General features: G+C 60.4%; 51 protein-coding genes (1 of these 51 running past the window's edge). 22 read left to right on the top strand and 29 right to left on the bottom strand.

The window, feature by feature from the left end; translation table 11 throughout:
• Together M0D69_RS27245 and M0D69_RS27240 are read left to right on the top strand one after the other, a co-directional pair.
• Window positions 1–630: the final stretch of a bifunctional diguanylate cyclase/phosphodiesterase gene (locus M0D69_RS27245; protein WP_301784978.1), read on the top strand. 1830 nt of this gene lie to the left of the window's left edge; 630 of the gene's 2460 nt are visible here — the last part of the coding sequence; its start codon lies beyond the left edge, outside the window; its stop codon occupies window positions 628–630.
• A 75-nt stretch (window positions 631–705) separates the two neighbouring features.
• Window positions 706–1371, top strand: a complete 666-nt coding sequence (locus M0D69_RS27240; protein ID WP_301784977.1) for a TenA family transcriptional regulator — start codon at window positions 706–708, stop codon at window positions 1369–1371.
• Between the two features lie 20 nt (window positions 1372–1391).
• Here the strand turns inward: M0D69_RS27240 and M0D69_RS27235 are convergent, their stop codons facing one another.
• Window positions 1392–2975: an aldehyde dehydrogenase (NADP(+)) gene (locus tag M0D69_RS27235; protein WP_301784976.1), complete on the bottom strand. Its 1584-nt coding sequence runs from the start codon at window positions 2973–2975 to the stop codon at window positions 1392–1394.
• A gap of 44 nt (window positions 2976–3019) precedes the next feature.
• Window positions 3020–3940 carry a dihydrodipicolinate synthase family protein gene (locus M0D69_RS27230; RefSeq protein WP_301784975.1) on the bottom strand — a complete coding sequence of 307 codons (921 nt, stop codon included), beginning with the start codon at window positions 3938–3940 and terminating at the stop codon, window positions 3020–3022.
• Window positions 3941–4058: 118 nt separating this feature from the next.
• Between M0D69_RS27230 and M0D69_RS27225 the strand changes: the two genes are divergently transcribed.
• The 5 genes from M0D69_RS27225 (at window position 4059) to M0D69_RS27205 (ending at window position 9245) form a co-directional block, all read left to right on the top strand.
• A complete protein-coding gene (locus M0D69_RS27225; RefSeq protein ID WP_301784974.1) occupies window positions 4059–5018 on the top strand; it encodes a LysR family transcriptional regulator in 960 nt (319 codons plus the stop codon).
• A gap of 171 nt (window positions 5019–5189) precedes the next feature.
• On the top strand, window positions 5190–6422 hold the full coding sequence (locus M0D69_RS27220) for a sensor histidine kinase (protein WP_301784973.1): 1233 nt from the start codon (window positions 5190–5192) through the stop codon (window positions 6420–6422).
• Window positions 6423–6586: 164 nt separating this feature from the next.
• A complete protein-coding gene (locus tag M0D69_RS27215) occupies window positions 6587–7456 on the top strand; it encodes an ABC transporter permease subunit (RefSeq protein ID WP_301784972.1) in 870 nt (289 codons plus the stop codon).
• A complete protein-coding gene (locus M0D69_RS27210) occupies window positions 7456–8166 on the top strand; it encodes an ABC transporter ATP-binding protein (RefSeq protein WP_301784971.1) in 711 nt (236 codons plus the stop codon). Before M0D69_RS27215 ends, M0D69_RS27210 begins: the two co-directional genes overlap by 1 nt.
• 92 nt (window positions 8167–8258) lie before the next feature.
• Window positions 8259–9245 (top strand): NrtA/SsuA/CpmA family ABC transporter substrate-binding protein, encoded by a 987-nt coding sequence (locus M0D69_RS27205; RefSeq protein ID WP_301784970.1) that lies wholly within the window; start codon window positions 8259–8261, stop codon window positions 9243–9245.
• 92 nt (window positions 9246–9337) lie between these two features.
• Here the strand turns inward: M0D69_RS27205 and M0D69_RS27200 are convergent, their stop codons facing one another.
• Complete coding sequence (locus M0D69_RS27200) at window positions 9338–10222, bottom strand: DMT family transporter (RefSeq protein ID WP_301784969.1); 885 nt, start codon at window positions 10220–10222, stop codon at window positions 9338–9340.
• 314 nt (window positions 10223–10536) lie between these two features.
• Between M0D69_RS27200 and M0D69_RS27195 the strand changes: the two genes are divergently transcribed.
• The 3 genes from M0D69_RS27195 to M0D69_RS27185 all read left to right on the top strand — a co-directional run bounded on the left by M0D69_RS27195 (window position 10537) and on the right by M0D69_RS27185 (window position 12626).
• Window positions 10537–11262: a haloacid dehalogenase type II gene (locus M0D69_RS27195; protein WP_301784968.1), complete on the top strand. Its 726-nt coding sequence runs from the start codon at window positions 10537–10539 to the stop codon at window positions 11260–11262.
• A gap of 98 nt (window positions 11263–11360) precedes the next feature.
• On the top strand, window positions 11361–12086 hold the full coding sequence (locus M0D69_RS27190) for a haloacid dehalogenase type II (protein ID WP_301784967.1): 726 nt from the start codon (window positions 11361–11363) through the stop codon (window positions 12084–12086).
• A gap of 45 nt (window positions 12087–12131) precedes the next feature.
• Entirely contained in the window at window positions 12132–12626 is a 495-nt protein-coding gene (locus M0D69_RS27185) for an Lrp/AsnC family transcriptional regulator (protein ID WP_301784966.1), read from the top strand.
• 96 nt (window positions 12627–12722) lie between these two features.
• Here M0D69_RS27185 and M0D69_RS27180 read toward each other — a convergent pair whose 3' ends face one another.
• The 3 genes from M0D69_RS27180 to M0D69_RS27170 form a co-directional block, all read right to left on the bottom strand.
• On the bottom strand, window positions 12723–14117 hold the full coding sequence (locus M0D69_RS27180; protein ID WP_301784965.1) for an aspartate aminotransferase family protein: 1395 nt from the start codon (window positions 14115–14117) through the stop codon (window positions 12723–12725).
• A 195-nt stretch (window positions 14118–14312) separates the two neighbouring features.
• Entirely contained in the window at window positions 14313–15881 is a 1569-nt protein-coding gene (locus M0D69_RS27175; protein WP_301784964.1) for a PucR family transcriptional regulator, read from the bottom strand.
• Window positions 15882–15908: 27 nt separating this feature from the next.
• Window positions 15909–17225 (bottom strand): MFS transporter, encoded by a 1317-nt coding sequence (locus tag M0D69_RS27170; RefSeq protein WP_301784963.1) that lies wholly within the window; start codon window positions 17223–17225, stop codon window positions 15909–15911.
• Window positions 17226–17507: 282 nt separating this feature from the next.
• Here M0D69_RS27170 and M0D69_RS27165 point away from each other — a divergent pair, with 282 nt between their 5' ends.
• Entirely contained in the window at window positions 17508–19127 is a 1620-nt protein-coding gene (locus tag M0D69_RS27165; protein ID WP_301784962.1) for an amidohydrolase family protein, read from the top strand.
• Complete coding sequence (locus tag M0D69_RS27160; protein WP_301784961.1) at window positions 19124–20107, top strand: GTP-binding protein; 984 nt, start codon at window positions 19124–19126, stop codon at window positions 20105–20107. The genes M0D69_RS27165 and M0D69_RS27160 overlap by 4 nt, the downstream gene beginning before the upstream one ends.
• Before the next feature lie 58 nt (window positions 20108–20165).
• Here the strand turns inward: M0D69_RS27160 and M0D69_RS27155 are convergent, their stop codons facing one another.
• From M0D69_RS27155 to ahpC, 9 genes are all read right to left on the bottom strand, one after another.
• Entirely contained in the window at window positions 20166–21284 is a 1119-nt protein-coding gene (locus M0D69_RS27155) for an LLM class flavin-dependent oxidoreductase (protein ID WP_301784960.1), read from the bottom strand.
• On the bottom strand, window positions 21281–22522 hold the full coding sequence (locus tag M0D69_RS27150; RefSeq protein WP_301784959.1) for an acyl-CoA dehydrogenase family protein: 1242 nt from the start codon (window positions 22520–22522) through the stop codon (window positions 21281–21283). The genes M0D69_RS27155 and M0D69_RS27150 overlap by 4 nt, the downstream gene beginning before the upstream one ends.
• A gap of 24 nt (window positions 22523–22546) precedes the next feature.
• On the bottom strand, window positions 22547–23482 hold the full coding sequence (locus M0D69_RS27145) for an ABC transporter substrate-binding protein (protein WP_301784958.1): 936 nt from the start codon (window positions 23480–23482) through the stop codon (window positions 22547–22549).
• Window positions 23483–23608: 126 nt separating this feature from the next.
• Window positions 23609–25198, bottom strand: a complete 1590-nt coding sequence (locus M0D69_RS27140; protein WP_301784957.1) for a rhodanese homology domain-containing protein — start codon at window positions 25196–25198, stop codon at window positions 23609–23611.
• Window positions 25195–25323: a hypothetical protein gene (locus tag M0D69_RS27135; protein ID WP_301784956.1), complete on the bottom strand. Its 129-nt coding sequence runs from the start codon at window positions 25321–25323 to the stop codon at window positions 25195–25197. The genes M0D69_RS27140 and M0D69_RS27135 overlap by 4 nt, the downstream gene beginning before the upstream one ends.
• A gap of 20 nt (window positions 25324–25343) precedes the next feature.
• On the bottom strand, window positions 25344–26420 hold the full coding sequence (locus tag M0D69_RS27130) for an LLM class flavin-dependent oxidoreductase (RefSeq protein ID WP_301784955.1): 1077 nt from the start codon (window positions 26418–26420) through the stop codon (window positions 25344–25346).
• Between the two features lie 208 nt (window positions 26421–26628).
• Window positions 26629–27093 carry a hypothetical protein gene (locus tag M0D69_RS27125; protein ID WP_301784954.1) on the bottom strand — a complete coding sequence of 155 codons (465 nt, stop codon included), beginning with the start codon at window positions 27091–27093 and terminating at the stop codon, window positions 26629–26631.
• A 282-nt stretch (window positions 27094–27375) separates the two neighbouring features.
• Entirely contained in the window at window positions 27376–28971 is a 1596-nt protein-coding gene (gene ahpF, locus M0D69_RS27120) for an alkyl hydroperoxide reductase subunit F (protein WP_301784953.1), read from the bottom strand.
• A 115-nt stretch (window positions 28972–29086) separates the two neighbouring features.
• Window positions 29087–29650, bottom strand: coding sequence for an alkyl hydroperoxide reductase subunit C (ahpC, locus tag M0D69_RS27115; RefSeq protein ID WP_301784952.1), 564 nt, complete (start codon window positions 29648–29650; stop codon window positions 29087–29089).
• A gap of 507 nt (window positions 29651–30157) precedes the next feature.
• On the opposite strand from ahpC, the gene M0D69_RS27110 reads away from it, so the two are divergent.
• The 3 genes from M0D69_RS27110 (at window position 30158) to M0D69_RS27100 (ending at window position 34611) form a co-directional block, all read left to right on the top strand.
• Entirely contained in the window at window positions 30158–31903 is a 1746-nt protein-coding gene (locus M0D69_RS27110; RefSeq protein WP_301784951.1) for a methyl-accepting chemotaxis protein, read from the top strand.
• Between the two features lie 476 nt (window positions 31904–32379).
• Window positions 32380–34089, top strand: coding sequence for a thiamine pyrophosphate-binding protein (locus M0D69_RS27105; RefSeq protein ID WP_301784950.1), 1710 nt, complete (start codon window positions 32380–32382; stop codon window positions 34087–34089).
• Between the two features lie 207 nt (window positions 34090–34296).
• Window positions 34297–34611, top strand: a complete 315-nt coding sequence (locus M0D69_RS27100; protein ID WP_301784949.1) for a hypothetical protein — start codon at window positions 34297–34299, stop codon at window positions 34609–34611.
• A gap of 57 nt (window positions 34612–34668) precedes the next feature.
• Here M0D69_RS27100 and M0D69_RS27095 read toward each other — a convergent pair whose 3' ends face one another.
• On the bottom strand, window positions 34669–36315 hold the full coding sequence (locus M0D69_RS27095) for an ABC transporter substrate-binding protein (RefSeq protein ID WP_301784948.1): 1647 nt from the start codon (window positions 36313–36315) through the stop codon (window positions 34669–34671).
• Between the two features lie 284 nt (window positions 36316–36599).
• Here M0D69_RS27095 and ribA point away from each other — a divergent pair, with 284 nt between their 5' ends.
• The gene (ribA, locus tag M0D69_RS27090) at window positions 36600–37250 is read left to right on the top strand and encodes a GTP cyclohydrolase II (RefSeq protein WP_301784947.1); all 651 of its coding nucleotides are present in this window, start codon (window positions 36600–36602) and stop codon (window positions 37248–37250) included.
• 19 nt (window positions 37251–37269) lie between these two features.
• Here the strand turns inward: ribA and M0D69_RS27085 are convergent, their stop codons facing one another.
• The 8 genes from M0D69_RS27085 to M0D69_RS27050 all read right to left on the bottom strand — a co-directional run bounded on the left by M0D69_RS27085 (window position 37270) and on the right by M0D69_RS27050 (window position 45430).
• Window positions 37270–37992 carry a 2OG-Fe(II) oxygenase gene (locus M0D69_RS27085; RefSeq protein WP_301784985.1) on the bottom strand — a complete coding sequence of 241 codons (723 nt, stop codon included), beginning with the start codon at window positions 37990–37992 and terminating at the stop codon, window positions 37270–37272.
• A 351-nt stretch (window positions 37993–38343) separates the two neighbouring features.
• Window positions 38344–39486: an acetate/propionate family kinase gene (locus M0D69_RS27080; protein ID WP_301784946.1), complete on the bottom strand. Its 1143-nt coding sequence runs from the start codon at window positions 39484–39486 to the stop codon at window positions 38344–38346.
• The gene (locus M0D69_RS27075; protein ID WP_301784945.1) at window positions 39455–41842 is read right to left on the bottom strand and encodes a phosphoketolase; all 2388 of its coding nucleotides are present in this window, start codon (window positions 41840–41842) and stop codon (window positions 39455–39457) included. Before M0D69_RS27075 ends, M0D69_RS27080 begins: the two co-directional genes overlap by 32 nt.
• Window positions 41843–41984: 142 nt before the next feature.
• Window positions 41985–42446 carry a hypothetical protein gene (locus M0D69_RS27070; protein ID WP_301784944.1) on the bottom strand — a complete coding sequence of 154 codons (462 nt, stop codon included), beginning with the start codon at window positions 42444–42446 and terminating at the stop codon, window positions 41985–41987.
• Window positions 42446–43780, bottom strand: coding sequence for a sorbosone dehydrogenase family protein (locus M0D69_RS27065; protein ID WP_301784943.1), 1335 nt, complete (start codon window positions 43778–43780; stop codon window positions 42446–42448). The genes M0D69_RS27070 and M0D69_RS27065 overlap by 1 nt, the downstream gene beginning before the upstream one ends.
• Before the next feature lie 41 nt (window positions 43781–43821).
• The gene (locus M0D69_RS27060; RefSeq protein WP_301784942.1) at window positions 43822–43947 is read right to left on the bottom strand and encodes a hypothetical protein; all 126 of its coding nucleotides are present in this window, start codon (window positions 43945–43947) and stop codon (window positions 43822–43824) included.
• An 82-nt stretch (window positions 43948–44029) separates the two neighbouring features.
• Complete coding sequence (locus M0D69_RS27055; RefSeq protein WP_301784941.1) at window positions 44030–44392, bottom strand: DUF3175 domain-containing protein; 363 nt, start codon at window positions 44390–44392, stop codon at window positions 44030–44032.
• Window positions 44393–44509: 117 nt separating this feature from the next.
• On the bottom strand, window positions 44510–45430 hold the full coding sequence (locus M0D69_RS27050; protein WP_301784940.1) for a LysR substrate-binding domain-containing protein: 921 nt from the start codon (window positions 45428–45430) through the stop codon (window positions 44510–44512).
• 108 nt (window positions 45431–45538) lie between these two features.
• On the opposite strand from M0D69_RS27050, the gene M0D69_RS27045 reads away from it, so the two are divergent.
• Window positions 45539–46807 carry an MFS transporter gene (locus M0D69_RS27045; RefSeq protein WP_301784939.1) on the top strand — a complete coding sequence of 423 codons (1269 nt, stop codon included), beginning with the start codon at window positions 45539–45541 and terminating at the stop codon, window positions 46805–46807.
• Here the strand turns inward: M0D69_RS27045 and M0D69_RS27040 are convergent, their stop codons facing one another.
• Window positions 46808–47125, bottom strand: a complete 318-nt coding sequence (locus M0D69_RS27040) for a helix-turn-helix transcriptional regulator (protein WP_301784938.1) — start codon at window positions 47123–47125, stop codon at window positions 46808–46810.
• 217 nt (window positions 47126–47342) lie between these two features.
• On the opposite strand from M0D69_RS27040, the gene M0D69_RS27035 reads away from it, so the two are divergent.
• Window positions 47343–47540, top strand: coding sequence for a hypothetical protein (locus M0D69_RS27035; protein WP_301784986.1), 198 nt, complete (start codon window positions 47343–47345; stop codon window positions 47538–47540).
• The gene (locus tag M0D69_RS27030; protein ID WP_301784937.1) at window positions 47488–48351 is read left to right on the top strand and encodes an NAD-dependent protein deacetylase; all 864 of its coding nucleotides are present in this window, start codon (window positions 47488–47490) and stop codon (window positions 48349–48351) included. Before M0D69_RS27035 ends, M0D69_RS27030 begins: the two co-directional genes overlap by 53 nt.
• Here M0D69_RS27030 and M0D69_RS27025 read toward each other — a convergent pair.
• Window positions 48348–49199, bottom strand: coding sequence for a PA4780 family RIO1-like protein kinase (locus M0D69_RS27025; protein ID WP_047846040.1), 852 nt, complete (start codon window positions 49197–49199; stop codon window positions 48348–48350). The genes M0D69_RS27030 and M0D69_RS27025 overlap by 4 nt on opposite strands.
• A 926-nt stretch (window positions 49200–50125) precedes the next feature.
• Complete coding sequence (locus tag M0D69_RS27020) at window positions 50126–50449, bottom strand: hypothetical protein (RefSeq protein ID WP_301784936.1); 324 nt, start codon at window positions 50447–50449, stop codon at window positions 50126–50128.
• On the opposite strand from M0D69_RS27020, the gene M0D69_RS27015 reads away from it, so the two are divergent.
• The gene (locus M0D69_RS27015; protein WP_301784935.1) at window positions 50448–52115 is read left to right on the top strand and encodes a hypothetical protein; all 1668 of its coding nucleotides are present in this window, start codon (window positions 50448–50450) and stop codon (window positions 52113–52115) included. The two genes, M0D69_RS27020 and M0D69_RS27015, sit on opposite strands and share 2 nt — an antisense overlap.
• A gap of 77 nt (window positions 52116–52192) precedes the next feature.
• Here the strand turns inward: M0D69_RS27015 and M0D69_RS27010 are convergent, their stop codons facing one another.
• Window positions 52193–54298, bottom strand: a complete 2106-nt coding sequence (locus M0D69_RS27010) for a phosphocholine-specific phospholipase C (RefSeq protein ID WP_301784934.1) — start codon at window positions 54296–54298, stop codon at window positions 52193–52195.
• 56 nt (window positions 54299–54354) lie between these two features.
• Window positions 54355–54657, bottom strand: a complete 303-nt coding sequence (locus M0D69_RS27005; protein ID WP_301784933.1) for a hypothetical protein — start codon at window positions 54655–54657, stop codon at window positions 54355–54357.
• Between the two features lie 410 nt (window positions 54658–55067).
• Here M0D69_RS27005 and M0D69_RS27000 point away from each other — a divergent pair, with 410 nt between their 5' ends.
• The gene (locus tag M0D69_RS27000; RefSeq protein WP_301784932.1) at window positions 55068–55505 is read left to right on the top strand and encodes a hypothetical protein; all 438 of its coding nucleotides are present in this window, start codon (window positions 55068–55070) and stop codon (window positions 55503–55505) included.
• A 382-nt stretch (window positions 55506–55887) separates the two neighbouring features.
• Window positions 55888–57528, top strand: coding sequence for an FUSC family protein (locus M0D69_RS26995; protein ID WP_301784931.1), 1641 nt, complete (start codon window positions 55888–55890; stop codon window positions 57526–57528).
• Window positions 57529–57671 lie beyond the last annotated feature (143 nt).

The following is a 57671-nucleotide window of genomic DNA, read 5'->3' as shown; positions in this document are numbered from 1 at the left end:
AACGGCGTGATTGTGCCGAGCCTGTTTATCCCGGCAGCTGAACGTTACGGGTTGATGACAGCCATCGACCGGTGGGTTATACGCAACGCTTTCGATACCCTCTCACGTGCGCGCCACAAGCGTTTTAGCGAATACGCGATCAACCTGTCGGGCGCCTCGGTGGGCGACGAACGGTTCCTCGGATTCGTGCGCGAGCAGTTCCAGCGCACGGGCGTGTCCCCCAGCATGATCTGCTTCGAAATTACCGAAACGACCGCCATTGCCAACCTGGCGTCGGCGGCGCGGTTCATGCACGAACTGAATACGCTCGGCTGCCATTTCGCCCTCGATGACTTCGGCGCGGGCATGTCGTCGTTCGGTTATCTGAAACATCTGCCGGTGGAGTACCTGAAGATCGACGGCAGTTTCGTGACCGACATGGTGCTCGATCCGGTGAGCCGCGAGATGGTCGCGGCCATCAACGAGATGGGCCATTCAATGAAATGCCGGACCATTGCGGAATACGTGGAAAGTGAAGGAATCCTGCGGGCGCTGCATGCGCTCGGGGTGGATTATGCGCAGGGGTATTACATCGGACGGCCGATGCTCTGGACAGAGCCGGCCGTTCTGACAATGGCTAAGGAGGCATGAATGGGGAGTGGGTTTATAAGAGAGGGCGACCTCAGAAATACAGCAAGCTACCCACTTTGGTTACAGGAAGTTTTGTTGGAAACCGGCGCTGCAAAAAGCCGTGTGTCGGGTCATCCGCTGTTTCCGGCCTTGCGTGACGGCCAGCTCAGTCCGCGTGAAATGCGTGCGTTCCTGATCAACGGCTGGCCGGTTATCAACCAGTTTCCGCAGTACATGGGCATGAACCTGCAGAAGATCGGACCCGAAGAAACGTCCGGTTCGCGTCTGGCGCGGCGGTATCTGACACGCAACATTCGCGTCGAACAGAATCACTCCGATTATTGGGTCGACTGGGCCGCGGCCCACGATGTCACGCGAGAGGATCTGCAAGCCGGCGAGGCGCCCGCACTTGCGTTTGCACTGAGCCACTGGTGCTGGAAAAGCAGCAGCGCGGATCCGCTGCATTCGGCGATAGCGGCCACGAATTTCGCTGTTGAGGGCGTGACCGGAGAATGGTCGACGCTGCTGCTCAGCCGTAACACACTCGCGCTCAGCTACCCTGAATCGATCCGCAAGAAGGCCTTGCGCTGGCTCAGGATGCACGTGCATTACGACGATTCGCACCCGTGGGAAGCGCTCGATATCGTCGCCACGTTGCTGGGCCAGACGCCGCGTGTGGCCGACATTCGCCACGTCAGGCGCAGCATCCAGCGCAGTTATGAATACTTCGAGGTCAGCTTGAACTGCTGCCTCGAAGCATGACCGCCCGCCGCTCTACATCCTTACTTCGATAACTGCAGTTTGCCGTCCAGCCGCCGGTTCAAGCCGAGCGGATTGGCGGTTTTCAGCGCATCGGGCAACAGGCCTTCGGGCATGTCCTGGTAGCTCACCGGCCGCAGGAAGCGGTCGATGGCGAGACTGCCTACGGAAGTCGATCGGCCGTCGGCGGTGGACGGGAAGGGGCCGCCGTGGACCATGGCGTGGCCAACTTCCACGCCGGTACCGAAACCGTTCACGAGAATTCGCCCCGTACGGCGCTCGAGCGCAGGCAGGAAATTGCGGGCATCGGTGTAATCCGCTTCGTCGATATGCAGCGCCGCCGTCAACTGGCCTTCCAGTTGTTCCACCAGGTCCAGCACAGTTGCCAGATCCGGACAGCGCACGATCAGCGAAGCCGCGCCGAAAATCTCCTCATGCAATTCCGGATTGGCGCGGAAGGCTTCCGCGGTGGTCGAGAACAGCGCCGCTTGCCCCTGTGTCGCCCCTTTAGCCGCGCAGCCTCGTGCGAGCGTCTTGACCTCGCCATGTTCCGCGGTCTTGTTGACTGCCGATTCGTAGGCTTGATGAATGCCTGGCGTCAGCATCGTTGCAGCGGGCGTTTCGCTCAATGCGGCAGCGGTTGCTTCGATGAACGTATCGAGTTCAGGACCGTCGATGGCGAGCACCAGACCGGGATTCGTGCAGAACTGGCCGGCGCCGAGCGCAAGCGAGCCGGCGAAGGCCTTGCCGATTGCCGCGCCGCGATTCTTCAGCGCGTGCGGGAACAACAAAACCGGGTTGATGCTGCTCATTTCGGCGTAGACCGGAATCGGTTCGCGACGTGCTGCGGCGAGCTTCATCAACGCCGTACCGCCGCCGCGCGAGCCGGTGAACCCGACCGACTTGATGCGCCGGTCCGACACCAGACCTTGGCCAATATCGCGGCCGCTATCGAAGAGGAGGGAGAACGTGCCTTCCGGCAAACCGCAGTCCGCCACCGCCTTCTGCACGGCGCGTCCGACCAGCGCCGATGTGCCCGGATGTGCCGAGTGCGCCTTGGCGATCACCGGACAACCCGCGGCAAGTGCGGATGCCGTGTCTCCGCCTGCTACCGAGAACGCCAGCGGGAAATTGCTCGCGCCGAACACGGCGACGGGGCCGAGCGGCACGTAACGCAGACGCAGGTCGACGCGCGGCAGCGGCTGGCGCTGCGGTTGCGCCGGGTCGATGCGCACGCCGAGAAAATCGCCTTCACGCACGACGGCCGCGAACATCCGCAACTGGCCGACGGTCCGGCCGCGTTCGCCTTCAATGCGTCCGCGCGGCAGGCCGCTTTCGGTCACGCAGCGTTCGATCAGGACATCGCCGATATCGAGAATGTTCTGCGCGATCGTTTCCAGGAATGTCGCGCGGGTTTCGAGCGGCAGTTCGCGATAGATGTCGGATGCTTGCCAAGCGAGCGCGCAGGCTTGTTCCAGTTGCTCGAGCGTCGCGCCGCCGAAGGCTGGCGCAAGCACTTCGCCCGTGGCTGCATCGATGCCCTTGATCGAGCCGTTCGTGCCGCGGACGGTGTGTTTGCCGATCAGCAGATCGCCAGAAATTTCCATGATGGTTCGAATCCTGTGGGTGTAATTAAAGTGTCCGGATTGCCTTACTTGCCCCAGCTCAGCACGAGCGGATCGAGGCGGCGCGCGACTTTCATCAAGCCGGCGCGGGTTGACGGATGCATGGCCGCGAACGGATGGCGCGTGGTGTCGGAGCGGATCACGCCGCCTTCTTTCATCAACGCCTTGCAGGCGGCGAGCCCGCATTGGCGGTTTTCGTAGTTGATCAGCGGCAGCCATTGCTGGTAAAGCTCCGCGGCGCCTTCCGTGTCGCCGCTCGTATAGGCGTCGACGATCTTGCGAATCCCGTCCGGATAACCGCCGCCGGTCATCGCGCCGGTCGCGCCGGCATCGAAATCCGGGATCAGCGTGATGGCTTCCTCGCCATCCCATGGGCCGACGATCGCGTCGCCGCCCAGTTCAATCAGTTCGCGCAGCTTCGACGCCGCTTGCGCCGTTTCGATCTTGAAGTACGACACGTTCGCGATTTCCTTCGCGAGCTTCGCCAGGAAGGAGGCGGAGAGCGGCGTACCGGCGACCGGCGCGTCCTGGATCATGATCGGGATGCTGATGGCGTCCGAGACCCGGTCGAAGAATTCATAGATACCGCGTTCGCCCACCCGGATAGTCGCGCCGTGATACGGCGGCATCACCATGACCATCGCGGCGCCTGCATCCTGCGCGGCGCGGCTGCGTGCCGCGCAGACATCGCTGCTGAAATGCGTGGTGGTCACGATCACCGGCACGCGGCCGGCCACGTGTTCCAGCACGGTTTTCTGCACCGAGGCGCGCTCGTCGTCGGTGAGCGCGAATTGTTCGGAGAAGTTGGCGAGGATGCACAGGCCGTGCGATCCGGCATCGATCATGAAGTCGATCGCGCGTCGCTGGCCATCCAGGTCGAGGCGTCCGGCGGTGTCGAATACGGTGGGCGCGACCGGAAACACGCCGCGGTAGGTCGGGGTGGCCATAGAAAGTCTCCATTGTGATTTGAGGGAACTATAGGGGCTGGCAGAAGGTGCTGTATAGTGAAACCTTTCCATCTAGTGATCGCTTTTGCGACTCACCCTACGGTTTGATCAACGCGCCATGAAATCCACGCTGGACGTATTAATGGGCCGCTTGCGCATGAAGCAGCTGCAGTTGCTGATTGCGCTCGATGACCACAAGTCGCTGCACAAGGCGTCGAGTGCGATGTCGATGACACAATCGGCGGCGAGCAAGGCGCTGGCCGAGCTGGAGTCGATGCTGGAAGCGCCGCTGTTCGAGCGCGCCAAGAAAGGACTGGTGCCGAACCAGTTCGGTTTTTGCGTCATCCGGTACGCGCGCTTGCTGGCTGCCGACCTGACTTCGCTGTGCCAGGAAGTCGCCGATATCCGCTCGGGCACCGGCGGCCGCCTGGCGGTTGGCGCGATCATGGGGTCAGTGCCCGATCTGGTCGTGCCGATCCTGAGCGAGTTGCAGGCGCGCAACCCGGGTTTATCGATAGAAATCGTGGAGGACACGAGCGCGCGGATGCTGGCGTTGCTCGATGAAGGGCGGCTGGATCTGGTTGTCGGCCGCTCGATCGTCAGCGACGAACCCTCGCGTTATCACTATCAGCCGCTTGGGGACGAGCCGTTGTCGGTGGTGGTGGGTTACGACCATCCGCCGTTTGCGGCTGGCGAGCTGACGTTCGCCGATCTGGGCGGGCATCGGTGGGTCACGTATCCGAGCGCCATGCCGATGCAGGCGCTATTGCAGCGTGAGATGGATCTGGCGGGCGCGCAGGTGCCGGTGAGCGCGATTTCGACGGCGTCGACGTTTGTTACGGTTGCGCTGCTTCAATGTAGCGCTGACCTGGTTTCGGTGCTGCCGGCGGGTGTCGCCAGGCTGTTTTGCAAGCATGGCATGCTGCGGACGCTGCCGATCGGATTCAAGTCGAAGTCGCAGACGTTCGGGATCGTGACGCGCAAGGTGGGCGTGCTGTCGCCGTCGGCGCGGCAGTTTGTCGAGCGATTGATGGATGTGAGCAGGTCCATGCCGCTGGCCCCGGCAATCCGGGATTGACGCCCGCCAGCTCGGGTAAAACCAACCTGCCCACTCCTGGCATTGTGTCGTCCTATACTTTAGGTACTCGCGTCGAATGCCCGGACCGAGCGTTCCGGTCAGTTCAAGCAGCCGGCATCAGCACTACCCCCAGGCGCCGATCGGGCGCGCCACAGCTTAGGGATCTCGGGCATGAGCCAACTCACCGCCGGCGCCCTCAAGGGCCTCGCTACCGCCTTGCGTCAGCAGCAGGAGCAGCTCACCGAACACTGGATGCAACTCGTGTTCGGTGACGCCGACGTAGAGCATTCCGACGATCTCACCTATCGGCAGCTTGCCGACCACATTCCGCGCATCTTCGACGAAATCTGCCTCGTACTCGAATCGCAGGATATGGATTCGCAGGAGCACGCGATAGAGCAGGACGCGCGCCAGCACGGAAAATGGCGCTGGCAGCAGGGCTACCGCATAGATGAACTGGTTCGCGAGCTTGACCTGTTGCGTCAGGTGCTGCTTGCGGCGATAGGCGATTATGCGCAGAACCATCCCGCGTTCGACCGCAAGCGTGAGGAGCGTGCGCGCCTGATCACCGATCAGACACTCAGTTTCGTCACGCTCACCTCCATTCGCGAGGCCGTCGGCGAACGCGACCGGAAACTCGACGAATACACCGGCATGCTGGAGCGCGCGAATCAGGAACTGACTTTGCGGCAACGCCTGATTAGCGACCTTTACGAAACGCGCATGCAGGTCGCCCGGCGCGTGGCTCATGACCTGCGCAACTTCCTGAACGTATTCGCTACCGCGCTGCAATTGATCGGCCGCTCGCAGGCGAAAAACGACCGGGCGATCTCGCTTGCGAAACGGCAGGTCGCCGACATGGCCACGCTGGTGGATGAAATGGGCGAATACTCGAAAGTGCTCGGCGACGATTCCATCCTGACGGTCGAGCGTTTCGACCTGGCCGAACTCTTCGACGAACTCATGCTGCTTTGTCACGCATCGGCTAACGCGAAGGGGCTGACGCTCAAGGGACGCGTCGATCCCGCGTTGAGCATGATCACGTCCAACCGTCTGAAGATGAAGCAGATCGCGCTGAACCTGCTGTCCAACGCAATCAAATACACCACGACGGGCGATGTGGAACTGGCGATGGTCGCGTCGGGCGCAAAACACTGGACGCTGCGCGTGTCGGACACGGGCATGGGGATCAGCGAAGAGGATCGCGAACGGGTGTTCGAGGAGTTCGAACGCGCGGCTTCCGACGAGATTCCCGGCACCGGGTTGGGACTCGCGATCGTCAAGGAACTCGCGCGCGAACTGCAGGGCGTGATCCGGTTTGAATCGTACAAGGGCCGCGGCAGCGTGTTCGAAGTGCGCTTTCCTTTGGCGCTCGAAATCGATGGCGTTGCTTCGGTAGTGTGAGGCTGAGCGGGTAACTGATATTTCCCGACACCGCTGCTAAGCATAGAAGTTTTACATGGTTCCAGTATTTTTCCTTTTGTTTAACATCGTGTGGCTGGCATTTGCTGATGCTCGTTACCGCCTTGAGCGCGGCGAGCCACCCGGACAAAAGGAGTCTTCAACCGATGGCAGACGTACTCGCCCGCGGGGCATCCGTTCTCCATTCGCAGCTTGATCCCGACGCGCGTCCCGCCGTCGCGCAGAAGCCCAATCATGCGGGTCCGGTATCGCCGTGGTTGCGTTATGTGTCGTGGAGCATGCCGGTTCTGCTGTTGATCGTGTGGGAGTTGTTCGCGCGTCTCGGCGCGTTGTCGCCGAACGTGCTGCCGGCGCCGTCGAAGGTCGCTCTCACCGCCTTTGAGCTCGTGAAAGAAGGGCGTTTGATCGGCGACATGGCCGTGAGTCTGTTGCGCGCTGCAACCGGCTTCGTGATTGGCGGCTCGATCGGGTTCGTGCTCGGCACAGCCGTGGGCTTCTCCAAAATGGCCGAGGCATTTCTCGATCGCAACATCCAGATGTTGCGCGCCATTCCGTTTCTTGCGGTGTTGCCGCTGGTGATCGTGTGGTTCGGCGTGGGCGAGGCAGGCAAGATCTTCCTGGTATCGCTCGGCGTCATGTTCCCGATCTACATCAACACCGTTCTCGGGATTCGTCAGGTCGATCCCAAACTTATCGAACTCGGCCGCGTGCTCGGGCTGTCGAACTGGACGCTGATCCGGCGCATCGTGTTGCCCGGCGCGTTGCCGTCGGTGCTGGCCGGCGTGCGTTACGCACTGGCCACGGCTTGGCTCGCACTGGTGGTCGCGGAGACCATTGCGACCAGTACGGGCATTGGCTTTCTCGCGATGGACGCGCGCGAATTCCTGCGTACCGAGGTGATCGTGATGACCATCGTGATCTATGCCGTGATCGGCGTGCTGGCGGATTTGCTTGCGCGTTTCCTCGAGCGCCGGTTGCTCTCATGGCATGTGAATTTTGCGAGGGTGTCCCGCTGATGAGTGCAGCTTTGAAGTCGCCGGGTGCGGCGGTGATCGTTCGTAATCTGCGGCGTTCGTACGGAGAGCGAATCGTTATCGATAGTTTGAACCTGCGGATCGAGCGGGGCGAATTCGTGGCGTTGCTGGGCGAAAGCGGCTGCGGCAAGACTACGTTGCTGCGGGCGTTGTCGGGGCTTGATCCTGTCGACGGTGGTTCGATCGACGGGCCGCGTTTGCCGGCTGTCGTGTTCCAGGAGCCGCGGTTGTTGCCGTGGGAGACGCTCTCTCGCAACGTCGCGCTTGGGCTTGCGCCAGGCCCGCAAAGCCTTGCGGCCGCGCAAGCGGCGCTGGCGGAGGTAGGACTGGGGGAGCGGCTGGAAGACTGGCCGCGAAATTTATCCGGTGGCCAGGCGCAACGCGTGGCGCTGGCGCGTGCGCTCGTGCAGGAGCCGCAACTGTTGTTGCTCGACGAACCGTTTGCCGCGCTCGATGCACTGACGCGTATCAAGATGCAGCGTCTGGTGAAGCACTTGATCGAGCGGCATCATCCGGGGGTATTGCTCGTTACGCACGATGTGGATGAGGCGATTGCGCTCGCGGACCGAGCTCTGATCATGCGTGGTGGTGCGATTGCCGCCGAGTATCGCGTGACGGGGGCCGCGAGGCCCGCGCTGAGGGAGACGCTGCTCGCGCAACTTGGCGTGGACGCCGATACGGCCCCCCATTAGTCCGGAGCGTCACCTCCCATTCAATTCGTATTGCCTCTCGCCCGCTTTCAACTGCGGGCGAGATTCCGTTCATCTGTCCGACTCCAACTGTCATGTCAAATCCAAGTTCCTCTATCTGGTCGCGCCGCCGCTTCCTCCAGACCACCGTGGCTGCATCGGCACTCGCCACCGGCCTTGCCGCCTGCGGCAGCCGGAAAACCGATACGGTTCGCCTTGGCTGGGGACTCGGCGGCTTGCCGATGCTCGCAAAAGTCCGCGGCGAATTCGAAAAAACCCTGGCAAAAGACAACATCAAGGTGGAGTGGATCGGACCATTCCCCAATCACGCGCCATCGCTCGCAGCGGTCACCGGCGGCAGCGCGGACTTCAGCTTCGGCGGCAGCACGACCCCCGCGCTGGCGGCAATGATCGCGGGTTCGCCGCTGGTGTTCACGCAGTTTTGCGTCGTTGATCCGCGCAGCACGGCGATCATCGCGAAGGACGGATCGGGTATCGACCGGGTGGAAGATCTGGTGGGCAAGACGGTAGCGGTGAATCGTTCGGGACTCGGCGAATTCCTGCTCGTGGCCGCACTCGAAAAACACAAGGTGCCACGCGATGCGGTGAAGATCGTTTATCTGAATCCGCCCGACGCGGCGCCTGCGTTTTCACAGGGCAAGATCGATGCATGGTCGATGTGGAGCCCCGGCGTGGACATCGCGCGTGCGAATTACAAAGGCCACAACATCTTTCTCGAAGGTCGGGACCTGGATTTCCAGATCGACTTCAATTCCTATGTGACCACGCGCAAGTTCGCCGAGGACAACGCCGATCTGGTGAAGGCAGTCAATGCCGCATACGGACAGGAAGCGAAATGGGCATCGGACAACTCGCTCGAGGCTGAGGCGATCGCCCAGCAGCAGGGTCATTACAGCGACGAAGTCCGCAATACGCTCAGCAGCATGAAGCGCAAGTTCAACATGCACGGCGTCGGCGATAAAACCTTCGTCCAGGATCTTCAGAAAGCGGCGGACTGGCTGGCGGTGCGCAGCGTCTTGCCTCAGAAGATCAATGTGTCGGACTATCTCGCGAAGGTTTGATGGGTCGCAGTACGGCGTCAAAGCAAGGCACGCGATATGAAAGGCTGAGTGCTGTGCGCGTCGCCGAGTTCGCCATGCTTTGCCATACCGAGTCAGTCTCCAGGCAGTCCGTGGCTGCGCGATGCCATCGCCACGGACACCGTTACCAGCAGGGTGCCGGCCCAAAGCGTTGCGGTCATTGGCACACGCAGGTATGCCGACAGGAAGAGGGTCGACAGGACCGGGATCGCATAGCTCAGGACGGCTGTCTTGCGCGGATCGCCTCGCTTCATTGCGAAATCCCAAAGGTAAAACGCCCCGCCCATGGGTCCCAATCCCATGTACATAAGAACGCCTGCATCGGTCATCGTCAGGTGCGGCCACGAAGACCTTGAAAAGTAGAGGGCAAGGCACCCGAGGCCGGCGCTCAAACAAAAAAGCCCGACAGAGTGACTGGGGACTTGCCGGTAGCGCGTGCCCAACAGCGAGTAGGCCGCCCAGGCAAAAGCAGATAACAGGGCGAGCGCGTAAGCGACGCACGTCGCCGCGATTCCGGCATGGCCTATCCCCAACGCCGCCGGACCTGCTCCGCTTCCGGAGGTCGTGCCCCAAGACGCGAAGCAGGCGAGGATTGCGCCCGCGAATCCTATGGCGGCCGGTACGAGATGGCGGCTGCCGATGCGGACATCGCGCGTGAAGACTGGTGAAAGAATGACGATCAGTATCGGCCACAGATAATGGATCAGGCTGACCCCGACCGGGTCACCGAGCTGGAGCGCGTAGAAATAGACGACATGGTATGCAAACATGCCTGCAGACCCAACGACAGCGAGCAACGGAGGCATCCGCCAGTCGCGCACCCATGGCAACCCCAACAAACCACCCACAGTCAAGGCGATTCCGTTGACGAACAGGGGCGGCAGATGACCGAGTACAACGACGCTCGATGCGAGTGTGCTCCATATCAGCACCGTGACCACGACTCCAAATAAAGCCATCAAAAGGATCCCTCAAAGCGCTCGACTCTGCGGTACATCTCCTTTCGAGTCATCCGGCGTATCACAGGGGGAGGCGTGCGGTATCTTGCCGGTAAAGTAGGAGAGAACTGGAAAGGGTCAAGGGGCAGAATTCAGGGCGTGCACCTTGCGCGACGTCCGGAATCCGCGAGGCTGCAAACGCGGCAGCAGAATCTGCTGTCGGGCCGCTATCGCGCGAAACCGGGTGCTGATGCTGATCTCGACATCAGTAACGGCTGCTGCCGCGAGTCAATACACTGTGAGCTCATCCTGTGAACAACTGAGGGGAAATTGTTATGAAACTCACCGACTTCGATACGCTGACGTTTGACTGCTATGGGACCTTGATTGATTGGGAGACTGGGATCTTCGAAGGTCTGCGTCCCCTTCTTGAGCGCGTCAAGCAGCCGCTGACGCGCGATCAGGTCCTTGAAGCTCACGCACGCCACGAATCCTCGCAGCAAAAATACACGCCGGCCAAGCGGTATCAGGAACTGCTGCCTATCGTGTACAAACGACTGGCCGAGGAATGGCAGGTGCCGGTCACGCTAGGTGACTGCGTAGCGTACGGAAAGTCAGTGCAGAATTGGCCGGCTTTCGAAGATTCGGCAGAAGCCCTGCAATACCTCAAGAAGCATTACAAGCTCGTTATCCTGTCGAACATCGATAACGAAAGCTTCACCTACAGCAATGCAAAACTGCAGGTCGAGTTCGACGCGATCATCACGGCCGAAGACGTTGGTTCGTACAAGCCGTCGCCGCGTAATTTCGAATACATGCTGGACAAGCTTGGCGACCGTGGAATTAAAAAAGAAAAAATCCTGCATACCGCCGAGAGCCTGTTTCACGATCACAAACCCGCAAACGAAATTGGCCTGGCATCGTGCTGGATTTATCGCCGGCACGCTCAAGAAGGCTTCGGTGCGACAATGAATCCGGGCCAGCAGCCTAAGGTGGACTTCCGCTTCGACAATATGGCTGGCCTGGTGAAAGCGCATCAGGAAGCCTTGCTGCAAAAGTAACGCCTGATAGCGTCTGCCGCGTGGCCAGAGTTAGAGGACATTGCGGGCCGCGTGGCGGCCCGCAATGTCCAATGCGATTTATTTTTTAGGAGGTTCAAGTGCGACTCACTGATTTCAGGGCGCTCACCTTCGATTGTTACGGCACGCTGATCGACTGGGAACGCGGTATAACGGCGGGTCTCATGCCTCTGATCAAACGCCTTGAGAAGCCGTTGACGCGTGACGAGGTGCTCGAGGCGCATGCGCGTCACGAGTCTTGTCAGCAGCGTTACACGCCGGAGATGCCGTATCGGGATCTGCTCGCGGTCGTCTTCAAACGGCTCGCAGAGGAATGGAGCGTTCCCTATACGATGGAAGAGTCTTCCGCATACGGACGGTCGGTGGGGCAGTGGCCTGCTTTCCCCGACTCCGCGAGTACGCTTCAATATCTCAAGAAGTACTTCAAGCTGATCATCCTGTCCAACGTTGACAACGAAAGTTTCGCCGGCAGCAGATCGATGCTGGAAGTAGACTTCGACGCGGTCATTACAGCGGAAGATGTCGGTTCTTATAAGCCCTCTCATCGAAATTTCGATTACATGCTTGATATTCTTCCTTCCCTTGGCGTGCGGAAGGAACAGACGCTGCACATTGCGGACAGCATATTCCACGATCACGAACCGGCGGCCAAGCTCGGCATGAAATCTTGCTGGATCTACCGTCGGTTCGAGCAGCGGGGCTTCGGTGCCACCATGCGCACGGTCAATGAGCCGGCGGTTGAGTTCAAGTTCACGAGCATGGCGCAACTGGTGAAGGCGCACCACGAAGAGCTCAGCAGAGGGTGACCGGATAGACCCGCCTGAAAAAATCACCGGACGCGAGAGCACGATATGACCACTCGACAAAAACTGGATCGGATCGACATCAAGATCCTGGCGGAACTGCAAAAGAACGGCAATATAACGAATGCAAACCTGGCCAACGCCGTCGGGTTATCGCCGAGTCCATGTCTTCAACGGGTCAAACGGCTCGAATCGTCGGGCATCATCTCCGGATACGGCGCGCATCTCAATCTTGCCAAGCTGACGACTACGGTGACGGTTTTTACCGAGGTGATGCTGCATGACCATCGACGCGAGGATTTCATCCGGTTTGAGGCGAATGTCCGGGAGATCGACGAGATCATCGAGTGCCACCTGGTCAGCGGAGGTTATGACTATCTGCTGAAGTTTCTGGTCGGCAATATCGGCCACTATCAGGAGGTGGTGGAAAGGCTGCTGGATCTCAACATCGGCATTGAGAAGTACTTCAGCTACATCGTCATCAGATCTCCGTTCGTGAAGCATGCCGCGCCGCTGGACAGATTGCTAACGGACGAACAATGAGGTCCGTCACGTCGACAATCCATCGCGGCGCGCCAGAGCGAAAGACTCCGGGATGGCTCCGCTAAGGTGGCGTAGCCGTTGTATCCGGCATGTCGCTTAAGCGGCGGCTTTGCTTCGCAACGCTGCTCGTACATCGGCGTGTTCGAGCAAGTCGTCAAGCGTCTTCTCGACACGCTCGAACATCAATGCGAAATCGTCCCGCGTGTAGCAGAGTGCGGGCGCAAAACCGAGAATGTTGTCGCCGAATGCGCGGAATATGACCTTGTTCCGGTACGCGGCCTCGAAGATGCGTTCAGGCAGCTTGAGCGATGCATCGAATCCCTTCCGGGTATCTTTGTCCGACACCAGTTCAAGCGCGCCGAGCAGGCCGCTATGGCGTGCGTCGCCCACGAGCGGATGCGTCAGCAACGCGTCGAGCCCATTTGCGAAGTGCGGTGCTTGTGCAATGCCGTTGGCCAGTAATCCGCCCTCGTGATAGAGGCGCATGACTTCGAGGCCGATCGCGGCGCTGACCGGGTGAGCGGAATACGTCTGGCCGTGGCCGATCGCAACGGACTTGTCCGCGCCGTCCGCTATACCCTGATAAACCGCGTCGGACATCAGCACGGCACCCATCGGCGCATAGCCGGCGGTCAGGCCTTTGGCGACGGTCATCAAGTCCGGTTCAACGGTTTCTGTCTCGCACGCGAACAGGGGTCCTGTGCGGCCGAACGCGGTGATCACTTCGTCGGCCACGAACAGGATGTCGAGCTTGTGGCAAGCTTCGCTCATCGCCTTGAGCCATCCTGCAGGCGGCACGATGACTCCGCCGGAACCTTGCACCGGCTCGCAAAAGAATGCCGCGACGTTCTCAGCGCCGAGTTCGGCAACCTTGGTTTCGAGCGCGGCGACTGAAGCCGCGATGATCGCCTGTGGATCGTCAGGCGTCGCGCTGCGATAAGGGTAGGGCGATGGGATATGGTGCTGGGTGGGCAGTGGTACGTCGAAGTTGCGATGGAAGCTCGCAATCGCGGTCAGGCCGGCGCCCACAGCCGATGAACCGTGATACCCCCGTTCGAGCGCGATGATGTGCTTTTTCGACGGACGGTTCGTCGCGTTGTAGTAGTGCGTGATGAAGCGGATTGCCGAGTCCACCGCATCGGAGCCGCCGAGTGTGAAATAGACGTGTTGCAGGGACTTGGGGGCCCGGCTGACGAGCTGCTCCGCAAGTTCGATCGCCGGTTCCGAGCCGAAATGAAAATAGCCGGTGGCGTAGGGCAGGCGGGTCATCTGTTCAGATGCGGCTTTGACGATGCTGTCCTGGCCGTAGCCGACATTGACGCACCACAGCCCGGCGAAGGCATCCAGCAGTTCGTTGCCGTTTGCGTCGCGCAGGTAAGCGCCCCGGCCGGACTCGAGAATGGTGACGCCGCGTGCTTCGTGTGCGCGATAACTGACGACCGGGTGGATCAGATGCTTGCGGTCGGCTTCGGTGAGTGAGTGGATCGACATATAAGTGACCTCGTTTCGAGAGTGCTTGATTGATGAGCTGATGCTACGTGCGCGTCAGTGCACGGTGCGCTGCGCGATGTGCAGCGTCGATGTTCCCGATCGTTGAAGGACGGAGGCAGATAGCTGAGCCGGTTTCTCAGATTAAACCGTGAAATATGACGGCGGTCTTCCTACGGAGCGTATGAAAAAACCCAGTTAGTCTTCTCGAAGGCGATACAGCGCTACCGCTACTTGCAGTTGAAACCGCAGCTTCGGATCTTCGAGTGACAACTTCAGTATGCTTTCGATGCGCTCGACGCGATAACGCAGCGTGCTGATATGAATGCCGAGTGCCTTCGCCGTGTTGGCGAGCTGGAAGCCCTCGTCCGCGAGAGCGCACAATGTCTCCAGCAGCGATTCCCCGCGCCGTTTCTCCGAGAGCGGACCGATCAGTCGCTCGACGAGCAGTTCGCGAGCATTCGGGTCTCCCATCAATGCTCGAGGGAAAAGAATTTCGTCGAATTGATGCAGGCGTCCAGGGCGCAATGTCGGCACAAGCGCGTCCACGTCCTGCGCTCCCACTGCCATACCTTTCACGCCAGTGTGAATCCGGCTGATTGCCATGGCGGAGCGTTTATCTGACAGCGCTTCCCACAATGACGACGCCGATGCGTCTTCCGGAACGATAAACTTGATCTGGTTCAGCCATATCGCGATGAGCTCGGGGAGCTTCCTTGCGCGCAACTGGCGCTTGAGTGACTCGACCCAGCGCTCGCGTCGCTCGAGCCCTTCCGGCGTCAGTGGAATTGGCTCATCGAGCAGGACCAGGCACACGCGATAAGCTTTTGAATCGCTCCAGCCACAGACCCGGGCGCGTTCGAGGGCACCGGCTGTCGCTGAAAATTCGCCGTCAAGAAGGCCGGCAACGAGCGCATACCCAAGGCGGTCTTCCTGTTGGGCGAGTTGCCGCTGATGCATCATGTGCAGCGCTGCAACCACGCTCGCATGCTCGATTGCACGCGCATCGAGCTCTTGCGTTTCGTTGCCCGCGAGGTCGAGCCAGATGAGTGCGACGACAGTATCGTGCAGACGTACCGGGAAGACGATGCGATGCAGCACTGTTGCCTCTGTAGCGAACTCCACCGCGAGCGGCCGTTGCATTGCCGTGAGGTCGATAGAAAGCGAGCCACCCTGCACCGAACCAACGAATTGAGGTTCGAGCAGTGTGAGCGCTTCAACCGTGTCCGATCCACCCAGGATGCCGCCGGCCGGATCGGTGAATGTCACGAAGCGCCCGAGCAGGCTGGTCAGCGCGGCTGCGATGTCCGACAGGCTTGTCGCTGAGACGGCCGCGTTGGTGAGCGCCCGGTGCAGCTTTTCGGACCGCTCGATGATGTCGCCCTGGAAGTTGATGATCTTGGCGAGTATTTCGTGAGTGACCTCGCTGAACGGAACATCCCAGGGAAGTTCGAGAAGCGGCAGGCCAACCCGGTTAGCTTCTTCAAGCGCCTCAGGCGGGAAATGTTCGCGAAAGTGGGGCACGGCGAGTACCACGCCCGCAAGCCCCACCTTGCTGAGGTTTCTTACCAGCTCTCTTGAGGAAACCTCTTCGCTTGGCCAGTTGTATCCGGTCGTCAGCAACAGTTCTCCCGGCTTGACCCATTGCGCAATGTCCGGATGGTCGACCATATGAACCCACGTGATCTCCCGGTCCAGCGTCTGCGACCCTGCCACCACTTCGGCATCACGTAATATCGTCTCCCTTATTGCTGTATCGAGTTTCATTTTTTTCCGTAAACGCAGCGTGACGCGCTAGCAGGGCACAGCAATGTCGGGTTGTCTGCTCGCGACGGGTTGCCGGTAGCCGAACAGCACGCCGAGCAGACTGAAAGCAGCCGCGAACATCACATAGAACGCGGGCGCCATTGCAGTGCCGGTCTTGCTGATCAGCCATGTCAGAATCAGCGAGGCGAAACCGCCAAACGTCATGACAGCAAGGTTGTACGCGACTGACAGGCCGGTAGACAATACTTTCGTCGGGAACGTTTCGGAGAGCGCGGCGAGAATCGGGCCCGTGTAGATCGCAATCAGCACGCCAAATGCGGCCTGAAAGATGCATAGCGTGGCAAGCGACGGGGATGACACGATCATCGCGAACATCGGCCACGCCAGCAGAAGCATCGCCGCGGCTGAACCCGCCAGGAGCCATTTCCGGCCGATCTTGTCGGACCACCAGCCAGTGATCGGGGAGCAAACCGTAATCACCACGCCGCCTACCATTGCTGCAATGAAGGAGGCCGGCTGCTGCAGCTTGAGCACCTTGACCGAGAACGTCGGCATGTAGAAGAGGATGACGTAGATGCACACGGTCCACAGCACGACCATCGCGAAGCTCGCGAATGTTTGCCGCGGATAGTCGCGCAACACATCGGCAAGCGGCGTCTTGGACTTGTCAGTGGCGTTGAGAAAGACCGGCGTTTCCTCGAGGTTGCGCCGGATAAAAAAACCGATCGGTCCGATCAGCAAACCGGAGAGAAACGGAATTCTCCAACCCCAGCTTTCGACATCCTGCGCAGACAGTCCGAGCGTGATACCCGTGCCGAAACATGCCCCGAGCAGCACGGCGAAGCCAATACTCGTTTGAATCCAGCTGGAGTAATAGGCTTTCTTCCCCATCGGAGCATGTTCAGTCAGGAACGCGGTCGCCGTGCCCATTTCCCCGCCGGCGGAAAATCCCTGGAGCAGCCGTGCAATCACAATCAGGCAAGGCGCGGCGACGCCGATCTGCGAGTAGGTTGGGGCAAGGCCGATCAGCGCGGTGCCCGCGCACATCAATAGAATGGTCAATGACAGTGCCGCCTTACGGCCGGCGCGGTCCGCGTAAATGCCGATCAAAATGCCGCCGAACGGGCGGACCAGAAAGCCGACGCCGAAGGTCGCAACCGACAGCATCAACGAACTCAGGTCGTTACCGGTGGGGAAAAAAAGCTTGGCGATAGTGATGGCAAAAAAGCCGTACACCATGAAGTCGAACCATTCGAAGCCATTGCCCAGTACGGTCGCGACAATGGCGCGTCGCCGGGTTACCCGGTCCTCGTCGTAGGTTGCCGTCAGATCTACCGTGTTCATCTCCACTCCTGATGCATGCGTGTGACTTCGTCTATGAGGTTGAACGCACAGGTTGTCCGCGCGCTCCCTGTTAGTCATTGGACTCAGCCACAATTCGCACAACTACCCTCGAAACAACGCAATGAACATGGTGGGATTTGTATCAAACATAGAATAAGCGTCAGAAAAAAGGAAACTTTCTTGTCTGTTTTGTATGTTTGATAGGTATCTCCTGTTTTTTTGAGTTTCTACCCTATGCCCGGGACGAACTGGTTGCGTCCGTAGCGGAAACCGGGAGGAATAATGACGACGCCAAACATCACTATTGAAGTCGGCGAAGAAATGGTCGCGGGCTTTGCAAGGAAGGGGCTTGGCCAGGTTCGTCCTTCCTCGTCGCGAGACCGTGGCGACGGCCCGTTTCGCCGGCTGATCCTGCGCGGCGCAACGGTTATTGACGGCACCGGCGCGCCCCCTTGGGGACCTGCCGATATCGTCATCGAAGGCGACCGGATCACGGAAATTGCAGCCGTAGGCGTGCCTGGCCTTCCCATCAACGAGCAGCGCAGGCCTGCCGCGGGCGACCATGAGATCGACTGTTCAGGCAAGTTCGTGACGCCGGGATTCATCGACTGTCACGCACATATCGGCACCCCGTTTCATGAGGAAAACGGCGAAATGATGCCGGCGGACTATGTGTACAAGCTCTGGCTTGCACATGGTGTGACGTCAGTGCGCGAAGCGGGCTGCATGAACGGACTCGAATGGACCTGTGAGCAGAAAGCCGCGGCCGACGCGAACCGCATCGCGGCGCCGCATCTGTACCCGTACGTCTACTTTCCTGCCGTCAACGACTACCTCAAGACGATCTACAGTCCCGAAGAAGGACGGCAATGGCTGAGAAAAGTCAGTGAAAGAGGCGCAAAGGGGGTGAAGTTTTTCGGAGCACCGCCGGCGATCATGCAAGCGGCTCTGGACGAGTGCAAGCTGCTCGGGCTGCGTACGTGTTGCCATCATGCTCAACTCTCGGTAGGCCGTATGAACGCGCTCAAGACGGCGCAATGGGGGCTGACAAGCACTGAGCACGCGTACGGTTTGCCGGAGGCGCTCTTCGAGGGCAGGACGCTGCAAACAATTGGCGACGACTACAACTATAACGACGAGTACCTGAGATTCTCCACTGCCGGCCAGACGTTCCTCCAGGCGGCGAAGCCGGGCAGTCAGAAGTGGAATGACGTCCTGGATGCGTTTCTGGCCGTCGGCCATACCTTCGTCCCTACCATGAACGTGTATGACGGTAACCGGGATCTCATGCGTGCGCGCAGGGCTGAATGGCACGACTCGTATACGGATAACACCACGTGGAAGTATTTCCAGCCACAGCGCGGCGGTCACGGTGCGTATTTTTATCGCTGGTCTGTGAAGAACGAAGTCGAGTGGCGCGAGAGCTTTCGCATCCTGATGCAGTTTCTCAACGAATACAAGAATAGGGGAGGCCGCGTATGTCCGGGCAGCGACTCCGGGTTCATGTTCCAGATCTACGGGTTCGGATATGTCCGGGAACTCGAACTGTTTCAGGAGGCCGGATTCTCGCCGCTGGAAGTGCTGCGCGCAGCGACGGCCCAATCTGCCGAACTGCTGGGCATGGAAGACGAGACCGGCGCGCTCGAGGTCGGTCGCTGTGCGGACATTCTCGTGCACGACCAGAACCCTTTGACCGATTTCAAGCTGCTTTACGGAACCGGCGCTTTGCGGCTGAACGACGAGTTGCGCTCACTGGAACAAAAGCGCTCGATTGAACTGACCATCAAGGGTGGAGTCGTGTTCCGGGTCGAGGAACTACTGGCTGACGTGCGCGCGATGGTGTCGGCTACGTGGCCGGACGGCGAGACACCCCTCGGACCAAACGTCAGGTCAAAGGTATGAACTCGATATCCCCGCAATTTGTCATCCTCGTCGGCATTCTGGGGAGCGGCAAGACGTCGTTGCTCGAAGCGTTGCTTGACTCGGGCAGCGGTGCATCGACAGCCGTCATCGTGAACGAAGTGGGTGCCGTCAACATCGATGGGGTGGTTCTTTCGGAGTCGGCCCGTGGCATGATGATGGCAACCCTCAGCAACGGCTGCGTATGTTGTTCGTTGACTGATGATCTGGCTACGACAGTCGAAGAGCTGGTCGCTTTGCGCGCGGAGGCGGGCCAAAAGCCATTCGAGCGGATCGTTCTGGAATGTAGTGGGTTGTCGCGGCCTGGGGCCGTCATGCGTTCGCTGGAACAACTCGCGAAGTTGCGCTTTCGGCTGCATATCGTTGCCACTTACGACTGTAGCCGCCCACCGCTCGACCGCGATTTCGAAGATGCCTCCGCGCAGCTCGGCGCCGCGCATACGGTGGTGCTGACCAAGATTGATCTTGTCAGTCCTGAACGGCGCGCGCAGGCGCGCAGCGTGGTCGCCGGCATCAATCCGATGGCTCGTATTGTCGATGAATTTGCGCCATCGATCCGGGCCTGTGAGGCCTTTGCGGCGGTGGATACTTTGGTGTCACCGCAGATCGTAGGCAGCGAGTCAACGCGCGTCGGGGGGACCTTGTTCCATCCTCGCGTGCGCGTGTTTCGCGCCCGGTTTACCCAGAAGCCAAACTGGGAAGATGTTCTCGAGTGGCTCGAAAATATCGCCGGTATGACTGGTGATCGGCTGCTGCGAATGAAGGCGATCGTCGCCGGTCCGCATGAAACCGATCGCGTTTTACTTCAGAGCGTAGGAACGACATTCGCTGCACCCAGACGTCTTGCGACGACAGCGTTTGACGACCTTGCAGCGGTCTTTATTGTTCGCGACTGCGCGATGGTCGAATTGCAACAGATCGACGGAGCTTGCAGCGTTTCGTGGACGGCGCTGCAGCGGTAGTCAAGAAAATACATGACCGTTGCCCGATGTCACCGCTGTTCACGTTGCCGAATTTTGTTCAGGCCTGAACCGCTTCGAGTTCCTTCTTGCTCGTTTTTCTGTCCTCATGCGCAACTGCGGCGTGCACCAGCGGCAACAGATCGCGCCCATAACCCAGCGCATCTTCCAGTGGATCGAAACCGCGGATCAGGAATGTCGAGATGCCGAGGCGGTAATACTCGATCAACGCTTCGGTCACCTGCTCGGGCGTACCGACCAGCGACGTGGAGTTGCCCGCCGCTTTTGTCAGCGCGGTGATGCCGGTCCACAGACGCTTATCCACCACGGTTCCCTTTGCTGCTTCGGCCAGCAGCCGTTGTGCACCGATGTTCTTCGGTTCGCTCGGGCGCCGCGTGAAGTTGGGATTGCTTTTCACCACGTCGGTCGCGCGCGCGAGGATCGATTCTGCGCGTGCCCATGCGGCATCTTCTGTCGAAGCGATGATCGGTCGCAGCGAAAGGCTGAACCGGATGGCGTTCTCACGCCCATACGGTTTGGCGGCCGCGCGCACCCGGGCTACGGTCTCGGCGACCTGGGCCAGCGACTCGCCCCAGAGCGCAAAAACATCGGCATGCTTGCCCGCGACCTGGATCGCTGCTTCCGACGAACCGCCGAAATACACCGGCAGATGCGGCTTCTGCACGGGACGAACCAGTGACCGGTGACCCTTCACCCGATAGAACGCGCCTTCGTGATCAAACGGCGTTTCGCTGGTCCATGAGCGCTTCACGACATCGAGGTATTCATCGGTGCGCTTGTAGCGGTCGTCGTGTTCGAGGAAGTCGCCGTCGCGTTGCTGTTCGGTATCGTCGCCGCCGGAGATGATGTGCACGGCGGTGCGGCCTGCGCTGAAGTGATCGAGCGTGGCGAGTTGACGGGCGGCGAGCGTCGGCGCGACAAAGCCCGGCCGATGCGCAAGCAGGACGCCCAAACGCTTCGTCTGCTGCGCGACGAACGACGCGATCTGGAAGCCGTCCGGCGACGCGCTTGAATGAGCGATCAGCACGCGATCGAAACCTCCGTATTCATGCGCTTGCGCGACCGCGGCGATGTACGGCGGATTGACCGCGGGTCCTTGCGGCAAGTGGATTTCGCTTGATTCCTGATGGCTGACATAACCGATGAATTCAACGCTCATAGTGGTGCTCCCTTAAGAGATTGTTTGGCTTGGTGCGCGGTCAATCCAGCGAAGGCGGCGCGCCCGAATGCGCCGAGCAGCGCGTCGTTTTGAGGTGTATGAATGCGCGAGCACAGCACGTCGCGATGATGGCGTTCAAGCGCGTTGTTGCGGCTCAGCCCCGGATTGCCGCTTGCCTCGACCGCGAGCTCAACGGCGGTGATGGCGTTCTGCGTCACGAGGTACTTGATGGCCGGTGCTTCATGCAGCGGAATGTTGCCGTGCGCACCGGCGTCCAGCAGCACGCGATTGTTGAGCAGCAACGCATCGATACGGCCAAGCGTCTGCTGGAAACTCCCAAGGCTCGACAGTGGCGCGCCCAGGTTGGCGGGTTTGCGATCCATGGCCCATGACGCAAACCAGTCGCGCGCGGACCGGGCGACGGCGTCGTAGATCGACGAAAGCAGCACGTTCATCCACAGCGTGGTGAGCGGGTCCATGCCGCTCGCGGCGATCTCGGGAGGATTAAGGTCGACTGCATGAGCAGCGGGAACACGTACGTTCTCGAAGATCACTTCGTGGCTTCCGGTTGCACGCATGCCGAGGTGGTTCCACGGCTCGCCGAATCGAATGCCAACTGTATCGCGATGCACGAGGAACGTCCCGACGCGCGGCGAGATTTCGTCGGTGCGGCCCCAAACAGCGAACCATGTCAGGCCCGGACTGCCGGTCGAATAGATCTTGCTGCCGTTGAGAATCCAGGCGTCGCCGCTATCGGTCAGGCACCCGATCGTACCCGGCAACCCACCGCGTGACGGCGAGCCCAGCTCCGGCTCCACGCGCAGCGAGTTGATGAGCGCGCCGTTTTCCACCGCATCGCGCGCGACCCGTTCCTTCAACGTTTGTGGCCAGTTCGGATTGGCCTGCAGGCGCAGATGATAAAGACACTGCATCACGAGGATCAGCGCCGTCGACGGCTCGCCGCGAGCAACCGCGCGCACTACCTTGAGCACTTGCGGGAGCGTCGCCTGGCGGCCGCCTAGCGCTTGCGGAACTGTCAAAGCGAGCAAGCCGGCGCTTCGCAACCGCGCGAGGTTGTCGTGGGGAAAGAGGGCGGCGCGATCCAGCGCCGCAGCGCTCGCAGCGAAATCCTGAGTGAGCGCGGCGAGCCATTGATCGGCGGCGGCGCTGTCGAGATCGGCGAGGGCGTCAAGCGCAATCGGGTCCTGCAAGGCAGTGGGCGGATGCCGTACGGTCATCGGGGGGTCCGTTGATGAAAATTCTTAGTGCGCCGTGAACTGGGTGTCGAAACTTGGTGTCACGTCAAGCGTCGTCTTGATCACGCCCGCGCGAACGTAGAGATCGGCGGTGCGCTGCTGCTCGGCGATCACACCGCTGTCGATGGCGATCGGCTTTAATTGCGCTCGCTGATAGACGACCTTCAGCACATCGGCCGGTAGGTGCGTGACGCGCGACTGAATAGTCGCGACTTCGTCAGGATGCGATAGTGCCCATTGTTGACCGGCCGCTACGCGACGCACGAAGTCATCGATTTGCGCGCGTTTGGTCTTGATCGATTCGTCGGTGGCGGCCTGGAAGCTGAGCCCCGATGACAGGCCCACACCGTTCGCCACGCTGCGGTTGTTATCGCGCAACTCGCCGAGCGCGACATAGGGGTCCCATGTAGACCATGCATCGACGTTGCCCGACTCCAGAGCGGACTTGGCATCGGCGGGTTGCATGAACTCCAGCGTCACGTCAGAGAGTTTGATCCCTGCGCGTTCAAGGGTCGCGATGGCCAGAAAATGGCCGATGGAACCGCGCGTGGTCGCAATGCGTTTGCCCTTGAGATCCGAAGCGCTCTTGATGGACGATCCGGCCGGCACGAGAATCGCGAGGTCGACCGGTTGCGAGCGGGTTGCCGCGACCGCGCGTACGCGCGCACCGGCGGCATAAGCGAAGATCAGCGGCGCATCGCCGAGACCGCCTATATCGATTGCGCCTGCATTCAAGGCCTCACCGAGCGGTTGCGCGGCCGGAAAGTTGAGCCACTCGATCTTGTACGGCACGTCCTTCAACTGGCCCGAGGCTTCGAGAATGCCGCGTGTCTGCAACTGCTGGTCGCCGACTTTCAAAACGGTTTCGGCTGCAGAAGCAAGAGGGTGCAGCACGGTGAATGCAGTCAGCGCGGCGATCAACAGGAGGCTGCGTCGTTTCATGAATCGTCCATGCAGGAGAAAGGATTCACGATACGATTCGCCGCGCCATTAGACAAACGCATAGTTCTGCTTTGCTAAGCGCCGAAGTTGGAATGACGCGGACCGGGCCGCGTCAGACCTGCTGCTTCAGATCACGAAGAAGCCGTGCGTGCCATCACGTTCGAGTTGCGCGACTAGCCCGTACTCCCACTCAAGGTACGCGTTCATTGCTTCGTGCGGAGCGTCGGTGCCTTCATACGGACGCCGATACCGGTCGATACGCGGCGACGCCAGATGGGTCTCGCCCTTGGCAAGCGGTAAACCTGCCGCGGCCCACGCAGCGGTACCGCCTTCGAGCAACAGGACCGGCTTCGATGTGAGCGCCGCCACATCCGGTCCGGCGAACGCCGCAAGTGCGCTCGATCCGCACGTGACCACGTATTGCTTCGCGTCCGGCAACGCGGGCAGGTCGAGCGCAAGCCGCGAGCGCACGGTCCACCAAGCGCCGGGAATGTGTCCCTTCACATGGTTGGCGCTCGCCGTGAAGTCGAGCACGATGGTCTGGCTCGCTGGGTCGTCGAGCAGGGTGGCGAGGTCTTTTGCGGTGATCGCAGGCGTTGGTGCAGGTTGCGGTTTTGCACCGCGCCACGGGCCTTGTTCCGTGAGCACAACGCTCGTTGCGTCATCGATCACATACACGTCGATATTCATCTGCGCGAGCCATGACGCCGTCATGTTGGCGCGCACGCCGTCGTCGTCGAAAAGGACGACGCGGGCACCGCGAACCGGCGCGAACATCTCCGTTTCCTGCACGAGCTGGCCGCCCGGCGCGCCTTGAAAACCCGCCGCGTGCGCGTGCTCGTATTCGGCCGGCGTGCGGACATCGAAGCGATAGGTCGTGCGTGTCGTGTCTTCGGCCCAGTGTTGCGCGTCAGCGAACGTCGTGCGTTTTACGCCCGCACGATCTGCGACTGCACGTGCAGATTGACGCGACTCGGTATTGGCAAGGCCATCGTCCGCCGCGAACTGGCGTGCGCTGCCATGCGCGAGCGATTGACCCGCAAGCAGCCAGCCGATCGTGCCGTTGCGCAACGCCGCCACCGGGTTCGGAATTCCCGCATTCACCAGCGACTGCGTGCCGATGATGCTGCGCGTACGTCCCGCGCAATTCACGATCACGCGTGTCTTGGGGTCGGGTGCGAGCGCCCGGGCGCGCAACACGAGTTCAGCACCCGGTACGCTGATGCTGCCGGGGATATTCATCGTCTGATATTCGTCGTAGCGGCGCGCGTCCAGCACGACCACGTCCTCGCCGCTTTTCAGCAGCGCGTCGACTGCCTCAGCCGATAACGCCGGCGTGTGCTGTTTCGCTTCCACGAACTCGCCGAACGCCTTGCTTGGTACGTTGACGTCGCGGAACACTTCACCGCCTGCGCGTTCCCAGCCTTTCAGACCGCCTTCGAGCAACGTGACATCGGTGTAGCCGAGCGCTTCAAAACGTCGCGCCGCACGTTCTGCCAGTCCTTCGCCGTCATCAAGCAAGACGATCGGCACACTCTTGCGCGGGAGCTTCGTAAAGGCGTCGAGTTCAATCTTCGATAACGGCAGGTTCGCTGCAAACAAGGGATGACGTTGCGCGTGCGGATCTTCTTCGCGGACATCGAGGAATGCAATTTCGCGCTTTGAAAGCAGGGCGTCGCGCACGTCGTTGAAGCTGCGCTGCGGGATGGCGCTCATGAGTCGAGTCGTTCCTTCGAGAGGTTCCAGAGGGTGGGAAGCGTGTCGTTCGAGTAGTTGCGATTCGGGCAAATGGTCATCGACGAGTTGCGCAATCTCGCCGATAAACCCGTGCAATTTTTCATGACTCATCGTGGGTGAAGATTCAAGCCGCGTGCGCTACATGTGAGGTCAGTTCACGCGTGGCCGGAATCAACTCACGGCCATAATCGAGCGCATCTTCCAGTGGATCGAAGCCGCGAATCAGGAACGTGGTTACGCCGAGCGCGTGATATTCGGCCAGCGTCTCGGCCACTTGTGCTGGCGTCCCGACGAGCGCCGTCGAATTCGAACGGCCGCCTATCTCCTTGGCCACGCCGGTCCACAGGCGATCGTCGGCGCGCACGCCGTCGCCTGCTGCAGCGAGCAGGCGACGGGCGCCTTCGCTTTGCTGCGGCGTCGCTTCACTGAGACCTTGCTCCGCGCGCAGCCGCCGCGTTTCAGCAAGGATGTGTTCGGCGCGTTCCCACGCGGCCTTTTCGGTCGCCGCGAGAATCGGCCGGAACGATACCGAGAAGCGCACGTTGCGCCCGTGTTTTGCTGCTTCGGCGCGAACGCGGGTGACCTGTTCGCGCACCTGTTCCTTCGATTCACCCCACAGCGCGTAGACGTCCGCATGTTTGCCCGCTACTTCGATAGCCGGCGCCGACGCACCGCCGAAATAGATCGGTATGTACGGTGCCTGCTTGGGCTTTACTTCGGAGAAAGCCTGTTCGAAGCGGTAATAGCGGCCTTCGTGATCGAAGGGTTCGGACTCGGTCCACACGCGTCGCAGGATCTGCAGATATTCGTCGGTGCGGGCATAGCGTTCATCGTGCGAAAGATAGTCGCCGTCGCGGCGTTGCTCGACGTCGCTGCCGCCCGAGATGAAGTGAACCGCAAGGCGCCCGCCGCTTAGCTGATCGAGCGTGGCGAGCTGACGTGCGGCTAGTGTAGGCGCGACAAAACCGGGCCGGTGCGCGAGCATGAAGTGCACGCGTTGCGTGACGCCGGCTGCGTAGGCGACTGTCAGCATGGCGTCGGGGCTGGTCGACTGATAGGGCACCAGAATGCGGTCGAAGCCGGCTTTTTCGTGGGCCTGAGCGAAGTTGCGCGTGTAGTCGATGTCGATAGCCGGACCGCGCGCCAGATGCGTCTCCGACACTTTTTGCTGCTGGATCATGCCGATGAATTCGACGCTCACGAAAGACACTCCTCGTTGAATCACGCTGTGAGGCAGTGCGTGAAGAACGCTTCGTGACGCCTGCCGATTGCTTCAAAGGCTAACATCGGCTTATGCAAATCTTAAATATCAAAACGAGCTAAAGATATGGGCGAGCGTGATTGGGGCGGGCGGTGTTTGGGGAAAAGCTGAATGAAAGGCGGCGTCCTCAGCCCGCACCTCGCCGCTTTTACGCGCCTTTACTTGAAGACGATTTCGCAGCCGGCGACCGCGCTCTCCACCGGCTCGTCGTCTCCTTGCCGGCGACCTCATCCATCGCCACGGCAATCAGCTCGACGCGTTGCTCGCGAGTAAAGCTCGCGTAAGCAACGCCATCCACCACGCCGTGTTTTTTCAAAAGATGGATCGCGGCCGACCGGTTTGCCTTCTCGAGCTCCAGGTTTTCCTGAGCCTCAAGCAGCGCCGTCGTCAAACTCGCAACCGATGCCTTCTCCTGCGCGACATCGAATTTCATCAGGTCCATCTTGACCTCGATGTCCGGCGGCATCGCCGATACCCTGGCCTGCAATTGCGTCAGTTCGCGTTTCAAATCGCCCTCACGGCGAAGTGCGCGTTCAAGCTTTTGCGCCATGCCGGGGGCCGATCGCCCATTGCCGCGAAAGAGCGTGCTGAAGGTGTTTCCGAGAATTCCCATGACGTTATGACCTCGAGGTGATTGTTCATCAGCGAGTGCGTCCTGACGTCCGCGGGAGGGGCACTCGACGTGAGAACCGGGTCTCACTTTTGGTATCTACGGCATCTTCAGACGAATCTTTAGGCTTTTTAGGAATCGCATAATTAACGGTATTTTTTACACACTAACAGCAGCACAGGAAGACGAAAAAACGCCCGATAATCAACGTGATAGAGATTATCGGGCGTTCTATTACAGGAACCGGATCGCTGTTTTAGCAGCGATCCGGGCGGTCGACTCGCTTCAGGCGACCACTTCCTCGGCCGCGACTTCTGCCGTTTCCGTTTCCGTCTCCGAATTGCGGATTAGGTAATCGAAGGCGCTAAGCGAAGCCTTGGCCCCTTCGCCGACCGCGATCACGATCTGCTTGAACGGGACGGTGGTGACATCGCCGGCGGCGAATACGCCCGGCACTGAGGTCGCGCCCCGCGCATCCACAACAATCTCGCCATGACGCGACAATTCGACCGTGCCCTTGAGCCATTCCGTATTCGGCACCAGCCCGATCTGCACGAATACGCCTTCCAGTTCAACGTGCGTTGTTTCGCCCGAACGCAGGTCCTTGTACGAGAGACCATTGACCTTCTTGCCGTCGCCGGTGACTTCGGTGGTTTGCGCCTGCGTGATGATGGTCACGTTCTTGAGGCTGCGCAGCTTGCGTTGCAGCACGGCGTCGGCGCGCAGTTCCGTGCCGAATTCGAGCAAGGTCACAGCGCTGACCAATCCAGCCAGATCGATCGCTGCTTCAACGCCGGAATTGCCGCCGCCGATCACCGCAACGCGCTTGCCCTTGAACAGCGGGCCGTCGCAATGCGGGCAATACGCCACGCCGTGATTGCGATATTCCTTCTCGCCCGGCACGTTGATTTCGCGCCAGCGCGCACCCGTGGCAAGCACGATCGTCTTCGCTTTCAGCACCGCGCCGTTGGCGAGGCGCACCTCGTGAATCTTGCCCGGTACAAGCGCTTCGGCACGCTGCACGTCCATGATGTCGACGTCATAGCTCTTCACGTGCTGCTCGAGCGCCGCGGCGAATTGCGGTCCTTCGGTCTCTTTCACGGAGACAAAGTTTTCGATAGAGAGCGTATCCAGCACTTGTCCGCCGAAGCGTTCAGCCGCCACGCCAGTCGAGATGCCCTTGCGCGCCGAGTAGATCGCCGCAGCCGCGCCGGCAGGTCCGCCGCCGACGATCAGCACATCGAACACGCCTTTCTTTTCCAGTTCCTTCGCCGCGCGAGCGCCAGCGCCGCTATCGAGCTTAGCGAGGATTTCCTTCACACCGGTGCGGCCTTGACCGAAGACTTCGCCGTTCATATAGACGGTCGGCACGGCCATGATCTGGCGCTGCTCGACTTCGTCCTGGAACAACGCGCCGTCGATGGTGACTTGGCGGATACGCGGGTTGATGAGCGCCATCACGTTCAGCGCCTGCACGACTTCCGGGCAGTTCTGGCATGACAGCGAGATATATGTTTCAAACTGATAGTCGCCGTCGAGTGCGCGGATCTGTTCGATCACGGCGTCGTCGAGTTTGACCGGATGACCGCCGGTCTGGAGCAGCGCCAGCACCAGCGACGTGAATTCATGGCCCATCGGAATGCCCGCGAAACGGATGCCCGTGGGCTTGCCCGGTTCGCCGATGGAAAACGAGGGCTTGCGCTCCGAATCGTCGCGTTTTTCGATCACCGCAATGCGGTCCGACAACGTAGCGATTTCATGCAGCAGGCCTTGCAACTCAACCGATTTCGGCGAGTTGTCGAGTGAAGCGACGATCTCGATCGGCCGGCTGACTTTTTCCAGATACGCTTTCAACTGAGTCTTGAGGTTGGCTTCCAGCATGGCGATTCGAGTCCGTGTGACGAGGGTTTTTATCAAGGCGACGAATGCGAGGCGAGCGTCATCCGGACCGCGAGCGGCCCGGACTTACAACGCTCTTACAACGAGGATTTAAAGCTTAGATCTTGCCGATGAGGTCGAGCGACGGAGTCAGCGTTTCAGCGCCTGGCGTCCACTTGGCGGGGCACACTTCACCCGGATGAGCGGCGATGTATTGCGCTGCCTGCACCTTGCGCAGCAGTTCGCCTGCATCACGGCCGATGCCGTTGTCGTGGATTTCGCACAGCTTGATCTCGCCTTCCGGGTTGATCACGAACGTGCCACGCAGCGCCAGGCCTTCTTCTTCGATCAACACGTCGAAGTTGCGCGAGATGACCAGCGTCGGATCGGCGATCATCGGATATTGGATCTTGGCGATCGTTTCCGACGTGTCGTGCCATGCCTTGTGCGTGAAGTGGGTGTCGGTCGACACACCATAGATTTCCACGCCCAGCTTCTTGAATTCTGCGTAACGGTCGGCCAGATCGCCGAGTTCCGTCGGGCAAACAAACGTGAAGTCAGCCGGGTAGAACACCAGGACGGACCACTTGCCCTTCAGGCTTTCGTCGGTCACGGTGATGAAGTCGCCGTTGTGGTAAGCGTTGGCTTTGAACGGTTTGACCTGGCTGTTGATGATCGGCATTGCTATGTCCTTGGTTGAAGTGTTGAAGTGTTGAAGCGGTTAAGGAAGTGAACGAAGTATGCGGGGGGACGCCCAAGAGGGAAAATCGAATGATTTAATGGGGGCGATGTGGAACGGCTATCAGGGTTAACGCGGCCGCATTTTATCGCTACCTGCCGCTCGCTGCCAGTGCCGAGACCGCCCAGATCAGGGTTCGCGCATCAGTAAGATAATGTAAGAATTATTTAGTATGAAGATTTCGATCTTACTGTCGTTAACCACTACATGAGGTCCTTACCGCCTTTCCTGCTGGTCCGGTTGGGATCCGCGGCCAGATGTGAAATGCAAGGAGATTCGCCGTGCATTCCCATGAAGCTAAAGGGGGCTACCCAGCTCATCCTGGAAGTTTCAGCAGTCATTTCACGCTCCTATCGCGGCTAGCCCCAGCCAAGACATAGGTTACGTGAAAGTACATTGTGGCCAGCGTTGTCAATCTGTTCCGGTTCTTTCACCTTGACACGGCGAACTATGAATTTCGGCAATATGAAACTCGGCACCAAACTAATCAGTGCCTTCATCATGATATCGGTCATCAGCGCAATCGTTAGCGGGATCGGCCTGAGCAACATGGCGCAGATCAATGCAAATGCGGACACGGCTTATCGGCTGGACCTTGTGGGGCTTAACCTGATCCAGCAGGCGAACGCCGATGTGCTGAGGACGGGTACGTACCTGCGCAACGCCATCCTGGCCACCACGGCCGAGCAGCGGACCGCATCGCTGGACGCAGCTGGAAAAGCCATCGCCTCGGCGCGCGAACGCCTCAATCAAGCGGAACCCCTCGTCTACACCGAGAAAGGGAAGGCTACCTTTTCCGATCTCGATCAGAGCTGGCAGGATTACACGCAGGCCTTCACTGAAATGAAAGGCAGGATTGACGCGGCTGACCTGAAGGATCGAGACAGCCTGACTAATTACCTGTTGAACGAATATCACCACAAGGGTTTCAAGACCCTGGTCGTGATGAGCGCCCTGGTTGCTCTGAAACAGGGTGACGCACAAAACTCGGCCGAGGCTAATGAGAAGGTATACGACACGAGCCGCGATCTGATGCTTGTTCTGGTGGTCCTGTCTGTGTTGGTTGGTGTGGGGCTCGGCGTTTACTTGACGCGTAGTCTGACACGGCAGCTTGGAACAGAGCCTGCGACAGCGGCCGACTTGGCGAGAAGCGTGGCAGCCGGCGACCTCAGCGTAAGCATCGACCTCCGGCCCGGCGACACGAGCAGCCTGATGGCATCGCTGAAGGCAATGCGCGATGCGCTGTTGCGGGTCGTCTCGGATGTACGCGAGAACGCCGAAAGTGTGGCGACTACGAGTGCGCAGATCGCGCAAGATAATCTGGACCTGTCGAGCCGTACAGAGGAGCAGGCGGCGTCGCTGGAGCAAACTGCCTCGAGCATGGAACAACTGACCGCCGCGGTCCGTCACAACGCCGACAATTCGAAGCAGGCAGCCACACTGGCCGGCACGGCCTCAGGCGTTGCGCAGCGAGGTGGCGAAATCGTCGGGCAGGTGGTTGAGACGATGCACGAGATTTTTGCAAGTTCGACCAAAATGTCCGAGATCATCGGCGTGATCGAGGGCATTGCTTTCCAGACCAACATCCTCGCCCTCAACGCGGCGGTCGAGGCGGCTCGTGCTGGCGAACAGGGACGTGGATTTGCCGTCGTGGCCGGTGAAGTGCGCACGCTCGCGCAGCGCAGTGCCACCGCCGCAAAGGAAATCAAGGAATTGATCGCCGTCTCGGTCAACCGCGTGGAAGCGGGCTCGACTCTTGTCGAGCAGGCTGGCGGTGCGATCAAGGAGATAGTCGGGTCGGTGAAACGTGTGACCGACATCGTGGGCGAAATCTCGTCGGCGTCGGTAGAGCAGAGCGGCGGAATCGAGCAGGTGAACCGGGCGGTCAACCAGATGGACCAGGTAACCCAGCAAAATGCCGCGCTGGTGGAAGAAGCATCGGCAGCGGCCCAGTCGATGGCCCAGCAGGCCCAAAGCCTGCGTGAAACGGTAGCCTTTTTCAAGGTCCACGACAAGCGAGTATCTGTGCCACGAGCGAATACGCCCCGGAAAGAACCACACCGGACGGCGCCGAAATTTCACGCGTCTTCGCCTGCGATGTTGACAGAACCCGGGAAGACTCCGGCCCTTGTCGCTGGCACGAGCACGGTGGTCGCAACCAGCGCCAGTGACGCGTCGGAGTGGCAGACATTCTGAACAGGTCTTGGCATTGGGCGGGCTGTCGACGTGAGAACGCAGTGCTCGTCGAACGGAGTGTCGTGCACAGGCGTTGGAGGCAGGAATCGCTGGCAACCTGCAGTCGAACGGACTGAGGCCCGCGATCCACGGCCGCCGTATGGTTGATAACACCTTGCAGATCTTGCTTCAGCCATTGGTGAAGCGTATGCGAGCGACGTCATAACCGAAGAAAAGTACTCATGGATGGAGACACGGGCCCGTTGATCAAGCGGGCACGATGAAGCAGCGCGAGACGCGACTGCAGTTGGTTTGCAGCGCACTCAAGCCGTCTTGCTGTCTCCACATGCCGGTTGCCGCCGGTTTGGTCATGTTGCCGTTGCGAGGGTGCCCGCGACGACCGGATGAGAGATGGTGAGATCCAATCAACAGTTTCTGCTCAGGTCGTACTCGAAACTATGGGATCACTCGCTCCGTTCAGCATATCGAAAACAGTCGTGAAGTCGTTGGAGTCCGCGAAGATCGACCACGTCTTCCTGGTCCCGGGGAAGTTGATCTACCCGTTGCTGGAGGCAATCGACGAGTCACCGTCGATTCGTGCAATCGTTGGCGCTCATGAGACTGGCAGTGCCTTCATGGCCGATGGTTATGCGCGGGCCAGCCGCAAATTTGGCGTATGCATAGGGATTTCCGGACCAGGTACCATGAATTTCGTGCCCGGCATGGCTGCCGCTTTCGCAGACCAGATTCCCATGCTCTATATTGCCGGCGGTGTCTCGTCGCACGCAGAAGGGAAAGGCGCGTTCCAGGACGCTACGCTGAGTGGCATTTTCGAAAGCGGCGTGGTGAGAAACCTGGTGGAAAATGTCGTCGAGCTAAAGAACAAGGAAAATATTCAAGCCGAAATGCGCCGCGCGACGGACGGTTTAAACTGGATGCGCCGAGCGCGGTCTTTCATCAGCATTCCTATTGACGTTCAAAAGCAGGAAGTTCTGTCCGGTCAGGACGTAACAAGGCAACTGTACGATCATGACGAATTCAATGTGTGCGAAGTCCCCGCGAGTCGCGCAGCGTTGGATGCCTTGTGCAACCAGTATCTCCTCAAATCGAAGAAAGTCGCTTTCCTGATCGGAAGTCGCGGCAATGACACGGAAACCGCAAAGGTCCTGCTCGAGGTGGCCGAAAAATTTCACATTCCCGTCGCGACCACACTGCCGGGAAAGGGCGCGTTTCCTGAGGATCATGTTCTTGCTCTCGGCATTTATGGATTCTCCAGCCACTCGCGGGCCGCTCACGTGATCAATTCGGACTGGCTCGACGCCCTTGTCGTGTTTGGCAGCGACTTGAACCAGCGCGACAGCATGAATTGGAGTAAGAAGCTGACTGCCGGGAAAGAGTTGATCATCTTCGACGACAGCTTCGACCCGCCCGCAATGGGGCACGTCGCGCACGGCAGAATTTTCTCCGGGATTGGCGCGACATTTCGCTTGCTGTCCCAGACGGATACGGACAGCAGCGCCGACTTCCTGAAGGTGCTTGAAACAAGAAAAGCGTGGGTCGCCGAGGTCGGCCAAACCCCGTTGTACGACCATCGATTCGAGGAAGTCGGCGTTCGGGTTTCGCGCGGCGATCGATCGCTTTATCCGGGAGACGTAGTGAAGCGCTTGTGCCAATTACTGCCGAAGGACAGCAACGTCGTCGTGGATTCCGGCGCCCACCGTGTCTTCATGGCCCATTACTGGCTTTCGTCGGGCATTGGCAACTACTTTTCGTCCAGCTCCCTCGCGCCGATGGGTTGGGCAATCGCCGCCGGGATCGGCATCAAGCTTGCAGCCCCAGAGCGCCCGTGTGTCGTAGTGACTGGCGACGGATGCATGCTGATGCACGGAATGGAGATTCAGACCGCAGCGCGCTACCGGGTCAAGATGATTTACGTCGTGTTGAATAACTCTGCGCATGGCGCAATCCATATCGACGCGATCGGCAGCGGGTCGATTTCGGAGCAGTTCACCAAGCTCCCTCGCCATGACTGGACTGCTTTTGCGTCTTCGCTCGGTGTGGCGGCGCGCATGGTCGAGTGCCTCGATGACCTGGAGGATGCGCTGAGCGAAGCGTCGCGGTACAACGGGCCATTCCTGATCGAAGTGATGACCGGAGTCTTTCCCGAACCGAATCGGTACTATGCGGAATGCGCGGCTTGTTCGTGAACAGTGCGCGTTGGGATCGGGTGCAGTACGGGGGCTCGTTGGTATCCCCGTGATTGCCGTACAGAATACGCGGTGGCACATCTGGTAGTGACAACGGCTAGCGGATGGCTGCTTGGCAGACCGTCTCCGTGGCTTGCGAATACGATCGCTTAGTGCGGCTGCAAAGCCGATGAAAGATAGTTGATGAAAGTTCAATACGGAGAAGCTATGGAAATCACGACCTTCAAGCTTGCCAAGGGTCTCATTGTCGAAGATTTTATCGCTGCCAATGCCGACATCGATATATGGCTAAGTCGCCAGCCAGGGTTTCAGTCGCGGCGCATCGCCGAGCTGGACGATGGCTCGATCGTCGACATGCTGATTTGGGATTCGGTCGCCAATGGCACTGACGCGGCAGAGCGGATCATGGTCGAGATGGGTCATTCACCCGTGCATGCGGTGATTGATCAGCGGTCCGTGGTCTGGCGCATAGCGAAAGTACAGCGTCAAACGGGCCCCGGCAGCTTCGACCACCTCGCTTGAAACAACGCAGCGACGGGCCCGTCAAAGCCCGCCGCCGCGTAGGTCAGGCAGACTCGATCAGTCCAGCGAGATGCCGTCGAAACGATGTCCGCCGAGCGGGCTGATCTCGTAACCCTTGACGTCCTTCGTCATCAACTGGAACGCATTGGCGTGGGCAATCGGCGTGTAAGGGACCTGATCCTTGAACACGACCTGCGCCTCTTCGTAAAGCTTGGTGCGGGTTTTCAGATCCGTGATCAGCCGCGCCTTGCCGAGCAGATCGTCGAATTGCTTGTTGCACCACTTGGCCACGTTGCTGCCATGCACCGCGTCGCATCCGAGGGTCGTGCCGAGCCAGTTGTCCGGGTCGCCGTTGTCGCCCATCCAGCCGTAGAGGATGGCGTCGTGCTCGCCGTCAACCTTCGCGCGCTTGTTATATTCGGCCCACTCGTAGGTCACGATGTTCGCCTTCACGCCGATCTTCGCCCAGTCCGACTGAATCAATTGCGCCATCAGGCGTGCGTTCGGGTTGTAACCGCGCTGTACGGGCATGGCCCATAACGTGATCGAAAAGCCGTTCGGAAAACCCGCTTGTTTCAGCAGGTCGCGCGCCTTCGCGGGATCGTAAGGCGCGTCTTTCAACGCCTTGTTATACGACCATTGCGACGGCGGCATCGGATTCGAGGCCAGGGTGGCAGCGCCTTCGTAGACGCTCTTCAGGATGGCGGGTTTGTCGACGGCCATGTCCAGCGCGCGCCGCACCAGCACGTTATCGAGCGGCTTGTGCGTGGTGTTGTAGCCGACGTAAGCCACGTTGAAACCCACTCCCGACAGCACCGCGAGTTTCGGATTGCTGCGGGCCGTCTGGATGTCGGCGGGGCGCGGGAAGGCCGTCATCTGGCACTCGCCGCTGGCGAGTTTCTGCATGCGCACGGCGGCGTCCGGTGTGATCGCGAACACCAGTTTCCCGATACGCACGTCCTTCTTGTTCCAGAAGTCCGGATGCGCGTCATAGCGGATGGTCGCGTCTTTCTGATAGTCGCGGAACACGAACGGCCCCGTGCCCACGGGCTTCTGGTTCAGGTCCTCCGTCTTGCCGGCCTTCAGCAGCTGGTCGGCGTATTCCGCCGAGACAATGGAGGCGAACTCCATCGCGATGTTGCGCACGAATACCACGTCCGACGTATGCAGCGTGAAGCGCACGGTGGTGTCGTCGAGTTTTTCAACCGATGCAATGTTCTTGTCATAGCCGAGGTCGCTGAGATACGGGAAGCTGACCGGGTGCGCCTTCTGGAACGCATTGTTCGGGTCGATCATGCGTTTGAAGGTAAAGACGACGTCGTCGGCATTGAAGTCGCGGGTGGGTTTGAACCAGGGTGTGGACTGGAACTTGACCCCGTGCCGGAGATGAAAGGTGAAGGTCTTTGCATCCGCCGACTCGTCCCATGTCTCGGCGAGACCGGGCACCAGATCGAGTGAACCGCGCTTGAATTCGACGAGCGTGTCGTAGACTGCGTGCGCGCCGGCGTCGAAGTCCGTGCTGGTGGTGTATTGCGCCGAGTCGAAGCCCGCCGGACTGCCTTCGGAACAGAACACCAGGGTCTTGCCTGCCGCATGGGCCGCGCCGGCGAGGACGCCGAAGGCGATAAGCCCGCAAGCCGCGGTGCGGGCCAGCTTGCGGGCTGGAGTGAAGAAGGAGTGGGTCGGCAGGCTTTTAGGTGGCATGTAAGGTCGGGAAAGGTTGAAGGACGGGGCTCGAAGGCGGAAGGGTGCGCCTAAGTAATCGCCTACTTTACCAATCAGGGAATTTTTGACGAAGCGATACGTTCTTCTTTCGATATGCCGGAATCGACTGGATTGGCGGCAGTTCCAATCCGCCTCCAAACCTGCGGGCTGCAAATATTTCCCGGCCGTTTTAACATGTCGGACCGGGCGCTCCCGCTTCTTGCTAAAGTTACCGATTAAATACCGGTATGCGGCTCACGCCCTCCTATGCAGTACAAGAGAATATGAAAAACGTTTCTGATTCACCGGCAGCCACTGCCGAAGCAGCCCACGAAGAATGCGTCGAACTCGTGGCGAAGGCCACGATTCCCACGCGTTACGGCGTTTTCGAGTCGCATGTGTATCGCGTAAAGAGCACGGGCGCGGAGCATCTGACGCTCGTGATGGGCGACGTCGCCCACGGCGAATCCGTCCTGTGCCGGCTGCATTCCGAATGTGTCACGGGCGATGTATTCGGCTCATATCGCTGTGATTGCGGCGAGCAGCTGGACCTCGCCATGCGTTATATCGCTGCTGAAAATCGCGGTATTTTGCTGTATCTGCGCGGTCATGAAGGCCGCGGTATCGGGCTGGCGAACAAGATCCGCGCGTATGCGCTGCAAGAGCAGGGCTACGACACCGTCGACGCCAACCTGCATCTCGGCTTGCCCGACGACGCACGGGAATATGACTCGGCCGCCGCGATCCTGCGTGCGCTCGGCGTGCGTTCGGTGCGCCTGATGAGCAACAATCCATCGAAGTTCGACACGCTGCTCAAGCACGACATTCCCGTATGCGAGCGTGTGGCGCTGGCTATTCCGGTGCGCGAGGAAAACGAGCGCTACATCAAGACGAAGCAGGTTCGTTTTGGTCATTACTTTGACGAAAACGAATAACTGACCTTGCGTGGGCGTCTCAGGCCGCGTCGTGGAAAATGACGCCCACTGTATGCCGGTGCCCCGATCTCAGCCGGCTGACCCCATGCCTCAGATTCACGCGATATGCTCCGCGTGTCCCGTTCACTGGCCGGTTATGCACGGCGAAAATCACGGCGTCCCCTTGCGCTAACGGCACGACTTCGGCCCGCGATTGCATGCGCGGCCGTTGCTCGGTCATGACGAACTCTCCGCCTGTAAAGTCGCGTCCCGGCACCGACAGCAAGATTGCGAGCTGCAGCGGAAACACGTGCTCGCCATACAGGTCTTGATGCAGGCAGTTGTAATCGCCTTTGCCGTATTGAAGGATCAGCGGCGTTGGCCGCACTTGCCCGGCCGCATGGCACCGGTCGATGAATTCGGCGTGGTCCGGCGGATAACGCGTGTCGATACGCATGATCTCGTTCCATCGATTCGCGATCGGGACCAGATGTGGATAGACCACCTCGCGCAAGTTGCCGATCACCTGGGGCAACGGATAACTGTAGTACTTGTACTCGCCGCGCCCGAAGCCATGTCGCGCCATGACCACGCGGCTTCGGTACAGCTCGTCGTGAGAATAGAGCGCTTTCAACGCGCCGCATTCTGTGGGCGTAAGCAAATTCGCGACCATTGCGCAGCCGAATTGATCCAGCTCCTCTTCAACCGTGTGCCAGTCGATGGCGTTCACGCGCGCTTCCATACCGGTAGCCAGGACATCCATAAACGGCTTCTCCATGCAGGTTCGAGTGATCCAGTGTCTGCCGGTCAGCGGTTGAAAACACTCCGGATATTGCGTTCACATTGGCGAACTACGGTTATAGGAGGAATTTTTTACTTCAGACTGGAGGTAATAGTTACTCGCCACGGGTTACTTATTCGATTTACGTGGTTGTACGCGGATAGCGCGGGGTTCAAACGCAGGAAGAGCGCACCGGGTCGTTTACCGGTCTGCGACATCAGCGTGTCGAGCAGGTGTTCTTCTGGCGCGGAGCACATGGCAGCGGCACGCATGAGCATGGCTGAAGGTACAAACGCGTTGTTGCCCGATGTCTTCTGATTGAGCGCTGCGCTTTTAGCCAGCGGCTCCGGCAAGCAGCGTGCGGCAATGACGCGCGATCTGCCGTTCTTCCTGCGTTTCGATCACCTCGAATTGAACATCGAGAAATTCAAGTCCCTCGCAAATGCGCTCACGCACAGTCTGTGCATGCTCGCCGATACCCCCGGTGAACACGACCCTGTCGAGACCGCCCATCAACGCGGCATAAGCGCCGATCGTCTTGCGTACCGCGGTGCAGAAGATATCGATGGCGAGCTCTGCATCTGCGTCACTGCGTTGCAGAAGCGTTTGCATGTCGTCGTTCGAATCGGAGAGGCCCTTGAGACCGCTTTCGTGATTGATCAGATGTTCGATCGCATCGGCATCCAGGGAACCGGTCCGCATGAGATACACGAACACGCCGGGGTCGAGGTCGCCGGTGCGGGTTGCCATCGGAATGCCGCCAGTGGGTGTGAGACCCATGGTCGTATCGATGGAGCGGCCATCGCGGATCGCGCAAAGGCTGGCGCCGCTGCCAAGATGCGCGACCACGAGGCGGGAGGGAAGATCGCTGCCGAGCGTTGAGACGATGGACTCGTACGAGAGGCCATGGAAGCCGTATCGAACGAGACCTTCGTCAGCGTAGTGTTTCGGCAGCGCGAGGTGAGTGGCCCGCGTGGGCATGGTCTGGTGGAACGCGGTGTCGAGGCAGGCGTAATGCGGCACGTTGCTAAAGATTTGCTGTGCTTGCTCGAGCAGTTCAAGTGCCTGAGGCAGATGCAACGGTGCGAATGGCACCGCATTGCGCAAGGTCTGCTTGGCCTCGCTTGTGATGAGCGTGTGCGCAGTCAGATGCGGACCGCCGTGCACCACGCGATGACCCACCGCGGCCAGCGGCTGGTCGAGATGCTCGTGCAGCGCGTCCGCCACGCGTTGCAACGCGTCGTGTTGCGACTCCATCACGTGGTTTTGCTTCACATCGACAGCACCGTCCGACGAGCGCATGGTGAGCGAACCATCGTCGCGGCCGATGCCCTTCGCGCTGCCGGTCAGCCACGCGGTTTCGTCGCCGCTGTCCGGCACATACACGCCGAATTTCAGCGACGACGAACCGCTGTTCAGCACCAGGATACCCAGCGTCATGGTCTCAGCCTTTCCATGCCCAGTTGCGGATTTCATCGCGATCGACGCCTTCCGCACGCGCGTAAGCGATGCTGTCGTTGATCTGGTCCTTGAGCCAGTTCTTCGTATGCGCGCCGGTATCGCGAAGCCGCGGCACGCGATCGATCACGTCGATACACAGGGAAAACCGGTCGACCTGATTGATGATCGCCAGCTCGAACGGCGTATTGATGTTGCCGCGTTCGCGATAGCCATGCACGTGCATGTTTTCGTGATTCGTGCGGTTGTACGTGAGCTTGTGAACCAGCGACGGATACGAGTGGAAGTTGAAGATGACCGGTTTCTCACGCGAAAAAATGGAATCGAAATCGCGATTGGACAAGCCGTGCGGATGATCGGTGTCGGGCATCAGCCGGAACAAGTCCACCACGTTCACGAAGCGGATCTTGAGGTCGGGGAAATGTTCCTTCAGGATCTCGACGGCGGCGAGTGATTCCATTGTCGCTATATCGCCGGCGCAAGCCATGACCACGTCCGGTTCGCTGTTCTGGTCTGTCGATGCCCAGTCCCAGATGCCGATACCCTTGGTGCAGTGCGCGAGCGCATGCTCCATGTCCAGGTACTGCAAGTGCGGCTGCTTGTCCGCGACGATCACGTTGATGTAGTCGCGCGAGCGCAGGCAATGATCCATTACGCTCAGCAGGCAGTTGGCATCCGGCGGCAAATAAATGCGCACGACTTCGGGACTTTTGTTCGTGACGACATCGAGAAAGCCCGGGTCCTGGTGCGTAAATCCGTTGTGATCCTGACGCCATACCAGCGAGGTTATCAGCAGGTTCACCGAAGGCACCGGCGCACGCCAGTCGAGTTCTTTCTTCGCTTTTTCCAACCACTTGGCGTGCTGGTTGAACATGGAATCGATCACGTGCACGAACGCTTCATAGGTCGCGAGCAGCCCGTGCCGGCCCGTGAGCACATACCCTTCGAACCAGCCTTCCAGCGTGTGTTCGCTGAGCATTTCCATCACGCGGCCATCAGGCGATAACGCACCGCCGTCGCTGTCTTCCAGCTTGATCTCGGCAATCCAGCGTTTGCCCGATGCGTCATACACGCCATCGAGTTTGTTGCTGGCGGTTTCATCGGGACCGAACAGTTTGAAGGTGCTCATGTTGCGTTTGATGACGTCGCGCAGCCAGCTCGCCAGCACCGCGGTCGGTGATTGATACGTGCTGGCGGGATCGTTGACATCGAACGCGTAGTCGCGAATGTCGGGCAGGTCAAGCGAGCGTCGGAGCCGGCCGCCGTTCGCATGCGGATTGGCGCTGATGCGGCGGTCGCCCTTCGGCGCGATCTCTTTGAGTTCTTCAATCAGCGTGCCGTTTTCGTCGAAGAGTTCTTCGGGCTTGTAGCTGCGCATCCACGCTTCCACGACCTTCAGGCTCTTCGCGCTGGTCACCGGATCGAGCACCGGCACCTGATGTGCGCGCCAGAAATCTTCGACCTTGTGGCCGTCGACTTCCTTCGGGCCGGTCCAGCCTTTCGGCGAACGCAACACGATCATCGGCCAGCGCGGACGTGTGGTGTCACCGCTAGAACGTGCATGAGCCTGAATCGCGCGAATCTCGCCGATACAAGTCTCCAGCGTCGCAGCCATCAGTTGATGCATGACGGCGGGATCGTGGCCCGACACGAAGTGAGGCTTATAACCGTAGCCCGTCATCAATGCTTCAAGTTCTTTTTCGGGAATGCGCGCGAGGATGGTCGGGTTCGCGATCTTGTAGCCGTTCAGATGCAGGATGGGCAGCACCGCGCCGTCCACCACCGGGTTCAGGAACTTGTTCGAATGCCATGAGGTGGCGAGCGGACCGGTCTCGGCTTCGCCGTCGCCGACCATCACAGCCACGATCAGGTCGGGGTTGTCGAACGCCGCGCCGAATCCATGCGAGAGGCTGTAGCCGAGCTCGCCGCCTTCGTGTATCGATCCCGGCGTTTCAGGGGTGCAATGTGAACCAATGCCACCCGGCGATGAAAACGATCGGAACAGGCGCAGCATGCCGGTTTCGTCGGCGCTGCGATCCGGATAGACCTCGGAGTAATAACCTTCCAGGTACGAGTTCGATAAGGTTGCCGGCGCACCATGCCCCGGGCCGGAGATGAACATGACGTTCAGGTCATCCCTCATGATCAGGCGGTTCAGGTGCACCCAGGTGAACGACTGGCCGGGGTCCGATCCCCAATGTCCCAACAAACGGCGCTTGATGTGTTCCGTTTTCAGAGGTTCGCGCAGGAGGGGATTGGCGCGTAGATAGATCATGCCGACCGACAGGTAATTGCAAGCGCGCCAGTACCCGTCGATCTTGCGCAATTCGTCGGGAGAAAGGCGAAGGGAGCTGGAAGGTGCCTGTGTGTCCATGTCGTGTCCGTTGTATCCGTTGGGTGGAAGGGCGGTGTCACTCGATGTGGGTCACTATCACTCGTGGTGAGGCATGCGTGCATTGTGCCGCGTGTGGCGGAATCACGGTCAGCTTCGACCATGACATGGATCAAAGGCAATGCTATGACTTGCCGCCGCGACGCGGAGCCGTTGTATGCAGGAGCGGGTTGAAGCCGGCGGGCGGGGCTGTTTTGCGCGCGGTTTTAGCGGGTCTTTTGCTGCTTCGGCCAGCGGATAACTGGTTGATCAGATCGCCGTCGGCTTCATCTTCAGGGGCTTCATCGGGCTCGTCACGCTCTCCATCACCGATACCACCAATGTGCCCGATCACCGCGAAGAATTCCTTCGATGCATTGCGGATCGTTCGTCCCGGCATCATCGTCATGGCGACCACCTCATGCAGTGACTTGCCGTCGACGGTACGAAGCAGCGGTGTGGTATTCCAGTCGATCGCACTGTCAGCGAAGCCGGTTATGACGCGCTGGAGCACCGCGGGGGAGAGCACGCCGCCGTCATAGAGACCGATCATCGCGGCCTCGGCGGCAGTGAACAATTCATTCGCAGAGGCGGCGCGCTTCGCCATCAGTTTTTAGACGAGGCTTGCGACGGCGTAACGCGCCAGACCGCGTTGCCCACGTCGTCGGCGACCAGTAAAGCGCCTGCATGGTCGAGTGTCACGCCGACCGGGCGACCGCGTGCATCGCCTTCCGGCGACAGGAATCCCGTGAGAATGTCCTCCGGTGGCCCCGACGGTTTGCCGCCGGTGAACGGTACAAAAATCACCTTATAGCCACTGCGCGGCTTGCGATTCCACGAGCCGTGCTGACCGATAAACGCGCCATTGCGATACTTCGCGGGGAACAGGCTGGCAGTGTAGAACGTGAGGCCGAGCGAGGCCGTATGCGAGCCCAACGCATAGTCCGGCGGGATGGCCTTGGCGACCATGTCGGGGTTCTGCGGCTTCACGCGCGTATCGACGTGCTGACCGAAATAACTGTAAGGGAAGCCGTAAAAAGCGCCCTCTTTTACCGATGTCATGTAGTCGGGGACCAAATTGTTACCCAGCTCATCACGCTCGTTGACTACCGTCCATAGTGCACCGGTTTCCGGGTTCCACGACATCCCGTTCGGATTGCGCAAGCCCGACGCGAGGATGCGCGATTTGCCCGTCGCCCGATCGATTTCCATGATCGACGCGCGTCCTTCCTCTGCCTCCATACCGTTCTCAGCAGCGTTGCTATTCGATCCGACCGTGGCATAAAGCAGCTTGCTATCGCGGCTCGCGATCAGGTTCTTGGTCCAGTGATGATCGATAGGTCCTGCCGGCAGATCCGTGAGTTTTTCACCCGGCCCGGTGATGGTCGTGTCGCCTGTGTGGTACTTGAAATGCAGCACCGCGTCCGTGTCCGCCACGTAGAGATCGTCGCCGACCAGCACCATGCCGAAGGGAGAGTGCAGCTTGTCGATAAACACGGAGCGCATGTCGGCTACACCGTCACCACGGCTATCGCGAAGCAGGATGATGCGGTCCGGACTCACCACCCCAGCCCCCGCGCGTTTCTGGAACTGCTTCGCGATCCATCCTTTGACGCCGCCCTTCGAATCGTGCATGGCCGGTGCGTTGCTTTCCGCCACGAGTACGTCGCCGTTAGGCAGCGTGGTGAGCCAGCGCGGGTGATCGAGTCCCTTGGCGAACGCGACTACGCTGAAGCCTGCCGCGGCGGTCGGCATCGCGCCTTCGGGCCAGGGTTTCGCGGGCGCTACGTTGAGCGTGGGAAACAGCGTGGAGTGAGGCGGCGGTAGCGTGGGATTCGGACCGAAGCCCAGCGCGCTGTCGTCTGCTGCGCTTGCGCAACTGGCCAGCAACACGAGGCCGCACAAACCAGCGGTCATTCCTGGGGATTTCAGGCTCGCCATGGGCACTCCATTGAAAGTAAAGCACGCAGGTAGTCGTGTAATCACCCACCGCCAATACTCTCGATTACCTTGCTCGTGCCGCTTCTCGCCGGACACACGTTCTCATCGGTTCCAGGTGTGCCTGGCACCGCTTCGTTACCGGGATGAAGATCGGTGATGTCGGGCATGGCGTTTCCTCGGGCAACCGACTACACGCGGCAACTGAAGCGATGTAGCAAACCGCATTCCACCCATGTATTCCGACATTTATTACGGCTTGCGGCCGAATGCTTCGCGTAATCGCTTCTTGGCGTTATCGAGGGTGGTGCGCCGTGACTTCGGCAAGTTTCGTCCGGCGCGATTGATATAGAAGTTAAGCATCGACATGGCAGATTGAAACGGCGTGCCTTGGCGCCGATTGCTTCGCGTGGACGATTTTTTCAGCGAATCGGCGATCTCTTGCGCACTGCCTTCCTTGAAAATTTCATGCTCGATGTCCATTGCATCGCTCGTTTCCATCACGTGATGTGACCAGCACCTGGGGTTCGAACGTTGCTTCGGTTTTGCTTGTGCGAGTTTTTGACGCGAAGTCTTGCACTTGCCGTTGCTGCTGCTCTTCGATGCGCTCGCCATGTCGTTCCTCCCTGGCTATCGTTCTCAGCTTTCAGCAAAAAGCGGGCCGTCGAGTTTGAAGATGGGCGATACGCGATCCGATAGTTTCACCAAGTCCGAGGGATCATCCAATCACCCTCACGCGGCGATCCGGTCGAACGACGCCGACCCGCCGCGCACGGATTCGAGAATGAGCGCTGCGAGTTGCTGCACCGGTGGCGTCGAGGTGGCCGATGCGCGCACCAGCGAAAGCGGCACCGACGGCAGCGCGGGCAAGCCAATCTCGCGGCCGTCGAACGCGCTCACCGAGGCGGGCAAGCCAAAGCGGGTGCGCACGGTAAGGCCCAGTCCGGCAGCGGCGGCGGCCCACAAACCCGAGAGACTCGGACTCGTAAAAGCCACCCGCCAAGGGATATTCGCGCGATCGAGCGCCGCGGTTGCCGCGCTGAAAAACAGGCAAGCCCGGTCGAACGCGACAAGCGGCAATGGCTCTGCCCTATCAGGATTCCACGGCAGGGTCGATGAACCGATCCAGCACATGGCAGGCGTGGCGATCTGCTCGTGCCGGACGCCGTTTTGAAGCCCGGGCACCGACGCGACTGAATCGTCCCAGACCAGCGCTAGGTCGAGGTCGTTCGTATCGATGCGGCCGAGCAGTTCCGTATTGCGCGCCACCCGCGCCTCGATCCGCACCTTCGGATGCGCGCGCGAGAAACGGCCCAGTATCTCGGGCAGCATGATTTCGCCAAAATCCTCCTGTAGCCCGAGCCTGATCCAGCCTTCGAGGTCGGGGCCGCGCATGGCCACGGCGGCTTCGTCGTTGAGATCGACCAGCCGGCGCGCGAACCGGAGCATGGTTTCGCCGGCTTCGGTCAACGCCAGGTTGCGCCCGGCTTTCTTGAACAGCGGCGCGCCCGATTGCTCCTCCAGCTTCTTGATCTGCGCGCTCACGGCCGACGTCGAGCGCCCGACGCGGTCCGCCGCCTTCGCGAAGCTTCCCAGCTCCATGCCGACCACGAAGGTCCGCAATGACGCGACATCGAAATTGGTTTGCGACATGGTTAATTGTCCTGTTTTATCGAATTATTGTTTCGATATTACTTGATATTCAGGATGATCATAAAACGCGACACTGGGTTCGTCAAAGGCATTCAAGAGAGAAAAAGCATGGAAACTCAATGCGCAGTCCCCTTGCCGGCAACGGCGCGCCGCGAACTGGGCGCTTCCCATCGATGGAAAGTACTGGGCGTCGGCGTGGCGGCGAACGTCAGCTTTTCGGCTGCCGCCGCGGGCATTCCCACGACCGCCGTGTGGCTGCGGGCGGACTATCACCTCGGCAACGCAGCGCTCGGGCTGGCGCTTGGCGCAATGGGGCTGGGCGTCGCGCTGTCGGAATTGCCGTGGGGCGTCGCGACCGACCGCTGGGGCGATCGGCCAATCTTGCTGACAGGATTGACCACCACCGCTGCCGCGCTGCTCGCAATGATGCTGTTCGTCGTGCCGTCGTCCGCGGCTGTCCCCGGCTTGTTGTGGCTGGTGATGTCGATGTGCCTGGTCGGTCTGGTTGGCGGAAGCGTGAACGGATCGAGCGGGCGCGCGGTCATGCGCTGGTTTCAGGAAGGCGAGCGCGGCCTCGCGATGAGCATCCGGCAGACCGCCGTGCCGCTGGGCGGCGGCCTGGGTGCGTTGATCCTGCCCTGGCTTGCGTCCACGGGTGGGTTTCGCCCCGTCTATGGGGTTCTGGCGACCATGTGCGCGGTGTCGGGTCTGCTCGCGTGGCACTGGCTGCACGAGCCGCCGGAGGCGCCCGTTGCGGCTCATGCCGGTCCGCGGGTTCCGGACGCGCCCGCAGTCGGTCCGCTGCGTGACCGGATGATCTGGCGCGTTGTGCTGGGCATCGCCACCCTGGGCATTCCGCAGTTCGCGGTGCTGAGTTTCGCCACGGTGTTCCTGCATGACTTCGGGCATGTGGGTATAGCGGGCATCACCGCGACGATGGTCGCCGTCCAGCTCGGCGCGATGGTCATGCGCGTAGGGAGCGGCCGATTCACCGACAAGCGTGGCAACCGTCGTGCTTATCTGCGCGGCTCGACGCTGGTCGCGGTCGCTTCATTCGTGGTGCTGGCGGCCGCAGTGGGCGGGGGTCATCGGTTACCTGAAGCATGGCTTATTTCGATCGTCGTTTTCGCCGGGATCTGCGTGTCCGCGTGGCATGGCGTGGCCTACACCGAACTCGCGACGATGGCCGGCAAGGAGCGCGCGGGCACGGCGCTCGGAATGGCGAATACGGCCGTGTATTTCGGCTTTTTCCTGACACCGCTGTGCATTCCACATCTGCTCGCGATCGGGTCTTGGGGCACCGTCTGGCTCGTTGCTGCGGGTTGCGCGCTGTTTGCTTATCCGCTGTTTCCGAAGCCGGCGGCGCGGGTTGTGTAATCAGGGAGAGGGTGGTTTATCGTGTCCTCCTGCCTTTGTTGGTTCCCATAGCCGGCGATACGGATTGAACCATTCGCTGGCATCTTTCAACGCCGCGGCGGCGAGCCGGCAAGGACGTCGTTGCGCGTCGCGGTCGCGCACGATCAGTCCGGCATGCTCGAGCACCCTAAGATGTTTGGACACGGCAGGGAGCGTCATGTCGAACGGCTCGGCAAGTTCCGACACCGATGCCTCGCCTCGGGCAAGCCGCGCCAGGATGGCGCGCCGGGTCGGATCGGCGAGTGCCGCGAAAGTCGAGTCGAGGAGGTCGGAAGTCACCCGGGTACCTTGCGGTTCGTTGGATCCGTTAGTGCGTTGGTTGGTGCGTTAACCACTAGGTATGGTCGAAACAGACAACCGTGATGTCAAGGTACGGAAGGGGAGGAAAGCCGTACGCGTCTGAGGTGCGTGGGGTATTCGTCTACAAGCTAAAGCCTGTATTTTACAAATACAATTTGTAGCCTGTATTTGTGAAACACAAATTAAGAGCAGTAGATTGACGCGCTACGGCCTGCGCATGGATGAACCCGGGGAAGGTCCTGAAGAAACCGTGGGCAAAAGTCCGGTGGTGGGCGGCCCGGCTCGATCCAAAAAGATTCGCGCTCAAGCAGAGAAAACGGCTTGCCGCTACTATCCTGAAGATGAAAAATCTGCCAGCCCGCGCGTCTCGGACGCTTTCAAACCCTCTCTATGATTTCGTCGAACGGCATCCGCGGCTGTTCGTTTTGTCCGGTGCGGGAATTAGTACGGAATCCGGAATACCTTGCTACCGGGACACCGAAGGGCAGCGGACCGGCCGTGCACCCATCCTGCTGAAAGACTTCATGGGTTCAGAGTTTGCGCGCAAACGATATTGGGCACGCAGCATGATCGGCTGGCCGCTGGTTGCCGGTGCCGCGCCGAATGCTGCGCATGTCGCGGTGGCACGACTCGAGCGCCTGGGCATATTCGAGCGGCTCGTCACGCAGAACGTCGATGGACTGCATACGAGCGCGGGCAATACGGACGTGATCGAATTACACGGCAATATCGGCCGGGTGCGCTGCATGGAGTGCGGCAACGAGACAACCCGCGCGGCTCTTCAGCAAACGCTTATCGCCGATAACCCGAGCTTCGTCGGCCTGGCCGCGCTGCCGGTGGCGGACGGTGACGCGCAACTCGAAGATTACGACTTCAACGCTTTCCACGCGCCGTCCTGCACGCGTTGTGGTGGTCTGCTCAAGCCGGACGTGGTGTTCTTCGGCGAGGGTGTGCCGCGGACCCGCGTGGACGCGGCGGCGGCCGCGCTCGATCAGGCCGATGCAATGCTCGTGCTCGGATCGTCACTGATGGTGTATTCGGGTTTTCGCTTTTGCGAGTGGGCCGCACGCGCCGGCAAGCCGATCGCGGCGGTCAATCTCGGGCGGACGCGGGCCGACGCGCTGTTGCAATTGAAAGTAGAAGCGCCGTGCGGGCCGACGCTCGATGCACTCGCGAACGAACTGGAGCTGGAACGAGAGGCTTAGCTGTCGAGTTCCTGCTCGCGTCTCACCCGGGCTTCCTCTTCAAGCCGGATATCCTCGATTTCCTGCATCACGCTTTCAAGATCCACTGGCGTGGTGTCGACTTCGACGTGACCCGTGAGTTTTGTATCGACGGTAAGCAGACCCGCTTCATACAGCGCCCACATTTCCTTGCCGTAGCTCGCCTTCAGCAACTCGGGCGCGAACTGGCCGAAGTAGGTCGCGAGATTATCGACGTCACGTTGCAGCATGGACGCCGCTTCGTTATTGCCGGCAGCATCAACCGCCTGCGGCAAGTCGATGATGACCGGACCGTCGGCGGCCAGCAGGATGTTGTACTCGGACAGGTCGCCGTGAATCATGCCGGCGCACAACATGCGCACGACCTGACTCAGGAGCAGTTCATGCAACTCGAGCGCGCGCGCGTGGCTCATGTCCACGTCGTTCAGACGCGGCGCGACATCGCCTGCGGCATCTACCACCAGTTCCATCAGCAACACGCCATCCGTGCAGATGTACGGTTGCGGTACACGCACACCGGCGTTGGCGAGCCGGAACAGCGCATCGACTTCGGCGTTCTGCCACGCTTCTTCCTGCATCTGGCGGCCGTAGCGCGTGCCTTTTTCCATCGCGCGCGCTTGCCGGCTGTTTTTCACCGTGCGGCCTTCGCGGTATGAAGCCGCTTGCCGGAAGCTGCGCTGCTTCGCGTCTTTATAGACCTTCGCGCAACGCGTGGAATCGCCACTGCGCACGACATAGACGGTCGCTTCCTTGCCGCTCATCAACTGGCCGATCACTTCGTCGATCAGGCCTTCTTCCAGCAGTGGCAGCAGTCTTTTGGGCGTTTTCATACGGCCACCGCATAGGGGATGACTTCGCGGAAGCCGCAAAGGGGGTGGCAAGCGTGGAGGAGGCAGGAAATTGGAATCATGGCGGATTATAAAGGCAACGCGGATTTGCCCGGGCGGAAGCGCCTGTACGCTCAAGCGACCATCGCGATCGACTTGCTGAAGAAGGCGACTTTGCGCCGGTCGCCGATGCGCGCTACCTCGTATCGTTACATGCCGGATTCGTTGGTCTTAACCGCGTATTCGTTTCGAATACAGCCTGTGCGGGATTAGAGCGGCACTGCGTAAATGGCGGGCTTCAGGCGGCGGTCTTTTCACGACGGGCCTAATGATCGCCGCCTCGTTCGCATAGGGATAGAAAAGCGAATTTCCAAAGTATTTCCATGCGAATTTCTATTGATTCGTGCGAGCTGGTCATCTCGGATCGCATGCAGGAAACTCCGCCGTCGCCCCCTTTGCAGCATTGAAAATCCGGGCCAACGACCGCGTCAGAGTAGACCAAAAAAATGCTTCTATTTTGATACACGTCGTCTAAAGACGAAGAGCAGTATTTGTCTAATCAATCCCTTATTACAGTAGGTCGTCATGACAATTCAACCCTTTCAGGCTCTTTAATTAGGATTTATTAGTTAGACAATATTCTGAATTACCGATTAATAATCAGACGTTACAACGTGTTACGTCTTTTTTACTGTCTCAAAACGTTTCGTCTGTGTAACATTCATTCCGGCAAGTAGGGCAGAACTATGTTCTTTTAGTTGCGGTGTTTTGGCGTTGCATGTAAGCGACCCCGCAAGTCCTTCCTCCTGATTCAATCGTTGCCGAGTTCCTCCAGGGCGCTTGGGGGAGAAGGTTTGCCCGGTTCAAGTCCATCGCTACGATCAGGCAGCCACTCAAATGAAATCACACCCTTTACTCAGTTATTCAATTTATTCAGTTGTGCTGGCGTTGGCGGCCTGCGGCGGCGGTGGATCCGGGGACCCCGCCAGCTCGGGTTCCACCGCGGCAACCAGCGGCGGCACAAGCACGACTTCGAGCACGACGTCCGGCTCCACCAGCAGCGGCACAACGGCAGGTACAACAACAGGCACCACGGGTTCGACAGCAGCAGCGAGCCCTGCGGTAGCCGTTTCACCCTCCACGGTGGCGACCGCGGCATTACGCATGGCGTGCGCTTCCCCGGTCACCGCCGCGAGCTCGTCGTCGAGCGGCGTCATCACAGTCGATACCCCGAGCACCGACGGCACCCGCATGTTCGCCTCGGGCAGCACGTTCCCGCTTGCGATTACCGCCAGCCCTTCGAGCGCCGATACGCTCGCGTGGGCCGTCAACGACAGCCTCGGCAACACGGTTGCCAGCGGCAGTTTCCCCGCGCCAGCCGGGGCGAGCACGACGACCCTCAGCTGTACATCGACGGTGGCGGGTTACTTCGCGGTATCCGCGACGCTTGCCAAGGCCGGCGGCAGCGTGCAGACAGCCGGCACGCGCCCGACCGGCTTTGCGACCTTTGGCGTCCTGCCCAACGTGACATCGAGCGTGCCCACACCGACCTATGCGCATCAGGAGCAGCATCGTTTCGGCATGCAGGGTTTCAACGGCTGGACCGCGATGCTCAACGCGCTTGGCATCAGCTCGACCATCGACGACCGTGAGCTGTCCACGACGGAGCCGAACGGACCGAACACCTGGACGGCGACGGCAACGACCACCGACACGGGTTATTCGTCCGGCCAGATCATGCGGCTGGTGCGGCTCGACGGCATTCCCGGATGGGACAGCCCGACGGGCGCGACCACCGACAGTGCCTATCTGCCGACGAATCAGGCGGGTTACCAGACGTACATGGGCCAGGTCGGTGCGGAAACCGAAGCGATGCGTCAGAAATACCTGCCCGCGATGGCGAACAATTACTACCAGGTGACCTGGGAGCCGGACCAGACCTGGCTGGATACCAACGCAAATTTCGTTCAGCTGTACAAGCTGGTGCATACAGGCTTGCACGCCACTGATCCGAACGCGGTTGTCATGGGTCCCACCGGCGCTTTTCCGTCGCTGACCACGGCGCGCCTCAAGACAATGGCATCGCTCGGTCTGGCCCAGTACGTTGATGGCATCGCGACGCATGGTTACTACGATGCAGGCACGTCGCCGTCACATCCGCCGGAGCGTCTAGCGACCGATCCGAGTGCCGCCAACGCCGCGAACGCGCTGATGAACGAGATGCGCAACCTGCGCCAGGAAATGCAGGCGGATTATAAGTCGGGCATGAAGCTGTTCGTGACGGAAACGGGTATCAGCTATGACCTTGGCACGTCGTACGGTCCCAACTATCCGACGTCGAACGTCCTGTTCGCGCAGGGCGCCGTGGTGGCACGGACGCACATCATCCTGCTGGGCGAAGGGGCCGACCAGACCTATGTGTTCTACGGCGCCGACTATCCGGGCGAGCCGGGTTACGGCACTTTCTTCGATCTGAGCGATGCGCAAGGCGCCTTCGGCGCGACCAACGTGAGCCCGAAGCCCTCGGCGCTGGCGGTAGCGGCCATGACGCGCGTGCTCGACGGAACGACCACGCTCGGCCCCGTGAACGGCACGCCCTCGGGTGTCTATGCTTACGCATTTCAGCAACGCGGCACGGGTGTTCCGATCACGGCACTCTGGACCCACAACAACGCTGTGTGGAGCGCGAGCACCGGCTTCAGTCAGACCTATAGCATCAGCTATAACCTCACGGTCGACGCTGCGGGAACGAGCGGCACGGTGCAAGTGCTGGACTGGATGGGCAACGCTTCGACGGTGGCCTACAGCAACGGCGTCGTGACGCTGAACCTGACCGAGATGCCGATGTACGTGATCTCGAAGAATGCGAGCGTCACGCAATCGAACTCGACGGTGCCGCTGGGGTATCTGGGTACCTGAGGTTTCGTGGTGTCCTGAATGAAAAAACGCGGCAGCGAGGTCGACTCGCTGCCGCGTTTTTCATGGGTGCTCCGATTTCAGCTTCCGAGTGCCGGGTCCGACATGCTGCTCTTGCCTGTTTCCACGTGTCCTGCGAGACGCCGCTTGAACGTGCTGTCCGAGTCGATGGTGATGCTCAGGTCGTACCAGCCATACGACGTGCGCAAGTCGAGATCAAGGTTTTCAGTATCGCCGCCTCGCACCTGGCGCGTGATGACCGTGCCGGGCGTGTAAGCGTTCGACACGCTGAATGTGCAGCGCGACGTGCCCAGGTTCTTCAACCGCACTTGCAGGTTGCCGTTGGCGACGTCGTAACCCTCGACCACTTCCGGCAGCGCCTGCTTGTCGTTCCACCAGTGCTGCTGGACGGCTTTACCGGTAAAGCGGCGCAGGAAGCCGTTCGGACCGTACACGATGAAGTCGTACGTATTGGTCGCGCTCAGCGGGAATTGATCGTGCAGGCGTTTGCCGGCTTCGACCGTGTAGCAGCTCGGCGCAGTCGTGCTATTGGCTGTGTACACGAGGAAGGTCGCGCCGGCATCGCCCGTGTTGATGAAGTCGAAGATGACCCCGTTGCCCGAATTCGTGTGCGCGTGAACGAAGAATTCATAAGGCAGCGCACGGGCAGGGCGCACGCCGGGTTCCTGCTTCGGCAGGGCATGGACCGCAGGCGGCACCGGCACATAGTCAGGATGACGAATCTGCTGCGTCGGAGCGTAACCGGTCGTATCCGGCAAGGTCGGAACCGCCGCATTCGGGTTCTTGAAATTGAACGCGGAGGTCAGGTCGCCGCAGATCGCCCGACGCCACGGCGTGATGTTGGACTCGGTAACGTTTGCCCCCGAGCCGAAACGCTTTTCGATAAATTGGATCACCGAGGTGTGGTCGAAGAGTTCCGAGCACACGTAACCGCCTTTCGACCAGGGAGAGACCACCAGCATCGGCACGCGGGTTCCGAGACCGTACGGGCCTGCCTGATAGCTGCTGCTGCCCGGGAAGATTTCATTGACGGTGCTGACCGTTGATTTCCCGTTAGCGGCAGACGACGGCGGGAACGGCGGCACGACGTGATCGAAGAAACCATCGTTTTCGTCGTAGTTGATCAGCAGTACCGTCTTGCTCCATACAGCCGGATTCGAAGTGAGGATCTGCAGCACCTGATCGACGTACCACGCGCCGTAGTTGGCCGGCCAGTTCGGATGTTCGGAGAACGCTTCGGGCGCGACGATCCACGAGACCTGCGGCAGCGCGTTGTTCTGCACGTCGCGTTTGAGGATGTCGAAATAACCGTCGCCAGCCGCGGCGTTCGTGCCGGTGCGCGCCTTGTCATACAGCGGATTGCCGGGCTGCGCATTGCGATACTGATTCAGATACAGCAGCGCGTTGTCGCCAAAATTGCCGATGTACGCGTCGCTGGTCCAGCCCCACGAGCCGTTTGCGTCGAGCCCGGTGCCGACGTCCTGATAGATCTTCCACGAAATGCCCGCGCTTTCGAGCACTTCCGGGTACGACGACCAGCTGTAGCCAACCTCGGCGTTGTCGATTACTGGGCCGCCGCCGTTGCCGTCGTTGCCCACCCAGCCGGTCCACATGTAATAGCGGTTCGGGTCCGTCGATGAGTTGATCGAGCAGTGGTACGCGTCGCAAATGGTGAAGGCGTCGGCGAGCTGGTAGTGGAACGGAATGTCCTGGCGGGTGAAATACGCCATCGTGGTCGTGCCTTTGTACGGCACCCACTGATCGTAACGGCCCTGGTCGTAAGCACCTTTGCCCGTGGTCCAGTCGTGCGGCAGATCCTGGATGAACTGATCGCCGAGATCGGGCGCGCTGGGATGGAACGGCAGCAGCTCGCCGAGTCCTGCAGCAATGGGCTGATTGAAGACCGGCTGGCCGTTCGGAAGCTGCACGGCGCGGGTATCGCCAAAACCACGCACGCCCTGGAGCGTGCCGAAGTAATGATCGAAGGAGCGGTTTTCCTGCATCAGCACGACGATGTGCTCGACGTCCTTGATACTGCCGTGCTGGTTGTTCGCGGGTATCGCGAGTGCGTTGCGGATGCCAGCCGGCACGATGCCAAGTGCGGTGGCGGAACCGGCGGCCTGTGCGGCAGCCCTGAGAAAGTCACGTCGGCTTTTTAAGGTCATGGGTCTTTGTCGGTCGTGGGGGGAAAGCTTGATCAGGCTTGCCGGTCGCTTTCGAGTCATTCAGCCGCGTGTATGACAGGCGGCAACAGGGGATCGGAAGCGGCGGCGGGCGGGGTTTCTTGCGTGAGACTGGACGTCGATCTTGCCGGCTGGGTTTGCTGCAAGGCCCAGCGTTGGATGTCCGATGATCCCGGTGAAGCGGACGCATCGGTTTGCTGCATGGAAGAGGGCGATGAAGAGGCTACGGACTGTGAAGACGTGGATGCCGCGGGCTGGTCGTTGTCACCGCACGCGGCTAGCATCGTGCACGCGAGCACCGCGCCGCACATCCAGTCGATACTGATTAGTCTGCTGAGCATAGCGTCCTCTGGACGGTTTGCGAGTCGACGCCACGCGCATGCGGATGGTGTCGGGAAAGGGCAACCCAGAGGATAGAAATTACACGTGTAGGATTTATTAAATAAAGAAAATAACTTCGCGAACGTAATGGATAGGTAATAAGTAAGCGAAATGAATCTATGGATAAAGACGCCGGTCACGGACGCCAATGCTGGTGAATATGAAAAATTCGTTAAAGCTTACGATTTACGTGCCGTAAAGGAGAAGGTTATGGCGGCTGATTGACTGCCATCAGATGTCCCGCAACGGCGACTCCTGCATGCTCGATCAAGGAACGCCGGCTGGACCATAAAAACATTGTTGTGGTCCGGTCGCGTTAGTTCGTGCTTTCAGTGCGTTTCTCTCCAGCCGGACGACACAGGAGAACACGATGTTCACCGATACGGCGCAGCGGGTCTTGCAACTGAGCGACTATGCCGGGCGCCTTGCCGCCGCACGTGACCGGAGCTACGGGCTCGCGCGCGACGTCGAGAAGTCGCAGGCTGCGCTGAATGTAGTGGCGCAGGATCCCGCAAGCGATGCCGCCCTCTGCCAGTACGCGGCCGACGCCCTGGAATCGTTGTGCGAGAACCTGGTGCGGCTGTGCGCGCTAACCGATCAGGCGTCGGCGAATGCCGGCGCGCTCGCCGCCTTGCCCGTGAAATTTTTCTCCGATAACGACGGCGCTGCCGCTGAGCTCGACGCCGCGGTGTCGTCGCTCGCCGACGCAACCTCGACCGCCGAAGCCCAGCTTGCCGAGCTCGCCCAGGTCGTAGCGGAGGCGTGCGGGGCCGTTGATGAAATGCGGCGGCCTGCTCAAATCGGGTAAACCCCAGACAAACAATTTTGACACGGTAGCATCCGGGTATACGCGAGACGGAAACACGCTTCGCGGGCGTCTCCCCGCACTGCGCTCTTCCGGCGATCCCGGTTCGAACGTTTTGCCAGACGCATAAAACAGGAGGGTTCGCCGCAGCGAACTCGTCGTATCGGGGTCGGCCACAAGCCGCTACCGACACTTGCCTCGGGTATTACACATGTCCATTGCAGCATCCCTATGCTCCCTCGCGCGAGGTTTTCACCGTGCGCGTTTCAACCGGCCTGCGACCTGTCGCGCCGCCTCCCCTTCGTCTCGTCTACTGACCCGTCTGCTCGGTTCCGATCCGGGCCTTCTGCGTTTTCACACCGCGCTTCGCAGTGCGATTGCCTGCTTGCTCACAGGTGTGGTGACGATCGGCTGGGCGGTTCAGGCGCATCGCCCGCCCACGCTGGCCGCGTTCGCGTTGCTGTTCGCGATGGTCGCGCCGCTGTTTCTCCGCGATGCCACGCCGCGTAGCTGGTTCCGCTCGCTTGCGGTTATCTATGGCACGGGGTGTGCGTGTTTCATCGCGGCGAGCGCGCTTGCCGCGTGGCCGCTCGCAGCCGACGCTGCGTTCCTTGCCGTGTTGTTCGCGGCGATGCTGGTCCAGGCATGCGGGCCGCGAGCGCTCGGCGGCGCGATGACGGGGGTCGTTGCGTTCTACCTTGGGCTTTATCTGCATCCGACGCTCGCGCATGGCTTCGCGATGCTTGGTTTATCGATGATCGCCCTCGTGATTGTGGCGTTCACTGGCCGCGTACTCGTGCCGACGCGACCCGACGCTACGTTGCGACGCGCACTGACTGCCGTGATGCAGCGTGCCGCGACGGTGCTTGCCGATCGTCGCGCCGATGAGCCCGAGGCCATTCGTCATTTGTCGCTGTTGAACGAAGCTGCGCTGGCTGTCGAAGAGCAGCTTGGACTGCTCGATCTCCCGGACGTGCAGCGACTGCGCGCGTACCTGATCGATGTCGAGGTCGCGGCGGGCCGACGTGCTGTCGATTCCAGCCGGCTTGATCGAAGCGATGTCCGTTTGCGGATCGCACTAAGGCGCTTGTCGCGTGCAGGCCGTGACGCGGTGGCTTCGACCGCACGCGCAGCGAAGACTGGCGTGAAGCGGCCCGTCGGCGCTGCGCCGGCATGGCGCGATGCCCTCGCGTGGCTGCCTGCTTGCCGGGCGACGACGGCCGCGCTGATCGCCATGCTGATCGGTCATTCGGTGTCGCCGGAGCGCTGGTTTTGGGCTGTCATCACCACGTTCGTGGTGTTCCTCGGCACGCGGTCCCGGGGCGACACGATCCGCAAGACCGGCGAGCGCGTGCTTGGCACGCTCGCCGGCGTGGCAGTCAGCGCGGTGCTCATGGGAGCGCTTCATGGCATGCCGTGGCTGCTTGTCGCCGCGATGGCCGCGTGCGTGTTTGGCTGGGCGTACTTCATCCTGACGTCGTATGGACAGGGTGTGTTTTTCATCACGGTGCTGGTCGGGCTGGTCTATGGCGAGTTGGGCTTTGCGATCGGACCGCTGATTGAAATGCGCGTGGAGGAAGTGTTTGTGGGCTGCGTGGTGTCGATTGCCGTGGCTGTGTCGATGATGCCGCTGCGCACATCTCGTCACGTCGATACCAAGGTGACCAGCGTGCTCGATGCCCTCGATGAAGTCTTGCGTGTATGCAATACGAGCGCTGAAGCCATGCATCCGCTCACGGCGATCCGCGAGCTCGACCGGCGCTGGCACGAGTTGCGAATCGCATTGCGGCCGCTGCAGACGCAGCGTGTGTTCGCGTGGAATACGCAGGTGGAACTGGCGGTCGGGCCGTTGTTTGCCTGCGTGCAGGCAGCGCGTGAATTGGCACGGGAGACCGCGCGCGGCGCGGCGACCGATGAAGCTCGCGCGCGCCTGGCCGGAGCGCTGGCGTTGTTCGCGCCACGGTCCGGGCGCAACACTATGGAACCTGACGCGGCAGTCGCGGGAGGACTTGTCGGGGCCCGTTAGTTTTTTCGTTCGCACTCGGTCGGGGGGTGCTGGCGCTCGTGGGACTGGGTTAATGCTGGGTTGCTGCTTTCTGCGTCTGCGGTCGTTATGTCTTAGCTGTTCTCTTTATCACTATTAGCCATTGTGCGTGGCGGCACTTCATT

It is taken from the genome of Caballeronia sp. SEWSISQ10-4 2, from assembly GCF_030464885.1.
Classification (GTDB): Bacteria; Pseudomonadota; Gammaproteobacteria; order Burkholderiales; family Burkholderiaceae; genus Caballeronia.
The sequence above is the reverse complement of the archived record's forward strand: the minus strand, read 5'-3'. Positions and strand labels throughout refer to the sequence as shown.

What these genes read in the sequence shown, in the direction of transcription:
- M0D69_RS27235 (WP_301784976.1), bottom strand. Translation starts at nt 2,975, where the DNA reads ATGGAAATTTCTGGCGATCTGCTGATCGGCAAACACACCGTCCGCGGC.
- M0D69_RS27230 (WP_301784975.1), bottom strand. Translation starts at nt 3,940, where the DNA reads ATGGCCACCCCGACCTACCGCGGCGTGTTTCCGGTCGCGCCCACCGTA.
- M0D69_RS27225 (WP_301784974.1), top strand. Translation starts at nt 4,059, where the DNA reads ATGAAATCCACGCTGGACGTATTAATGGGCCGCTTGCGCATGAAGCAG.
- M0D69_RS27220 (WP_301784973.1), top strand. Translation starts at nt 5,190, where the DNA reads ATGAGCCAACTCACCGCCGGCGCCCTCAAGGGCCTCGCTACCGCCTTG.
- M0D69_RS27215 (WP_301784972.1), top strand. Translation starts at nt 6,587, where the DNA reads ATGGCAGACGTACTCGCCCGCGGGGCATCCGTTCTCCATTCGCAGCTT.
- M0D69_RS27210 (WP_301784971.1), top strand. Translation starts at nt 7,456, where the DNA reads ATGAGTGCAGCTTTGAAGTCGCCGGGTGCGGCGGTGATCGTTCGTAAT.
- M0D69_RS27205 (WP_301784970.1), top strand. Translation starts at nt 8,259, where the DNA reads ATGTCAAATCCAAGTTCCTCTATCTGGTCGCGCCGCCGCTTCCTCCAG.
- M0D69_RS27200 (WP_301784969.1), bottom strand. Translation starts at nt 10,222, where the DNA reads ATGGCTTTATTTGGAGTCGTGGTCACGGTGCTGATATGGAGCACACTC.
- M0D69_RS27195 (WP_301784968.1), top strand. Translation starts at nt 10,537, where the DNA reads ATGAAACTCACCGACTTCGATACGCTGACGTTTGACTGCTATGGGACC.
- M0D69_RS27185 (WP_301784966.1), top strand. Translation starts at nt 12,132, where the DNA reads ATGACCACTCGACAAAAACTGGATCGGATCGACATCAAGATCCTGGCG.
- M0D69_RS27180 (WP_301784965.1), bottom strand. Translation starts at nt 14,117, where the DNA reads ATGTCGATCCACTCACTCACCGAAGCCGACCGCAAGCATCTGATCCAC.
- M0D69_RS27175 (WP_301784964.1), bottom strand. Translation starts at nt 15,881, where the DNA reads ATGAAACTCGATACAGCAATAAGGGAGACGATATTACGTGATGCCGAA.
- M0D69_RS27170 (WP_301784963.1), bottom strand. Translation starts at nt 17,225, where the DNA reads ATGAACACGGTAGATCTGACGGCAACCTACGACGAGGACCGGGTAACC.
- M0D69_RS27165 (WP_301784962.1), top strand. Translation starts at nt 17,508, where the DNA reads ATGACGACGCCAAACATCACTATTGAAGTCGGCGAAGAAATGGTCGCG.
- M0D69_RS27160 (WP_301784961.1), top strand. Translation starts at nt 19,124, where the DNA reads ATGAACTCGATATCCCCGCAATTTGTCATCCTCGTCGGCATTCTGGGG.
- M0D69_RS27155 (WP_301784960.1), bottom strand. Translation starts at nt 21,284, where the DNA reads ATGAGCGTTGAATTCATCGGTTATGTCAGCCATCAGGAATCAAGCGAA.
- M0D69_RS27150 (WP_301784959.1), bottom strand. Translation starts at nt 22,522, where the DNA reads ATGACCGTACGGCATCCGCCCACTGCCTTGCAGGACCCGATTGCGCTT.
- M0D69_RS27145 (WP_301784958.1), bottom strand. Translation starts at nt 23,482, where the DNA reads ATGAAACGACGCAGCCTCCTGTTGATCGCCGCGCTGACTGCATTCACC.
- M0D69_RS27140 (WP_301784957.1), bottom strand. Translation starts at nt 25,198, where the DNA reads ATGAGCGCCATCCCGCAGCGCAGCTTCAACGACGTGCGCGACGCCCTG.
- M0D69_RS27135 (WP_301784956.1), bottom strand. Translation starts at nt 25,323, where the DNA reads ATGAAAAATTGCACGGGTTTATCGGCGAGATTGCGCAACTCGTCGATG.
- M0D69_RS27125 (WP_301784954.1), bottom strand. Translation starts at nt 27,093, where the DNA reads ATGGGAATTCTCGGAAACACCTTCAGCACGCTCTTTCGCGGCAATGGG.
- ahpF (WP_301784953.1), bottom strand. Translation starts at nt 28,971, where the DNA reads ATGCTGGAAGCCAACCTCAAGACTCAGTTGAAAGCGTATCTGGAAAAA.
- ahpC (WP_301784952.1), bottom strand. Translation starts at nt 29,650, where the DNA reads ATGCCGATCATCAACAGCCAGGTCAAACCGTTCAAAGCCAACGCTTAC.
- M0D69_RS27110 (WP_301784951.1), top strand. Translation starts at nt 30,158, where the DNA reads ATGAATTTCGGCAATATGAAACTCGGCACCAAACTAATCAGTGCCTTC.
- M0D69_RS27100 (WP_301784949.1), top strand. Translation starts at nt 34,297, where the DNA reads ATGGAAATCACGACCTTCAAGCTTGCCAAGGGTCTCATTGTCGAAGAT.
- M0D69_RS27095 (WP_301784948.1), bottom strand. Translation starts at nt 36,315, where the DNA reads ATGCCACCTAAAAGCCTGCCGACCCACTCCTTCTTCACTCCAGCCCGC.
- ribA (WP_301784947.1), top strand. Translation starts at nt 36,600, where the DNA reads ATGAAAAACGTTTCTGATTCACCGGCAGCCACTGCCGAAGCAGCCCAC.
- M0D69_RS27085 (WP_301784985.1), bottom strand. Translation starts at nt 37,992, where the DNA reads ATGGATGTCCTGGCTACCGGTATGGAAGCGCGCGTGAACGCCATCGAC.
- M0D69_RS27080 (WP_301784946.1), bottom strand. Translation starts at nt 39,486, where the DNA reads ATGAAATCCGCAACTGGGCATGGAAAGGCTGAGACCATGACGCTGGGT.
- M0D69_RS27075 (WP_301784945.1), bottom strand. Translation starts at nt 41,842, where the DNA reads ATGGACACACAGGCACCTTCCAGCTCCCTTCGCCTTTCTCCCGACGAA.
- M0D69_RS27070 (WP_301784944.1), bottom strand. Translation starts at nt 42,446, where the DNA reads ATGGCGAAGCGCGCCGCCTCTGCGAATGAATTGTTCACTGCCGCCGAG.
- M0D69_RS27065 (WP_301784943.1), bottom strand. Translation starts at nt 43,780, where the DNA reads ATGGCGAGCCTGAAATCCCCAGGAATGACCGCTGGTTTGTGCGGCCTC.
- M0D69_RS27060 (WP_301784942.1), bottom strand. Translation starts at nt 43,947, where the DNA reads ATGCCCGACATCACCGATCTTCATCCCGGTAACGAAGCGGTGCCAGGC.
- M0D69_RS27055 (WP_301784941.1), bottom strand. Translation starts at nt 44,392, where the DNA reads ATGGCGAGCGCATCGAAGAGCAGCAGCAACGGCAAGTGCAAGACTTCG.
- M0D69_RS27050 (WP_301784940.1), bottom strand. Translation starts at nt 45,430, where the DNA reads ATGTCGCAAACCAATTTCGATGTCGCGTCATTGCGGACCTTCGTGGTC.
- M0D69_RS27045 (WP_301784939.1), top strand. Translation starts at nt 45,539, where the DNA reads ATGGAAACTCAATGCGCAGTCCCCTTGCCGGCAACGGCGCGCCGCGAA.
- M0D69_RS27030 (WP_301784937.1), top strand. Translation starts at nt 47,488, where the DNA reads ATGAAAAATCTGCCAGCCCGCGCGTCTCGGACGCTTTCAAACCCTCTC.
- M0D69_RS27025 (WP_047846040.1), bottom strand. Translation starts at nt 49,199, where the DNA reads ATGAAAACGCCCAAAAGACTGCTGCCACTGCTGGAAGAAGGCCTGATC.
- M0D69_RS27015 (WP_301784935.1), top strand. Translation starts at nt 50,448, where the DNA reads ATGTTCGCCTCGGGCAGCACGTTCCCGCTTGCGATTACCGCCAGCCCT.
- M0D69_RS27020 (WP_301784936.1), bottom strand. Translation starts at nt 50,449, where the DNA reads ATGCGGGTGCCGTCGGTGCTCGGGGTATCGACTGTGATGACGCCGCTC.
- M0D69_RS27010 (WP_301784934.1), bottom strand. Translation starts at nt 54,298, where the DNA reads ATGACCTTAAAAAGCCGACGTGACTTTCTCAGGGCTGCCGCACAGGCC.
- M0D69_RS27005 (WP_301784933.1), bottom strand. Translation starts at nt 54,657, where the DNA reads ATGCTCAGCAGACTAATCAGTATCGACTGGATGTGCGGCGCGGTGCTC.
- M0D69_RS27000 (WP_301784932.1), top strand. Translation starts at nt 55,068, where the DNA reads ATGTTCACCGATACGGCGCAGCGGGTCTTGCAACTGAGCGACTATGCC.